At 64.0% G+C, this 54,924-nt stretch carries 62 protein-coding genes (1 of these 62 running past the window's edge); 29 read left to right on the top strand and 33 right to left on the bottom strand.

Going from position 1 to position 54,924, the window contains the following annotated elements; all coding sequences use genetic code 11:
- The first annotated feature begins 43 nt into the window (after positions 1–43).
- Positions 44–448: a hypothetical protein gene (locus tag BKY27_RS01055; protein ID WP_071672562.1), complete on the top strand. Its 405-nt coding sequence runs from the start codon at positions 44–46 to the stop codon at positions 446–448.
- Between the two features lie 207 nt (positions 449–655).
- On the opposite strand, the gene BKY27_RS01060 is transcribed toward BKY27_RS01055, so the two are convergent.
- Positions 656–1,546, bottom strand: a complete 891-nt coding sequence (locus BKY27_RS01060; RefSeq protein ID WP_071672563.1) for a LysR family transcriptional regulator — start codon at positions 1,544–1,546, stop codon at positions 656–658.
- A 115-nt stretch (positions 1,547–1,661) separates the two neighbouring features.
- On the opposite strand from BKY27_RS01060, the gene BKY27_RS01065 reads away from it, so the two are divergent.
- The 3 genes from BKY27_RS01065 (at position 1,662) to BKY27_RS01075 (ending at position 6,059) form a co-directional block, all read left to right on the top strand.
- The gene (locus tag BKY27_RS01065) at positions 1,662–3,212 is read left to right on the top strand and encodes a proton-conducting transporter transmembrane domain-containing protein (RefSeq protein WP_071672564.1); all 1,551 of its coding nucleotides are present in this window, start codon (positions 1,662–1,664) and stop codon (positions 3,210–3,212) included.
- Between the two features lie 13 nt (positions 3,213–3,225).
- A complete protein-coding gene (locus tag BKY27_RS01070) occupies positions 3,226–5,634 on the top strand; it encodes a YbcC family protein (protein ID WP_071672565.1) in 2,409 nt (802 codons plus the stop codon).
- Positions 5,635–5,816: 182 nt separating this feature from the next.
- Entirely contained in the window at positions 5,817–6,059 is a 243-nt protein-coding gene (locus tag BKY27_RS01075; protein WP_071672566.1) for a CDGSH iron-sulfur domain-containing protein, read from the top strand.
- A 64-nt stretch (positions 6,060–6,123) separates the two neighbouring features.
- On the opposite strand, the gene BKY27_RS01080 is transcribed toward BKY27_RS01075, so the two are convergent.
- The 3 genes from BKY27_RS01080 to BKY27_RS01090 are packed head-to-tail and all read right to left on the bottom strand — an operon-like array spanning position 6,124 to position 7,073.
- On the bottom strand, positions 6,124–6,471 hold the full coding sequence (locus BKY27_RS01080; RefSeq protein WP_071672567.1) for a YigZ family protein: 348 nt from the start codon (positions 6,469–6,471) through the stop codon (positions 6,124–6,126).
- Between the two features lie 46 nt (positions 6,472–6,517).
- A complete protein-coding gene (locus tag BKY27_RS01085; protein ID WP_071672568.1) occupies positions 6,518–6,790 on the bottom strand; it encodes a DUF6455 family protein in 273 nt (90 codons plus the stop codon).
- Positions 6,791–6,818: 28 nt separating this feature from the next.
- Positions 6,819–7,073, bottom strand: coding sequence for a DUF6455 family protein (locus tag BKY27_RS01090; RefSeq protein ID WP_071672661.1), 255 nt, complete (start codon positions 7,071–7,073; stop codon positions 6,819–6,821).
- Between the two features lie 161 nt (positions 7,074–7,234).
- On the opposite strand from BKY27_RS01090, the gene BKY27_RS01095 reads away from it, so the two are divergent.
- A complete protein-coding gene (locus tag BKY27_RS01095) occupies positions 7,235–7,477 on the top strand; it encodes a hypothetical protein (RefSeq protein ID WP_071672569.1) in 243 nt (80 codons plus the stop codon).
- Between the two features lie 56 nt (positions 7,478–7,533).
- Here the strand turns inward: BKY27_RS01095 and BKY27_RS01100 are convergent, their stop codons facing one another.
- Positions 7,534–7,881, bottom strand: coding sequence for a TraR/DksA family transcriptional regulator (locus BKY27_RS01100; RefSeq protein ID WP_071672570.1), 348 nt, complete (start codon positions 7,879–7,881; stop codon positions 7,534–7,536).
- Positions 7,882–7,959: 78 nt separating this feature from the next.
- Positions 7,960–8,229 (bottom strand): DUF167 domain-containing protein, encoded by a 270-nt coding sequence (locus BKY27_RS01105; RefSeq protein ID WP_071672571.1) that lies wholly within the window; start codon positions 8,227–8,229, stop codon positions 7,960–7,962.
- A 98-nt stretch (positions 8,230–8,327) separates the two neighbouring features.
- Here BKY27_RS01105 and BKY27_RS01110 point away from each other — a divergent pair, with 98 nt between their 5' ends.
- The 3 genes from BKY27_RS01110 (at position 8,328) to BKY27_RS01120 (ending at position 10,925) form a co-directional block, all read left to right on the top strand.
- On the top strand, positions 8,328–9,428 hold the full coding sequence (locus tag BKY27_RS01110) for a class II histone deacetylase (protein ID WP_071672572.1): 1,101 nt from the start codon (positions 8,328–8,330) through the stop codon (positions 9,426–9,428).
- Positions 9,429–9,594: 166 nt separating this feature from the next.
- Entirely contained in the window at positions 9,595–10,299 is a 705-nt protein-coding gene (locus BKY27_RS01115) for a CoA transferase subunit A (RefSeq protein ID WP_071672573.1), read from the top strand.
- Complete coding sequence (locus BKY27_RS01120) at positions 10,299–10,925, top strand: 3-oxoacid CoA-transferase subunit B (RefSeq protein WP_071672574.1); 627 nt, start codon at positions 10,299–10,301, stop codon at positions 10,923–10,925. The genes BKY27_RS01115 and BKY27_RS01120 overlap by 1 nt, the downstream gene beginning before the upstream one ends.
- A gap of 48 nt (positions 10,926–10,973) precedes the next feature.
- Here BKY27_RS01120 and BKY27_RS01125 read toward each other — a convergent pair whose 3' ends face one another.
- Both BKY27_RS01125 and BKY27_RS01130 read right to left on the bottom strand, forming a co-directional pair.
- Positions 10,974–11,561, bottom strand: coding sequence for a lysozyme inhibitor LprI family protein (locus tag BKY27_RS01125; RefSeq protein ID WP_071672575.1), 588 nt, complete (start codon positions 11,559–11,561; stop codon positions 10,974–10,976).
- A 67-nt stretch (positions 11,562–11,628) separates the two neighbouring features.
- Positions 11,629–12,462 carry a lytic transglycosylase domain-containing protein gene (locus tag BKY27_RS01130; RefSeq protein WP_071672576.1) on the bottom strand — a complete coding sequence of 278 codons (834 nt, stop codon included), beginning with the start codon at positions 12,460–12,462 and terminating at the stop codon, positions 11,629–11,631.
- 323 nt (positions 12,463–12,785) lie between these two features.
- On the opposite strand from BKY27_RS01130, the gene BKY27_RS01135 reads away from it, so the two are divergent.
- The 15 genes from BKY27_RS01135 (at position 12,786) to BKY27_RS01205 (ending at position 25,930) form a co-directional block, all read left to right on the top strand.
- The gene (locus tag BKY27_RS01135; protein WP_071672577.1) at positions 12,786–12,959 is read left to right on the top strand and encodes a pilus assembly protein; all 174 of its coding nucleotides are present in this window, start codon (positions 12,786–12,788) and stop codon (positions 12,957–12,959) included.
- 225 nt (positions 12,960–13,184) lie between these two features.
- Positions 13,185–13,370 (top strand): pilus assembly protein, encoded by a 186-nt coding sequence (locus tag BKY27_RS01140; protein ID WP_071672578.1) that lies wholly within the window; start codon positions 13,185–13,187, stop codon positions 13,368–13,370.
- 221 nt (positions 13,371–13,591) lie between these two features.
- Positions 13,592–13,789: a hypothetical protein gene (locus tag BKY27_RS01145; RefSeq protein ID WP_071672579.1), complete on the top strand. Its 198-nt coding sequence runs from the start codon at positions 13,592–13,594 to the stop codon at positions 13,787–13,789.
- A gap of 205 nt (positions 13,790–13,994) precedes the next feature.
- Positions 13,995–14,228, top strand: coding sequence for a pilus assembly protein (locus tag BKY27_RS01150; RefSeq protein WP_146636137.1), 234 nt, complete (start codon positions 13,995–13,997; stop codon positions 14,226–14,228).
- A 175-nt stretch (positions 14,229–14,403) separates the two neighbouring features.
- On the top strand, positions 14,404–15,225 hold the full coding sequence (cpaB, locus tag BKY27_RS01155; protein ID WP_071672662.1) for a Flp pilus assembly protein CpaB: 822 nt from the start codon (positions 14,404–14,406) through the stop codon (positions 15,223–15,225).
- Between the two features lie 205 nt (positions 15,226–15,430).
- Positions 15,431–16,846, top strand: coding sequence for a type II and III secretion system protein family protein (locus BKY27_RS01160; protein WP_071672581.1), 1,416 nt, complete (start codon positions 15,431–15,433; stop codon positions 16,844–16,846).
- Between the two features lie 4 nt (positions 16,847–16,850).
- Positions 16,851–17,468, top strand: a complete 618-nt coding sequence (locus BKY27_RS01165; protein WP_071672582.1) for an OmpA family protein — start codon at positions 16,851–16,853, stop codon at positions 17,466–17,468.
- A 211-nt stretch (positions 17,469–17,679) separates the two neighbouring features.
- Positions 17,680–19,017: an AAA family ATPase gene (locus BKY27_RS01170; protein WP_071672583.1), complete on the top strand. Its 1,338-nt coding sequence runs from the start codon at positions 17,680–17,682 to the stop codon at positions 19,015–19,017.
- A 9-nt stretch (positions 19,018–19,026) separates the two neighbouring features.
- Positions 19,027–20,493: a CpaF family protein gene (locus BKY27_RS01175; RefSeq protein WP_071672584.1), complete on the top strand. Its 1,467-nt coding sequence runs from the start codon at positions 19,027–19,029 to the stop codon at positions 20,491–20,493.
- A gap of 5 nt (positions 20,494–20,498) precedes the next feature.
- Entirely contained in the window at positions 20,499–21,467 is a 969-nt protein-coding gene (locus BKY27_RS01180) for a type II secretion system F family protein (RefSeq protein WP_071672585.1), read from the top strand.
- A gap of 10 nt (positions 21,468–21,477) precedes the next feature.
- Complete coding sequence (locus BKY27_RS01185) at positions 21,478–22,452, top strand: type II secretion system F family protein (RefSeq protein ID WP_071672586.1); 975 nt, start codon at positions 21,478–21,480, stop codon at positions 22,450–22,452.
- A gap of 5 nt (positions 22,453–22,457) precedes the next feature.
- Entirely contained in the window at positions 22,458–23,030 is a 573-nt protein-coding gene (locus tag BKY27_RS01190; protein ID WP_071672587.1) for a tetratricopeptide repeat protein, read from the top strand.
- Positions 23,031–23,062: 32 nt separating this feature from the next.
- Positions 23,063–23,914: a tetratricopeptide repeat protein gene (locus BKY27_RS01195; RefSeq protein ID WP_071672588.1), complete on the top strand. Its 852-nt coding sequence runs from the start codon at positions 23,063–23,065 to the stop codon at positions 23,912–23,914.
- Positions 23,915–23,919: 5 nt separating this feature from the next.
- Positions 23,920–24,441 carry a prepilin peptidase gene (locus BKY27_RS01200; RefSeq protein WP_071672589.1) on the top strand — a complete coding sequence of 174 codons (522 nt, stop codon included), beginning with the start codon at positions 23,920–23,922 and terminating at the stop codon, positions 24,439–24,441.
- A gap of 172 nt (positions 24,442–24,613) precedes the next feature.
- Positions 24,614–25,930, top strand: a complete 1,317-nt coding sequence (locus tag BKY27_RS01205; RefSeq protein WP_071672590.1) for a P-loop NTPase family protein — start codon at positions 24,614–24,616, stop codon at positions 25,928–25,930.
- 185 nt (positions 25,931–26,115) lie between these two features.
- Here BKY27_RS01205 and BKY27_RS01210 read toward each other — a convergent pair whose 3' ends face one another.
- Entirely contained in the window at positions 26,116–27,639 is a 1,524-nt protein-coding gene (locus tag BKY27_RS01210; RefSeq protein WP_071672591.1) for an MDR family MFS transporter, read from the bottom strand.
- A 151-nt stretch (positions 27,640–27,790) separates the two neighbouring features.
- On the opposite strand from BKY27_RS01210, the gene BKY27_RS01215 reads away from it, so the two are divergent.
- The 4 genes from BKY27_RS01215 to BKY27_RS01230 all read left to right on the top strand — a co-directional run bounded on the left by BKY27_RS01215 (position 27,791) and on the right by BKY27_RS01230 (position 32,168).
- Complete coding sequence (locus tag BKY27_RS01215; RefSeq protein ID WP_071672592.1) at positions 27,791–28,399, top strand: MarR family winged helix-turn-helix transcriptional regulator; 609 nt, start codon at positions 27,791–27,793, stop codon at positions 28,397–28,399.
- A gap of 132 nt (positions 28,400–28,531) precedes the next feature.
- A complete protein-coding gene (locus tag BKY27_RS01220; protein WP_071672593.1) occupies positions 28,532–30,940 on the top strand; it encodes a ligase-associated DNA damage response DEXH box helicase in 2,409 nt (802 codons plus the stop codon).
- Positions 30,941–31,026: 86 nt separating this feature from the next.
- Positions 31,027–31,689 (top strand): ligase-associated DNA damage response endonuclease PdeM, encoded by a 663-nt coding sequence (gene pdeM / locus BKY27_RS01225; RefSeq protein WP_071672594.1) that lies wholly within the window; start codon positions 31,027–31,029, stop codon positions 31,687–31,689.
- Between the two features lie 71 nt (positions 31,690–31,760).
- Positions 31,761–32,168, top strand: coding sequence for a PaaI family thioesterase (locus BKY27_RS01230; protein WP_071672595.1), 408 nt, complete (start codon positions 31,761–31,763; stop codon positions 32,166–32,168).
- Positions 32,169–32,311: 143 nt separating this feature from the next.
- Here the strand turns inward: BKY27_RS01230 and folD are convergent, their stop codons facing one another.
- The 4 genes from folD to BKY27_RS01250 form a co-directional block, all read right to left on the bottom strand.
- Positions 32,312–33,211, bottom strand: coding sequence for a bifunctional methylenetetrahydrofolate dehydrogenase/methenyltetrahydrofolate cyclohydrolase FolD (gene folD, locus BKY27_RS01235; RefSeq protein ID WP_071672596.1), 900 nt, complete (start codon positions 33,209–33,211; stop codon positions 32,312–32,314).
- Between the two features lie 19 nt (positions 33,212–33,230).
- Positions 33,231–34,124, bottom strand: a complete 894-nt coding sequence (locus BKY27_RS01240) for a bifunctional 5,10-methylenetetrahydrofolate dehydrogenase/5,10-methenyltetrahydrofolate cyclohydrolase (RefSeq protein WP_071672597.1) — start codon at positions 34,122–34,124, stop codon at positions 33,231–33,233.
- Positions 34,125–34,204: 80 nt separating this feature from the next.
- Positions 34,205–35,881: a formate--tetrahydrofolate ligase gene (locus tag BKY27_RS01245; protein WP_071672598.1), complete on the bottom strand. Its 1,677-nt coding sequence runs from the start codon at positions 35,879–35,881 to the stop codon at positions 34,205–34,207.
- A 315-nt stretch (positions 35,882–36,196) separates the two neighbouring features.
- On the bottom strand, positions 36,197–36,796 hold the full coding sequence (locus BKY27_RS01250) for an MOSC domain-containing protein (protein WP_071672599.1): 600 nt from the start codon (positions 36,794–36,796) through the stop codon (positions 36,197–36,199).
- Positions 36,797–36,932: 136 nt separating this feature from the next.
- Between BKY27_RS01250 and BKY27_RS01255 the strand changes: the two genes are divergently transcribed.
- Complete coding sequence (locus BKY27_RS01255; protein WP_071672600.1) at positions 36,933–37,223, top strand: sll1863 family stress response protein; 291 nt, start codon at positions 36,933–36,935, stop codon at positions 37,221–37,223.
- A gap of 60 nt (positions 37,224–37,283) precedes the next feature.
- Here BKY27_RS01255 and ftsH read toward each other — a convergent pair whose 3' ends face one another.
- The 15 genes from ftsH to ruvC form a co-directional block, all read right to left on the bottom strand.
- Entirely contained in the window at positions 37,284–39,203 is a 1,920-nt protein-coding gene (ftsH, locus tag BKY27_RS01260; protein ID WP_071672601.1) for an ATP-dependent zinc metalloprotease FtsH, read from the bottom strand.
- Between the two features lie 79 nt (positions 39,204–39,282).
- Positions 39,283–40,527: a tRNA lysidine(34) synthetase TilS gene (tilS, locus tag BKY27_RS01265; protein ID WP_084667799.1), complete on the bottom strand. Its 1,245-nt coding sequence runs from the start codon at positions 40,525–40,527 to the stop codon at positions 39,283–39,285.
- Positions 40,524–41,339, bottom strand: a complete 816-nt coding sequence (ybgF, locus tag BKY27_RS01270) for a tol-pal system protein YbgF (RefSeq protein ID WP_233491750.1) — start codon at positions 41,337–41,339, stop codon at positions 40,524–40,526. Before ybgF ends, tilS begins: the two co-directional genes overlap by 4 nt.
- 16 nt (positions 41,340–41,355) lie before the next feature.
- Positions 41,356–41,862, bottom strand: a complete 507-nt coding sequence (gene pal, locus BKY27_RS01275) for a peptidoglycan-associated lipoprotein Pal (RefSeq protein WP_071672603.1) — start codon at positions 41,860–41,862, stop codon at positions 41,356–41,358.
- 86 nt (positions 41,863–41,948) lie between these two features.
- The gene (tolB, locus tag BKY27_RS01280; protein ID WP_071672604.1) at positions 41,949–43,286 is read right to left on the bottom strand and encodes a Tol-Pal system beta propeller repeat protein TolB; all 1,338 of its coding nucleotides are present in this window, start codon (positions 43,284–43,286) and stop codon (positions 41,949–41,951) included.
- Positions 43,283–44,419 (bottom strand): hypothetical protein, encoded by a 1,137-nt coding sequence (locus BKY27_RS01285; RefSeq protein WP_071672605.1) that lies wholly within the window; start codon positions 44,417–44,419, stop codon positions 43,283–43,285. The genes tolB and BKY27_RS01285 overlap by 4 nt, the downstream gene beginning before the upstream one ends.
- A 6-nt stretch (positions 44,420–44,425) precedes the next feature.
- On the bottom strand, positions 44,426–44,905 hold the full coding sequence (locus tag BKY27_RS01290; protein ID WP_071672606.1) for an ExbD/TolR family protein: 480 nt from the start codon (positions 44,903–44,905) through the stop codon (positions 44,426–44,428).
- Positions 44,906–44,908: 3 nt separating this feature from the next.
- Positions 44,909–45,601 carry a protein TolQ gene (gene tolQ / locus BKY27_RS01295; protein ID WP_071672607.1) on the bottom strand — a complete coding sequence of 231 codons (693 nt, stop codon included), beginning with the start codon at positions 45,599–45,601 and terminating at the stop codon, positions 44,909–44,911.
- A 123-nt stretch (positions 45,602–45,724) separates the two neighbouring features.
- Positions 45,725–46,126 carry a tol-pal system-associated acyl-CoA thioesterase gene (gene ybgC, locus BKY27_RS01300; protein WP_071672608.1) on the bottom strand — a complete coding sequence of 134 codons (402 nt, stop codon included), beginning with the start codon at positions 46,124–46,126 and terminating at the stop codon, positions 45,725–45,727.
- A complete protein-coding gene (locus BKY27_RS01305) occupies positions 46,123–46,527 on the bottom strand; it encodes a hypothetical protein (RefSeq protein WP_071672609.1) in 405 nt (134 codons plus the stop codon). Before BKY27_RS01305 ends, ybgC begins: the two co-directional genes overlap by 4 nt.
- Entirely contained in the window at positions 46,524–47,159 is a 636-nt protein-coding gene (locus tag BKY27_RS01310; RefSeq protein ID WP_071672610.1) for a hypothetical protein, read from the bottom strand. Before BKY27_RS01310 ends, BKY27_RS01305 begins: the two co-directional genes overlap by 4 nt.
- A gap of 13 nt (positions 47,160–47,172) precedes the next feature.
- Positions 47,173–48,018, bottom strand: coding sequence for a hypothetical protein (locus tag BKY27_RS01315; protein WP_071672611.1), 846 nt, complete (start codon positions 48,016–48,018; stop codon positions 47,173–47,175).
- Between the two features lie 125 nt (positions 48,019–48,143).
- Complete coding sequence (ruvB, locus tag BKY27_RS01320) at positions 48,144–49,172, bottom strand: Holliday junction branch migration DNA helicase RuvB (protein ID WP_071672612.1); 1,029 nt, start codon at positions 49,170–49,172, stop codon at positions 48,144–48,146.
- Between the two features lies 1 nt (position 49,173).
- Positions 49,174–49,851, bottom strand: coding sequence for a Holliday junction branch migration protein RuvA (gene ruvA / locus BKY27_RS01325; protein WP_071672613.1), 678 nt, complete (start codon positions 49,849–49,851; stop codon positions 49,174–49,176).
- Positions 49,848–50,351 (bottom strand): crossover junction endodeoxyribonuclease RuvC, encoded by a 504-nt coding sequence (gene ruvC / locus BKY27_RS01330; RefSeq protein WP_071672664.1) that lies wholly within the window; start codon positions 50,349–50,351, stop codon positions 49,848–49,850. The genes ruvA and ruvC overlap by 4 nt, the downstream gene beginning before the upstream one ends.
- A gap of 340 nt (positions 50,352–50,691) precedes the next feature.
- Between ruvC and BKY27_RS01335 the strand changes: the two genes are divergently transcribed.
- Entirely contained in the window at positions 50,692–50,892 is a 201-nt protein-coding gene (locus tag BKY27_RS01335) for a DUF1127 domain-containing protein (protein ID WP_071672614.1), read from the top strand.
- A gap of 76 nt (positions 50,893–50,968) precedes the next feature.
- Here BKY27_RS01335 and BKY27_RS01340 read toward each other — a convergent pair whose 3' ends face one another.
- The 5 genes from BKY27_RS01340 to BKY27_RS01360 all read right to left on the bottom strand — a co-directional run.
- On the bottom strand, positions 50,969–51,325 hold the full coding sequence (locus BKY27_RS01340; protein ID WP_084667801.1) for a hypothetical protein: 357 nt from the start codon (positions 51,323–51,325) through the stop codon (positions 50,969–50,971).
- A gap of 71 nt (positions 51,326–51,396) precedes the next feature.
- The gene (locus tag BKY27_RS01345) at positions 51,397–52,263 is read right to left on the bottom strand and encodes a 50S ribosomal protein L11 methyltransferase (RefSeq protein ID WP_071672615.1); all 867 of its coding nucleotides are present in this window, start codon (positions 52,261–52,263) and stop codon (positions 51,397–51,399) included.
- A 150-nt stretch (positions 52,264–52,413) separates the two neighbouring features.
- Positions 52,414–53,940: a tripartite tricarboxylate transporter permease gene (locus BKY27_RS01350; RefSeq protein ID WP_071672616.1), complete on the bottom strand. Its 1,527-nt coding sequence runs from the start codon at positions 53,938–53,940 to the stop codon at positions 52,414–52,416.
- 3 nt (positions 53,941–53,943) lie between these two features.
- On the bottom strand, positions 53,944–54,432 hold the full coding sequence (locus BKY27_RS01355; RefSeq protein WP_071672617.1) for a tripartite tricarboxylate transporter TctB family protein: 489 nt from the start codon (positions 54,430–54,432) through the stop codon (positions 53,944–53,946).
- Between the two features lie 148 nt (positions 54,433–54,580).
- On the bottom strand, positions 54,581–54,924 hold the end of the coding sequence (locus tag BKY27_RS01360) for a tripartite tricarboxylate transporter substrate binding protein (protein ID WP_071672618.1). 652 nt of this gene lie beyond the right edge of the window; 344 of the gene's 996 nt are visible here — the last part of the coding sequence; its start codon lies beyond the right edge, outside the window; it ends in the stop codon at positions 54,581–54,583.

Here is a 54,924-nt window from a genome sequence, read left to right on the forward strand (position 1 = left end):
TCGATGAGTCTTTGGACCAGCGAAATAAATCAAGGATACAGTGATGAAAGCCTATTTTGCCGCACTCTGCTTGGCGGTCATGCCGACAATTGCCCTTGCCGACGAGGTCTGGAATTCCAGTCTTGGTCAGATCACCTATCTTACTGACGTCGGCTCGACCGCGGTCTTCTCGGTGGGTGTTGACTTTCAAATCTACATTGATGGGCTCGGCGGGCAGTATAGTCAGAATTCCGGGACATACAGCGGGTATTGGATTGACAGTACCAACGGCGGCGCCGGCGATTGCCCCCAGACCGTCACCGCTCCAGACGGTTGGTCATCCCGCAACTGGGGCAATGTGCAGTTGACGTTTGACCCCGACGGATTCCATCGCAGCTACACGATGCTTTTGAACTATTGCCGCGAAACCACATGGACCAGCCAGACATACGCTCAACCGCGCTACTGATGCTCGGCGGCTATCGCACCAAGTCCGTTACATCAAGGGAAGCGGCCTGAAGCCTTGGCAATGTCCGGCTGGCCCGTCCCTGTAGGGTATCCGTCTTGATCGAGGCGTATTTGGCGTCCATTCGCGGTTTTGTACCCAGTGGCTCCGAAAAGTTATGTAATCAGCAGGTTCGGGGTTCGAGTCCTCGCGGGATCGCCACTTCTTCCGTTACAGCAACGACGGCGACCCGGTGCTTCGGTCCAGAAGATCCTGAACCAACGGGTTCGGGAAGCGGCGGCGGTGCGTGACGGCGTAAAAGGTTTCCTTGATCCTCGGATGCTCCTTGGCTTCCTTGAGCCGCCCCGACATCAGCTCGTCCTTCACGACGATGGGCGCCACAAGGGCCAAACCGATATCTTCCCGCGCCAGCAGGCGCATCATCGCCATGTCATCGACCTCGGCCGCGATTTGGGGGCTTACGGACAGGCGGCTGGCCATGGCGTCGAAGGCGGTGCGCAGGCTGTTGTCCGTCGTGGGCAGGATAAACGCCTGTTCGCGCAAAAGCGCGCGGATCGGGCGGTCGGGGTCCAACCGTTCCGGGGTGCCGACGATGCTGACCTCCTGCTCGCCGATCTGGTGCGTTTCATAGGGGGTCAGGCTGTCGTCGGGCGGTGTCCGGTTCATCAGCACCAGATCAAGATTGAGCGTGGCCAAGCCTTCCAGCAATTCGGCGGCACTGCCCGACCGCAGGATCACCTCGACATCCGTGCGCGCAAGGATCGGTCTCAGAAACCCGATCTGGAAGTTGCGTGACAGGGTTGCCAACGCCCCCACGCGCAGGGCTTTGCGGCTTTGCACCGTGCCGGTGAGCGTCGCGACCAGTTCCTGCCCGGTCGAAAAGATCGCATCCGCATGGTCCAGCGCGATGCGCCCCGCCTCGGTCAGGTGGAGCTGCCGCCCGCGCCGTTCAAACAGCCGATGCCCCAGACGCTCTTCCAATTGCTTGATCTGAACCGACAGGGCCGATTGCGACAGGTTCAGCCGTTGCGCCGTGCGCGTCAGGTTTCCGTCATGCGCGACGGCCCAGAAATAGCGAAGGTGATGATAGTTCAGCGGCATGACGTTCTAATAAATCGAACCAAAACTTAAAAACAATGAATTTTTTTGCTGCCTGCTTCTGCCTTACAGCGGGACCGCGACGGTCTTCAGTCCCGAAAACCACAGGAACCCGATCATGGCCTATCTACACCTTCCGTTTCTCATCCCGCTTTTGCTGCTGCTTGCGGCACTTTTTGCCGTCCGACGGCCGGGCAAGCGCCCCGGCATCGTGCCGGGACTGGCCGAGGCAGCGGCGTTTGGCGGCCTGTTGGCGGCCGTCGCCGCAACGCTGCTGCTGACCGTCAAAGGCCCCGGAACATCCGGCATGGTCGGGCTGATCGGCATTGGCCTGTCGGTGCGGCTCGACGCGGTCAGTGCGGTGATGATGGTGCTGGTCAGCTTCATCGGCTGGGTCGTGCTGCGCTATTCCAGGACCTACATGGACGGAGAGGCCCGGCAAGGCGCCTTCACCGGCTGGATGTGCGCAACGCTGGCTGCGGTCCTGCTGCTGGTGATGTCGGGCAACCTCGTCCAGCTCTTCGTGGCCTGGACGATCACCAGCCTGTCCCTAAACCGGCTGCTGCTGTTCTATCCCGAACGAGCCACGGCGCAACGCGCGGCCCGCAAGAAGGCGCTTGTCGCGCGGTTGAGTGAAGTCAGCCTCGCGGGCGCGGTCATCCTGCTGGCGGCGGAAACCGGCACGACCGACATCCAGACCATCCTGTCCACGGCAGGCCCCGGCTGGATGACGATGCTCGCGGCGCTGCTACTGGGGGCGGCGGCCTTGATGGCCTCGGCGCAGTTCCCGGTCCATGGCTGGCTGACCGAGGTGATGGAGGCCCCGACGCCGGTCTCTGCGCTGCTCCATGCCGGGGTCATCAATGCGGGCGGGTTTCTCTTGATCCGGTTCGCGGACGTGATGCTGCTGGCGCAGGGGGTGATGGCGTTTCTGGTCATGCTCGGCGGGTTCACCGCGCTGTTCGGGGGCTTGGTGATGCTGACCCAGCCCGCGGTCAAGACCTCGCTGGCGTGGTCGACCATCGCGCAAATGGCCTTCATGATCATGCAATGCGGTCTGGCGCTGTTCCCACTGGCCTTGCTGCATATCGTGGCCCATTCCCTGTACAAGGCGCATGCCTTCCTCAGTTCGGGCGAGGCCGTGCGCAATGTCGCCGCGATCCGCCGCCCCGGCCCGATCGCGGTGCCAAGCGCGCGCAACGTCCTGCAATCCTTCACCATCGCCATCCTGATCTATGGTCTCGTCGGCGCTGTGCTGGGGTTCGAGGACAAATCGGTGCAGGCCATCGCCCTGGGTGTGATCCTGATCTTCGGCGTCGCCTACCTGCTGGCGCAGGGCTTTGCCGACGCGGCACCGCGAATGCTGACGCAGCGCACCGTCATTTACGCCCTGCTGGCGTCGGTCAGCTATTTCGCCCTGCAACTCACGGCACAGGCCCTGACCGCCGGCAGCCTGCCCCCAACCCCAGGTCCGGGGCCGCTGGAATGGGCGCTCATCCTTCTGGCGCTTGCCAGCTTCGGCCTTGTCGCGGTTGCGCAGGCGACATTCCCCTTGTGGGCCACGCACCCGGCTTCGGCGGGTCTGCGGGTTCATCTCACCAACGGCCTCTATGCAAATGCCCTCTTCGACAAGCTGCTTGACGGCTGGTCCCAGCGGTCTGACGCCTGAAAGGAACGCCCCCATGTATGCCAAGCTCGAAACCTCCACCGCCGCCCTGCTCGACCTTGTGGCCGAGGCGAATGCAGCCGCCAAGGCGATCCCGCCGCTGTTCCCGCTATCCGCCAATGTCGCGGTGAACCCCTTTTTGGGCCAGACCGGAGAGCCCTTGCCCATCACATCGGCGCGCCTGGCGCGCGTCGGCGGCGTCCGGATCACCCTCTCGCGGGCGCATTGGGCCGCGAAGCTGGCCGCAGGCGACGTCATCGAGACCGACCTGCGCCAGGCCCTGTCGGCCATCGCGGACCCTTCCCACAACCTGGGCCTTGCGGACATCACTGCGGCATTGGACAAGGATGCGCCCGCCCCCAAGGCCCTGCCCACCGTGGCAGACCTGGCGGCCGAGGTCTCCGGCATCGACTGGCCGGGCCTGATCGAAGACCGCATCGGGGTTTGGGCCGCTGGCCATTTCGACGAGGGTCAGGCCCTCTGGCAGCAGGCCAGAACCGGCGGCGCGTTTTCCGCATGGCGGGATTTCGCATCGCGCGACCTGACGCCCCAGATCATGGGCCTGACGAATTTCTGCACCTTCGTCGCCGAAACCGACCGGTCGCACTGGCGGGCCATGGGCCGCGCAACCGCCCGGCTCGGCCTGACCACCGGAACAGAAACGACCGTGTTCCACCGCTGGCTGATGACGCTTGGCGGATGGGCCCAATACGCGCGGCACCTCCTTTGGCAAGCGGAACTGGACGGCACACAGGACAACACCGTGACCGAGCTTCTGGCAATCCGCATGGTGTTCGAAGAGGCGCTCTTCGACCTGTACGAAGACCAGATCGCTGCGCGTTGGACGGGGGTTGTCGCAGCCCACCAGACCCCGGTCACCGCGTCGCGGGACGATGTCATCGACGCGGTCCTGCAAATCGCGGCGGAACATGCCGAACAGCGCAAGCTTGCCGACAAACTGCCCTCTGCCCCGCCGCCCAAGACCGGGGAACGCCCCCATGTGCAGGCGGCATTCTGTATCGACGTGCGCTCCGAGGTGTTCCGTCGGGCGCTGGAGGCACAGGACAGCAAGATCGAGACCATCGGCTTCGCCGGGTTCTTCGGGTTGGCCAGTGCGCACAAGCCCGCCGGCTCGGATGTGGCCGATCTGCGCGGCCCGGTTCTGTTGCGCCCCGGCGTGACATCGCAGGCAGCCGAACCGCAAAAGGCCGATCTCAATCGCCGCTACACCGCGCGGGCCAAGCGGGCCTGGGGCCGGTTCAAATTGGCCGCCGTCTCCTCTTTCGCCTTCGTCGAGGCGATGGGGCCGGTCTATGCCGGGAAGCTGCTGCGGGATGCCTTCGGCCTTGGCACACGGCCCAAGACGGACCCGGCCCCGGTGCTGGACCCGGCAATCCCGTTGGAAACGCGTATCGGCATGGCCCGGTCGGTGCTGACGGCCATGTCCTTGACCGACAATTTCGCCCCGATCGTGCTGCTGGCCGGTCACGGTGCCGAGGTTGTCAACAATCCGCATGAAAGCGCCTTGCACTGTGGCGCCTGCGGCGGTCACGCGGGCGACGTCAACGCACGGCTTCTGGCCGGTCTGTTGAATGACCCTGACCTGCGGCGCGGGCTGCGGGACCACGGGATCGAGATCCCATCCGACACCGTTTTTCTGCCCGCCATGCACTACACCACCACGGATCGTGTCACGCTTTACGACCAGGACCTGCCGGGCGACCAGCCGGTGCCCGGCCTCGCGCACCTGAAAGACTGGCTGACAGCAGCCGGGGGCCTTGCCCGTGCCGAGCGGGCCGCACGTCTGCCACGCGCAGCCAGGGCGCGGACGATCCCGCAGCGGGCAAGGAACTGGGCCGAGACACGCCCCGAATGGGGGCTGGCCGGATGCCGGGCCTTCGTCGCCGCGCCCCGGCACCGGACCGATGGCACCGACCTCGCCGGGCAGGCTTTCCTGCACAACTACGACTGGCGCCGCGATGACGGGTTCGGCGTGCTGGAACTGATCCTGACCGCCCCGGTGGTGGTCGCCAGCTGGATCAGCCTGCAATATTACGGCTCGACCGTCGCGCCGACCCTGTTCGGGGGCGGCAACAAGCTGTTGCACAACGTGGTCGGCGGCATCGGCGTTCTGGAGGGCAACAACGGTGCCCCGTGTCCGGGCCTGCCATGGCAGTCGGTTCACGATGGCAACCAGTTCCAGCACGATCCCCTGCGCCTGTCGGTGATTGTCGAAGCCCCGCGTGACGCCCTGTCGGGTATCCTCGACCGCCACCCGGCGGTGCGGGCCTTGTTCGACAATGGCTGGCTGCACCTGATCGCCATGTCCGATGACGGCACACTGGCATGGCGCTATCGCGGAAACCTGACATGGGCCCCGTTCGGGGATGCCCCCGATGTTCCGCGGGCCATGGCGGCGGAATAGATCATCAGTCGTCGGCAATCACCGCAAGGGGCGGCGTCCGCCTCTTGTTCAACACCGGATAGCGATCCTGCCCCTTGCGCCGGGTGGCGATCCTGCCCGCCACCGTCTGCTCTGCCACCCTTGTGGCCCGCGCCCGGCGTGCTAGGTCTGATCCAAAGCCAAATCACCACAGGAGAGCCACCATGTCCGACGCCCCCGTCATCGCCCAGAAATCCCCCTTCCCGGTCGAGGTCGAGGAGGGCCGAAACTACTTCTGGTGCGCCTGTGGTCAAAGCAAGCGGCAACCATTCTGCGATGGCTCGCACAAGGACACCGCGTTCAGCCCGGTGAAATACACCGCCGAAAAAACCGGCAAGGTCTTTTTCTGCGGCTGCAAGAATACCGCCAAATCGCCGCTCTGCGACGGAACGCATTCCAAGCTCTGATCGCCGTTTTGTCTGTATGGGGGGTGTACAGGGGGTGTACGGGGGGTGCACGCCCGGCGCCCCCCTATTTTTCACCCAGATAGACGCGGCAGGCCTCGGCCACGTGGCGAAAGCGGTCGCCCCCCAGATGCTTGCCGCCATACCACCGTGTAACCACAATCAGATGCGATTGCAGGTCCGCGCCCTCCAACATCTTGAGGATGATATTGCCCGCACCGCTTTCTCCGTCGTCGGATTTGAGCGGCCCGTCAGGCAACAGAACGGCCCAACTGTTATGCGTGGCCTTCGCGTATTTTTTCTTCTTTTTCAGTGATTTGAGGAACTCGTCCACATCTTCCCGGCGACCGACAGGCCCACCCGAAACGGCATATTTCGACCCCCGGTCGCTGATCACGTTCTCAATCTGGCGCATTCCTCATGGCTGCCACGCCACGCCAACAAGGTCCAGCCGGGAAATATCAGCCCCGGAGGCGGTCAAACACACCAGCATTGACGCAATCCGCAGGCGCGGCCTCGGCCCCCGACAGATCATGCCCTTGCAACCAGCGTTCACACTCTTCCACCCAGGAACAGCCCCGGCATCGTGTCACGGTCCCGGCCCATTCCTGTTGCGATATCAGACCTTTATGCGCGGCATCGGCCAAGTCGACCCCCGCCGTTTTGGCCATGGATTGCGCCAGCCAGAAGTGGCGCACGGGGTCGCCCAAGGGGCGCAGGCAGCGGTTCGGCATGGTCTCGGGCCTCGTTCCGCAGGGGCGTTCACCCCTTGCGCAGTTCCTTGAGTTTCTCGGCATTCCGGCAATAGGCGGGCGCGTCTTCGGCGCTTGCGTGGCTGCCCAGCCATTTCGCGCAATCCTCTGGCGAGGTGCAGTTAGAGCAGCTCAGCACCATGTCGTCGCGTTCCGACGGCGTCAACTCTCCACGCAACTCGGCTTCGTCCAGATCGGCCCCAAGCCGATCCGCCATCTGCCCCATGAGCTTTGCGTGATGATCGAGAACTTTCTGTCCGGGCATCCGCACCTCCATCGCTGGCGACCATTCCGGGCGGAACAGCCTTGCCCCGTTACCCAAACGGAAACGGCCCGGCAGGGCCTTGACTCAGATCAAGCAGGCTTGCGGCAAATCGGATCAGGCAGGGGCTAGGCATTCCCGCGCGACAGGCTTACCCTGCTTCCATGTTTACGATCGAGCACGAATTCGACGCGACCGTGGTCACGCTGGTCGACGAGGGCGACGCCCCCTTGCAAGAGGATGTGGTGATCTCGGCCTTCGAGGAATGCGTGACGCTGGAGCAGTTCGATGCGCGCGGAAACTCGGTGCAGAAAATCACCCTGTCAGAGGCGCAATTGTTGGATCTGGCCGCGGCGCTGGACCTGCCGGAAGGCGTCTACCGGCTGCATCGCCCGGATCAGGAGTAGAGCGTATCGCAAGTCAGAGGACCGAAAGACCGGTTCCCGCTTTTGCGCGACAGGCCCTAAGACGCGCAGGCCACGCAACGCATGGCGCAGGGGTCAACATCCAACCGCTTGCTGCCGATGAAGTCACCGCAATCCTCGCACCAGCCGAACGCGCCCTCGTCGATCCGCGCCAAGGCCGCCGCGATTGCCGTAAGCCGCCCGTTCCGCCGGGTTTCCATCGCCGCCGCCATCGCCTGCCCCTGCAACGCATCCTGACGCGACAGACGGCCGACCGAGGTCTGGTCCAGCGTCACCGGCTTTCGCGCCTCGGCGGTATCGTCAGAGGCGGCAAGCAGGTCGGTCCGCTCCTGTTCCAGCAGCGGCCGATAGCGCGCGGCAAGCTCGGCATCGGTCGGATCTGTCATATCTCGGGCCTCCTTGTTGGCTTCTGCCCGTTCCACAACACCGAAAGATCGCTGGTCGGCGGGTGATGCGGCCCCAACCTATCGGACCTCGACAACCTTGTCGCGGCCCGTTGCGCCCTGCACGATTTCCAGCCGGGATTTCGGCACGCCAAGCGCCTTGGACAAGAGCTTCAGCACCGCTGCATTCGCCTTGCCGCCCTCAGGTACCGTGGTGACATAGACCCGCAGCGGGTCGCCGTCTGCCTCGGGCGGCGTCACTGCATTGCGCGAGGCCTTGGGCGTCACGCGCAGCGCCAGCCGCGCGCCGGGCACGGCCAGATGGCACAGGTCTGGGCTGGTCTTGGCCATGGCGGCACGCTCCTTCCCCCCCAGTCCTAACGCCTTCGTGCCCTTGCGCAAGCGTCGCGCCATTGCCACTCTGCCCGGACAAGACGGGAGGCGCAAACATGGCCACGGGATTTTTCTGGGACGAACGCTGTTTCTGGCATTCAGGCGGCAACTACGCACAGATGTTGCATGTCGGCGGGCTGGTTCAGCCCACGGCCAGCGCGACCTTGCCGGAAAACCCCGAAACCAAGCGGCGGCTCAAGAACCTGATGGATGTGACCGGGCTGCTGGCCGCACTGGACGTGCGGTCGGCCCCGATGGTCACGGATGAAGACATGCTGCGCGTCCACCCGGAAAGCTACCTGACCCGGTTTCGGGACATGGCGGCAGCGGGCGGCGGAGAGCTGGGGTTGCGCACGCCGTTCGGCCCCGACGGCTACGACATCGCGCGGGTCTCGGCGGGGTTGGCCAAGGCGGCGCTCTTCGCTGTTCTTGAGGGTGAGATGGACAATGCCTACGCCCTGTCGCGCCCGCCGGGGCATCACTGTCTGCCGGACATGCCCAACGGCTTCTGCCTGCTGGCCAACATCCCCATCGCCATCGAGGCTGCGTTCGAATCCGGTCTGGCCGACCGGGTCGCGGTGCTGGATTGGGACGTGCATCACGGCAACGGGACAGAGGCGATCTACTACGACCGTCAGGACGTGTTGACGATTTCCGTGCACCAAGAGCGGAACTATCCGCTCGACACCGGCGATTTCGCAGATCGCGGCTCTGGCCGGGGCAGTGGCTACAACCTCAATATCCCGCTGCCGCCCGGTGCCGGACACAAAACGTATATAGAGACCGTCGAGCGGCTGGTGATCCCGGCGCTGGCCGATTACGGGCCAGACGTGATCATCGTGGCGTCAGGCTATGACGCGGCGGCGATGGACCCTTTGGGTCGGATGCTGGCCTCGGTCGAGACGTTCCGGGTGATGACCACCATGATCAAGGAGGCCGCAACGCAGCTGTGCGACGGCAAACTGGTGATGGTGCATGAGGGCGGCTATTCCGAGGCCTATGTGCCGTTCTGCGGCCATGCCGTGATCGCGGAACTGGCGGGCAGCCGCATCAGCGCCCCCGATCCGCTGGCCGAGATCCTGGCACAGCGCCAGCCCTCGGAACGGTTCGACCACTATTGTTCGGTCCTGATCGCCGAGATGGAAGCAGCGCTCTGATCCGGTCGGGCGGGGTCCGTAGTAATACCTACCTGGGTGGAAACCGGTTGCTCCAAGGGGGCAGATGCGTATTGCAAAGGGCCATCGCTGCTGCGCGGCGGGGGCGCGTTGACTCCCCCCATGACGCGCGGCACGGTGCGGCAGGGAATTTTATGGGAGTACCTCCATGAAGAAAGTATATGGCTCAGCCGACGAGGCGCTCGATGGGCTGCTCTTCGACGGCATGCTCATTGCGGCGGGGGGCTTTGGCCTCTGCGGCATTCCAGAGCTGCTGATCGACGCGCTCGTGAAAGCGGGCGTCAAGGATCTGACGGTGGCCTCCAATAACGCAGGCGTTGACGGGTTCGGTCTTGGCAAGCTTCTGGATACGCGCCAGATCAAGAAGATGATGTCGTCTTACGTGGGCGAAAACGCCGAGTTCATGCGGCAATACCTGTCGGGCGAGCTTGAGCTGGAATTCAACCCGCAAGGCACGCTGGCCGAACGGATGCGCGCCGGTGGCGCTGGCATCCCCGGCTTCTACACCAAAACCGGTGTGGGCACCGTCATTGCCGAGGGCAAGGAAGTGAAAGAGTTCGACGGCGAGGACTACATCCTTGAACGCGGCATCTTCGCGGACATTTCCATCGTGAAAGCGTGGAAGGCCGACGACACCGGCAACCTCGTGTTCCGCAAGACCGCCCGCAACTTCAACCCGCCCGCGGCCATGTGCGGCAAGGTCTGCATCGCCGAGGTCGAAGAAATCGTCCCGCGCGGCAGCCTCGATCCCGATGGGATTCACCTGCCCGGCATCTATGTGCACCGCCTGATTCAAGGCGAGCATGAGAAACGCATCGAACAGCGCACCGTGCGCAAGCGGGAGGAAGCATAATGCCCTGGGACCGCAACCAGATGGCCGCCCGCGCGGCGGAAGAACTTGAAGACGGCATGTATGTGAACCTCGGCATCGGCATCCCGACGCTGGTGGCCAACTACGTGGGCGACAAGGACATTACCCTGCAATCGGAAAACGGTATGCTCGGCATGGGCCCCTTCCCCTATGAGGGCGAAGAAGACCCGGACCTGATCAACGCGGGCAAGCAGACCATCACCGAATTGCCGCGCACGTCCTTCTTCGACAGCGCCACCAGTTTTGCCATGATCCGGGGCGGCAAGATCGCCGCTGCGATCCTTGGCGCGATGGAGGTGGCCGAGAACGGCGACCTCGCCAACTGGATGATCCCCGGCAAGCTGGTCAAGGGCATGGGCGGCGCGATGGACCTTGTGGCTGGCGTTGGCCGCGTGGTGGTCGTGATGGACCACACCAACAAGCATGGCGATTCCAAGGTGCTCAAGGCCTGCACCCTGCCGCTAACCGGCAAGGGCGTGGTCAACCGCATCATCACCAATCTCGGTGTGCTCGACGTGGTCGAGGGCGGTCTTAGAATCGTGGAATGCGCCGAGGGCGTGACCGAAGATGAATTGCGCGCCGCGACCGAGGCGACAATCGTCGACTGACGGCCCGGATCTATGGACAAGACAGCGCCGCCCTTCGGGGCGGCGTTTTCAGTTGATCCCGTAGCGCGACTGCAAACCCGAGATGCGGCTTTCATAAGCGGCACGAATACAGGTGTGATCCGCGCGGCAGGCGTTGCGCGCGGCCAGCCAGTTGCGCTGATCCGTCGCCACGCCTGGATAGGACCGCACCTGATTGTAGAGATCGCCCATGTAACGATCCATCTGCCCAAGCTCTGGAGAGGCGCAAATCGTCTGCTCGGTGGGATTGAGCGCACCGTCGGCACACCATGCCGGCCCCGTCGGGTGCAACGGGCCCATGGGCGCGTGCGGCTTGCCGCCCCCGGTTACAAGGCCCTGCAAGGCGGCAATGCGACGGTCATAGGCCGCGCCAATGCAGCCCGCATTCCATCCACAGGCATTGCGCTGCGCCAACCAGCCCTGTTGTTGCGCAGGCAATCCGGGCAGGTGGCGAACCGCGTCATAGGCCTGCACCATCTGCGCATCACGCCACCCAAGGTCGGGCGTGGCGCAGATCGTTTGCTCGGTCGGGTTGAGTGGCGCATTCGTGCACCACGATTGGCCCCAGACCGGTGACACGACACACAGGAAGAGAACGACAAGGATAGACCTGACCATCTGGGCGGCTCCTTACAGCAGGCTGTTGTCGGCACTATACCGCAAAAACGCGCGGCGCAGCAGGGGTCTAGCCGCTGGTGGCAACCATCGTGCGGAAAACGCACCCGTCCGACACCAGTTCCGGCGGGGTCAGGCACAGCAACCGCGCCGCGCGCCAAGTGGCCAGCACCTGGGGGATATAGTCGCGCGTCTCGGGGAAGTCCGGCACGCCGCCCGCCGCCCGCACGGCCCCTTCCCCGGCATTGTAGCCCGCCAACACGAGAATCGGGTCACGGTCGAATTCCGCCATAAGCCAATCGAGGTAGGCCACCCCGCCCGCGATGTTCTGGCTGGCGTCAAGGCTGTTGGCGACACCAAACCGTTCGGCCGTTGCGGGGATCAACTGCATCAGACCTTGGGCCCCGGCCCGGCTGTGCGCCGCCGGGTCGCCGCGCGATTCGACCGCCATCACGGCAAGGGCCAGCGCGGGCGAGATCCGCGTGCCCACGGTCGCTTGCATCAACTGCGCCCCATGTTCCTCGGCCAATGCCAGCAGACCATCGGCGCGCATCACCGGCAGGTCCGCCGCCTCTGGCGCGGTCGCCAGCAGGTCGAGCGCGGTCGAGAATCGGCCCGCCCCCGCCTCGCGCCCGGCGGGAATCGCGGCCCAGAACCAATCCGAAGCCGTGGGAATCGGGTCGGGCGGGGTTTGCCGCACAGTGGGCATCGGCGCCTCTGGCTGGGTGTCGCCGATCTGGACATTGATCCGCGGGCCACTCTGATCCGAGGTCCGGGCTGGCACCATGCGAAAGGTGAAATCGGGAAAGGGCGGGGGCGCACCGGCAGTGGTTTGCCCCAAGGAGGGGGCCGCCAACGCCAACACGGCGCAAAAGCTCAGGAACGTGGTTTTCACAAGGCCCATCGGCTGCCCGCTGCTCGCTGTTTTCCACAGCCTGCCAGACCTGCATGCGTTAATAAATATCCCATTCTTGTGTCCACCTGGGTGCCAGACCGGGCCGGAAAATTTCAACTTACTGTTTTTGCTAATATTTCTCGGAATCTGATTTGACCGGGATGAATAAAATTTTACTGCAAAAGACCGAAAACACGCCCCAAAGCCGCCCGAATTGACCGGCTATCTATGGCTGTCCCCGAAGCGGACAGGATCGCATCGTAAAACAAGATCCTGCGAAACGTGAGGCGGACGCAGACAAGCAACACAACTCCTATCGAGGGACAAATACCATGATCAAGACCTTCCTGAATTCCGAATCCGGCGCCGTCACTGTTGACTGGGTCGTTCTGACCGCCGCAATCGTTGGCCTGATGGCCGTCGTGTCCTCGGGCGTCGAGAACCTCTCGGGCGACATCCAGACCCAACTGGAAACCAACCACATCACCACCACGTTCGGCGACTGATCGTCCAACACCCCATCGAAGAGGGCCGCGCCATCGGGCAGCGGCCCTTTTTCTTTGCGCGGGATTCGCAGGCCGCCGCGCACCAGCCGGTCAGGAAAAAATCACTAAAATTCCAGACAATTCCTCTGCAATGCCCAATTCCCGCCCGGATTCGAGGCGACATTCACCTCATCCCAAGGGGGCAGACACCCATAGGGCAAAGCAGACCAAACCTGGAGCAAGACAATGATCAAGACCTTCCTGAATTCCGAATCCGGCGCCGTCACTGTTGACTGGGTCGTTCTGACCGCCGCAATCGTTGGCCTCGGCCTGGCCGTGATGGCCGTCGTGTCGGCTGGCGTCGAGAACCTCTCGGGCGACATCCAGACCCAACTGGAAACCAACCATATCACCACCACGTTCGGCGACTGATCGCCAACCACTGGTTTTCCCAAGGAAAGGGCCGCGCCTTCGGGCAGCGGCCCTTTTTCTTGTTTCCTTTCCCTCTACGATCCCCATTCGCTGTTTCCCGATTTCCGCCACATTCTGTCCATAATTGCGCATTTCTGCCGCACTTTTGCCCCAATTCGCCGCGATCTTGCCATGGTCTGCCCGGGATGCTGCCACATCCCTAAATACCTGGAGGATCTGCAATGCGTGCCTTGGCCCGTTTCAAAAGCTTTGCCCTGTCCGATTCCGGTGCTGTTACCGTCGACTGGGTTGTCCTGACCGCCGCGCTTGTCGGTCTTGGTCTTGCCGTCACCAATACCGTGTCCTCGGGGCTGGAAAGCCTGTCGAGCGAAATCAAAGCTCAGCTGGAAACCGACATGATCTCGGACGGTTTCAACTGATCGAAACCGATCCCGGCGGCGGGGGCCGTCAGGATTGGAGGAAAATTTTTGGGAATTGGCGTTCCCACGACCTGCCTTTGCCTTGTTTCTGCCCTGTGCGTACGGTCCCTTGGGGGCATATCCCCCCGAGGACCGGCGACAGAATGCGCTGCTGCTCTGCATCTACCGCAGAGCCATCCAATCACAGCAGTTGCAGGAGCATACCATGCCAATGAAATCCCTGACCGCCTTCGCCTTTGATGAATCCGGCGCCGTGACCGTCGACTGGGTCGTTCTGACCGCCGCATTGGTGGGCCTGGGCCTCGCCGTGATGTCGGTCGTGTCCGGAGGGCTTGAAAACCTGTCCGGCGACATCAAGGACCAGCTCGAGGTCGACCATGTGAACGCCGGCTTTGCCTCCACGTCCACTTCGACCAGCACGACCACCACCACGGACTGAATCGCCCCCCGTCGCATGGCACTGGTGCATGGCATTGGTGCCAAGGTCGGGCGCGCCGAAGGAAGGTCGCGCCCGCACCATTCTTTCGCCCGATTTCACTGGCATTGTCACCGAGATGAACCAGCGGCCGCATCTTGCGACCGCGTCCCGAAGCAAATCAAAAAAGGGCAGTGACATGCGAATTATCTTCGGACTTGTCCTTATCATAGGGGTCGGCCTCGCAGGCTTTGCCGTGTACGTGGCCAAAGACCGCTTTACCCAATACCAGGCGGCGATCGCCTCGCAGCAGGATGCCATTGTGCCGACGACCACGGTCTACGTGGTCAATCGCCAGATGCGCTACGGCGAGCAGATTCGCCCGCAAGATGTCAGCGCCATCCGCTGGCCCGAGGGCAACGTGCCCTTCGGCGCCTTCACCAGTGAAGAAGATCTCTTCCCGCCGGATACCGACGGTCTGCGCACCGTCCTGCGTGTGATGGAACGCAATGAACCGGTGCTGGTCGCCAAGGTCACCGGACCGGGCGAAGACGCTGGCGTCGCCTCTCGTCTTGCCGATGGCATGCGGGCCCTCGCGCTGCGGGTCGACGTGGCCAGTGGCGTGTCAGGCTTTCTGCGCCCGGGCGACAGGGTCGATGTCTACTGGACGGGCAACGCCCGTGGCCAGAATGTCACCCGCCTGATCCAGGCCTCGGTGCAGATCATCGCCATCGACCAGATCGCTGACGAAGACCGCAACAACCCGACCATCGCCCGCACCATCACGGTCGAGGCTCCGCCAGACCAGGTCGCGGCCTTGGCCCAGGCCCAGGCCACCGGCAACCTGACCCTCGCGCTTGTCGGCGTGCGCGATCAGACCCTCTCGGCCAACGTCGAAGTCGATCAGGACAGCCTGCTTGGCGTCGTCGCCGAAGCCGCCCCGCAAGGCCCCCGCATCTGCACCGTGCGCAACCGGCGCGGCGCCGAAGTGGTGGTTACACAGGTGCCATGCACCAACTGATCGGGATTTTCCCTGCGATTGGCCCCCTTCATCTAGGGGGCCTTTCGTCGTTTGACCCCACCCCTGCCCCACCGTGCCCTGTTCACCACATGAACACAGGCCCCCAAGCGCCTGATTCTTGCGCCAGAAACCAATTTGGGGCATTGTGCAGGCAAAAGAGCCGCAAGAGCTCCCCAAAAATCGTGATCAGAGAGGCAGGATCACAATGAGCATTTGGCGTCACCTAGGCGTAGCCCTGTTGGGCATAACGCTGGCTTTCGTGGCCGCTCCGACCGCGCGGGCGCAATCCCTTCGTGTGCTGGAGGGCAATACCTCGGCGACCCTCAGGGTGCCGATGAACCGGGCCGTCGTGGTGGAAAGCGAGGCACTCTTTGCCGAACTCTCCGTCGCCAACCCGCAGATCGCAGATATCGCGACCCTCTCGGAAAATACCATCTACGTTCTGGGCCGGGCGCCGGGGCGCACCACGATGACGCTGCTCAGCGCCGAGGGCACGCTGATCGCCAATGTCGAGGTGCAGGTTGTTCCTGACCTCGCCGAGTTCCGCGAGCGGTTGCAGGAAATCCTGCCCAACGAACCGGTCGAGGTGCGCAGCGCCAATGACGGGATCGTTCTGTCGGGCACCGTATCTTCTGGGCAGGTGGTGGATCGGGCGTTGGAACTGGCCGCGCGCTACGCCCCCGGACGGGTTTCCAACATGATGATGGTCGGCGGATCGCAGCAGGTGATGCTGCGTGTCCGCTTTGCCGAGATGTCGCGCAGCGTGCGCCGGGAGCTGGGTGCCTCGCTCGGTCTCACCGGCACGGCCTTTGGTGGCGATGGCGGTGCCTTCCTCGGCACCGGTGCGTCGAACGCGTCGGGGCCTGCGACCTTCGGACTCGGCTCGACCGCCGCGACCAACATGACCGGCCGCGAAGGCGCCCTTGGCATCAGCTTCGGCAACAATAGCCTGCAACTCTCGGTTCTGCTGGAGGCGCTGGAAAGCAACGGTGTCGTCCGCACCTTGGCCGAGCCGAACCTCAGCGCCCTGTCGGGCCAGACCGCGACATTCAACGCTGGCGGAGAATTTGCCGTTCCCGTTCAAACGGATACCGGCGTGTCGGTCGAATTTCGGCCCTATGGCGTAAACCTTTCTTTTACTCCGACTGTTGTCGATGACGAAGTGATCAACCTCAACCTTTCCGCCGAGGTTTCGGCCATCGACGCGGATCTGATCAATACACAAACCGGCGTGCCGGGCCTGCGCACCCGCACCGCCTCGACAACCGTTGAAATGCGGGACGGTGAAAGCTTTGCCATCGCAGGGCTGCTTCAGGACGATTTCCGCGATGCCATCGGCCAAGTACCGTGGCTTGGCGACATTCCCGTTCTCGGGGCGCTGTTCCGGTCCGCAAATTACCAGCGGGAGCAATCGGAACTGGTGATCATCGTCAGCGCGCATCTGGTGTCGCCCACACGGGGTGAAGCACTGGCCCTGCCGACGGACAGGATTCGCATCCCCTCCGAATCGCAGTTGTTCCTCTATGGCCAGACCGCCGGTCGGGCCCCCGCCGATGGCACCCCCGCCGGGGATGTCGCGCAGCAAGATTTCAGTGGCTCCTACGGCTACGTGATGGAGTAAGGACATGGGTTTTCGGCTGACTGCACTTCTCTTGGCAAGCGTCGCGGCCCTGTCGCTGACGGGCTGTGACCGCATCCGCAATGTCGGCGAGGCAGGCCGCTTCCTCGACGAGGGCGGTTTTGGCGACCCGACGATGAACAACGTTCTGGTGATGACCGGCCAGCGGTCCTACGTCGAAGAGCTGTCGACGCGGTTCGCACAAGAGGTGCCCACCACCATCAATTTCGCCTTCGACTCGGCCACTCTGACGCAAGACGCGCGCGCCGTTCTGCGCCAGCAGGCCCGCTGGATCCTGCAATTCCCCGAGGTGCGGTTCAGCGTCTATGGCCACACCGACCTGGTTGGCAGCGATGCCTACAACTATAATCTTGGCCTGCGCCGCGCCCGCACGGCGGTGAATTACCTTGTCAGTCAAGGGATCGAGCGCAGCCGACTTGAGGCGCTTGTCAGCCTTGGCGAGACGCAACCGCTTGTCGCCACCCAAGACCGCGAACAGCGCAACCGCCGCACCGTAACCGAGGTCAGCGGCTTCGTTCAGAATCATCCGACCGTCCTTGACGGGCGCTATGCCGATATCGTCTATCGGGCCTATGGCGGGCCGCGCTCTTCGACCAATGGCTGACCGCAGGTCGCCCCAACTTCCCACGAATACCCAATAGTTTCGGCTTTTTGGTCGTATTGTCGCCTAACTTGGCGACCAAAAACGATACTGGAGACAGAGACCCGAGGCCCAGTTCGAGCGGGCGGGTGCGCTGTCTTCCGGTAGCCGCATCCTGTTGGTGCCGATCTGACAACCGACCCGGGAACAATCCGGGCGATCCGGGGTAATGACGATGAGTGGAGGCCTTGCGCTGAAATCGAATCCTGCACCGATCGTGGCGTGCACCATCGCCCGCGATGTGCAGACGTTCGACCTGCTGATCGATGACATCGAGGCGGAACTGGGCGAAGCCTGGGGCGATCTGAACTTTCTCGAAGCTCAGGCCTTTCTTGCACAGCCCGAAGCGGATGACCTCGAATTCGTGGCGGTCGCGGTCGACGACGCCGACGAACCCGATGTCGAAATGATCTGCCGAGTGATTGCCCAAGCCAAGGAAGCCGGGGTCAAGGTGATCCTTGTCGCCGAAGATGTCAGCCCGCCTATCCTGCATCGCCTGTTGACGGCCGGGGCCGACGATTTCGTGCCCTACCCCCTGCCCGACCGCGCCTTTCACAATTCGCTGGAACGTGTGCGCGGCGGCCAGACCATCGCCACACCGGAGCAAGCCGAAGCCCCCGCCGCCGCGCCACAGGCCGAAACGCCCCCCGCGCCGGAAGCGGCGGCCCCCGACGCCCCCGCCACGCCACAGGCGCCACCGCCAGAGGTCCAGTTGCAGCCCACGACAACCACGATGGGCGACCGGGTGATCTTTGCGGTGCAAAGCATGGCCGGCGGCAGCGGCGCCACGACCTTTGCCGTCAACCTGGCCTGGGAATTGGCCAATATAGACAAGAAGGCCCCGCCATCGGTCTGCCTGATCGACCTCGGGCTGCAATTCGGATCGGCCGCGACCTATCTGGACCTGCCGCGCCGCGAGGTGGTGTTCGAAATCCTGACCGAGGCGACCACAATGGACCTGCCCGCCTTCAAGCAGGCGGTTCAGCGCTATGGGGACAAGATGGGGGTCTTCACCGCCCCCGCCGATATCCTGCCGCTCGACATCGTGGGCCCCGACGAGATTGCCGCGCTGATCGCGCTGGCTCAGGAATGCGCCGATATCGTCGTGATCGACATGCCGTCTACCATCGTTCAATGGACCGAAACGGTGCTGAACGCGGCCGATGTCTATTTCGCGACCCTGGATCTGGACATGCGATCGGCCCAGAACACGATGCGCTTCATCAAGGCGTTGCAAGCCGAAGACCTGCCGCTCGACAAGGTGCACTACGTTCTCAACCGTGCCCCGCGCGGGCTGGATATCGGCGGCAAGGCCCGCATCAAGCGGCTTGCCGAAAGCCTTGGCATCACGATCAGCACCCACCTGCCGGACGGGGCCAAACAGGTCACGCAAGCCTGCGATCACGGCGAACCGCTGTCGGATTTCGCCCCGAAAAACCCGTTGCGCAAAGAAATCGCCAAGCAGGCCAAGGCCCTTTACGACGCCATGAAAGCCGAAGCCTCGGCAACCTGAGGAACCGCAATGTTTTCGCGCTACAAGAAACCGTCTTCCGCTCGCCCCGTGCATCCGGCCCTGACAACGGCGCCGGATCACAAGGCGCCTGCGCCCGAAGGGCCCGAGGTCCAACCCTCTGGCACTCAGACCAAGGTCGCGCGCCGTCCGAAAAAGCCCGCCCCCGTGGCAGCCGAGCCCGTGGCCGTGGACAAGGAAACCAAGCGTCGGGCGCGTCTGGACGAAATCAAGACCGAGATGCATTCGCGGCTTCTGGACAACCTCAACCTGTCGGCGCTGGAAACCGCCAAGGAAAGCGAACTGCGCAGCGAGATCAACTCGATCGTCACCGACGAGCTGACCGAAATGGGCGTGGTCCTGAACCGCGAAGACCGCTCGACCCTGCAAACCGAACTGTTCGACGAGGTCACCGGCCTTGGCCCGCTAGAGCCGCTGCTGAAGGACGACACCGTCAACGACATCCTGATCAATGGGCCGTTCAACGTCTTTATCGAACGGAACGGCAAGCTGGAAAAATCCGACTGCCGTTTCAAGGACGAACGCCACTTGCTGCGGATCATCGACAAGATCGTGTCGGCCGTGGGCCGCCGCGTCGATGAATCCAACCCGTACGTTGACGCCCGTCTGAAAGACGGCTCGCGGTTCAACGCGATGGTGCCGCCCGTGGGGGTCGATGGCTCCTTGGTCTCGATTCGTAAGTTCAAGAAGGACAAGCTGGGTATCGACGATCTGGTCAAGTTCGGCGCCTTCACCGAAGAAATGGCCGCCTACCTTCAGGCCGCCGTAGCCTGCCGCCTGAACGTGGTCGTCTCGGGCGGGACGGGTTCGGGCAAGACCACCACGCTTAACGCGCTCAGCTCTTTCATCGACAATTCCGAACGCATCCTGACCATCGAGGATACGGCGGAACTGCAATTGCAGCAGGAACATGTGGGCCGGATGGAAAGCCGTCCGCCCAACGTCGAGGGCAAAGGCGCGGTGACGCAACGCGACTGTCTGCGCAACGCCCTGCGGATGCGGCCCGACCGGATCATCGTCGGCGAAACGCGCGGCGAGGAAGTGATCGACATGTTGCAGGCCATGAACACCGGCCACGACGGGTCGATGACCACGATCCACGCCAACAGCGCGCGCGACGGTGTCAGCCGCCTGGAAAACATGATTGCCATGGCGGGCATCGAAATGCCGTTGAAGGCCGTGCGCAGCCAGATTGCGTCGGCCGTGAACCTGATCGTGCAGGCCAGCCGCTTGCAGGACGGCTCTCGCCGCATGGTCTCCATCACTGAAGTGACCGGGATGGAAGGCGATGTGATCTCGATGCAAGAGATTTTCCGCTACGAGCGCCTCGGCCTGCAACCCGATGGCAAGATCATTGGCCGCTTCACCGCCTGCGGTGTCCGCTCGTACTATTCCGAGCGGTTCCGCCAGTGGGGCTATGATCTGCCAGCCTCGATTTATGAACCCGTGGGGGATTGACTGCCATGCAACTGGGAACCGAACCGCTTATTTACATTGGCATCTTCGTCGGCGTCTTGATGCTGGTCGAGGGCGTCTATCTTGTGGCCTTCGGCAAGTCGATCAGCCTCAACAGCCGGGTCAACCGGCGGCTGGAACTGCTCAATACCGGCCTGAACCGCGAAGACGTCCTGGCCAAGCTGCGCAAGGAACTGGATCAGCACAAGGGTTCTCGCTCGATCCCGCTTTACGCGCTGATCGCCGACAAGGCGCAAAAGGCCAACATCGCCTTTTCGCCGCAACAATTGATGCTGGTCATGCTGGGTCTGGGAATCGCGGCCTTTGTCGGCCTGTCCATCGCAACCACCGCCGCCCTGCCGATCCGCATTCTGGTATCGGTTGTGATGGGCGTGGGCGCCGTGATCTTCTGGGTGAATTCCAAGGCCAAGAAGCGCATCGCGATGATCGAGGAACAATTGCCCGACGCGGTGGAACTGATGGTTCGCAGTCTGCGCGTTGGCCACCCGTTCGTGTCCGCGATCAACACCGTGGCCAAGGAAGTGGCCGACCCGCTCGGCTCGGAACTGGGCATCATCGCCGACGAGGCCGCCTATGGGCGCGACGTGTCCGAGGCGCTGCGTGCCATGGCAGAACGTCTGGACAATCAGGATTTGCGCTTCCTCGCCGTGGCCGTGGGCATCCAGCAGAAATCGGGCGGCAACCTGGCCGAAATCCTCGCTGGCCTGGCCAAGGTGATCCGCGCCCGGTTCAAACTGTTCCGCCGTGTCAAGGCGATCACCGCCGAGGCCAAATGGTCGGGAATGTTCCTGTCCTTCTTCCCGCTTCTGGCCCTGATCGCCATCAACGTGATGCAGCCCGATTACTACGACGATGTCATGCAATCGGCTGCCTTCATCCCGGCCTGTGCCGTGGTGGCCGTGATGCTGGCAGCGAACTTCTTTTTCATGCGCATGATGGTCAACATCAAGGTTTAGGGGCAAGCGAATGCTGCAACAGTTCAACGACCTCATCGTTTACTATCTGGGTCCGTTCGGGCCCTACCTCTTCGCGGGCGCACTCGGGATCATCTCGGTGCTGCTGGCGCTGCCGACGATCCTGTTTCGCAAGGCTGACCCGCTGACCAGGCTCAAGGATCAGACCCGTCGCCAGGACGGTGACAGCGATCTGCCGACGGCCCTGCGCGTCGGTGGCAAGAACGAAAAGCTCGACAAGTTCGCTCAATTCCTCGAACCGCAGGATCAGGAAGAGTTTTCCCAGATCCAGTTGACCCTGCTGCGCGCAGGGTATCGGTCGAAAGGCGCGGTTCAGACCTACCACTTCGCGCAATTCGCGCTTGGGCTGGGGCTGTTGATCCTTGGGGTGATCTACACGATCATCGCGAATGAACCGAGCACCCAGAAAAGCATTCTGACCGTCCTGATCCCCGGCGGCCTTGGATATTACCTTCCGCGATACTGGGTTAACAAGCGCGTGCAGAAACGCGAAGAGGCGATCGTTCAGGGCTTTCCGGATTCGCTCGACCTGATGCTGGTCTGCGTCGAGGCCGGTCAATCACTGGATCAGGCGATCATCCGCGTCGCCAAGGAAATCCGTGCCTCGTTCGAGGATCTGGCCGATGAATTCGAGATTGTCGCCTACGAGATGAAGGCCGGCAAGGACAAGGTCCGCGTGCTCAAGGATTTCGGCGAACGCTGCGGCGTGCAGGATGTGAACAGCTTCGTGACCGTGCTGATCCAGTCGGCCACCTTCGGCACCTCGATCGCCGAGGCGCTGCGGGTCTATGCCGAAGAGATGCGCGATAAACGCGTGATGCGGGCCGAGGAAAAGGCCAACAAACTGCCCACCAAGCTGACTTTGGCAACAATGATGTTTTGTGTGCCCCCATTGTTGATTATCCTGATCGGACCATCGGTCTACGGCATCTCGCAGACCCTCAGCAGCACGTCGGGAGGATTCTGACCGGAATGAAGTGGGGCAACCTTGGTCTGACGATCCTGATGCTTGGCAGTCTGGCCGCGTGTGGCACCCCCGCGCGGCTTGATCCGTTGAACGAGGGCGTCGCCCCACCCGAAGACATCACCGTCCTGCGTGACGGCGTCGATCCGATGATCGTCGGCCACCGGTTGATGGAATCCGGCGAATACGAACTGGCCCTGCGCGCCTATCTTCGCGCGGCGGGCGAACAGGGCATGAACGCCGAAACCCTGTCGTCCCTCGGATCGGTCAACCTGCGGCTCGGGCGGCTGGGTCAGGCCGAAGACCTTCTGCGGCAAGCGACCGACGCCGACCCGGAATTCGTGCCAGCGTGGAACAACCTCGGCGTCGTGCTGATGGAGCAGGGCCAATACGGTGAAGCACGGCAGGTTTTCCGGCAGGCCTATGCGCTCGATAGTGGCGAAAGCGACTCGATCCGGGAAAACCTGCGCTTGGCTATCGCGCGAATGGAAAATCCCGGCTATAGTTCCCCTAATACAAACGAAAGTTTCGACTTGGAACGTTTGGGAGGGGGCAGATACCTCCTGCTGTATGCGCCATGATCGAAAATAAATTGAGCAGTAAGAGGCCGCGCATGCGACCAGTAACCCGGATCACGGCAGTTCTGACTGTCGGGCTTGCCCTTGCAGGCTGCGACCAGTCGGGGTCTGCCGAAGTTGACCGCACCTTGGATAGCGTCAACGTCATCGACGAAACCAACCTCAACGACATCATGTTGACCGCCGCCGACCCGCAAGAGGCCGTGGCCTATTTCCGGCGCGCCACGCAGGAAGAGCCCGACCGCATCGACTTGCGCCGGGGGCTGGCCAGCAGCCTGATCCGCGCCGGGCTTTACACCGAAGGGGCCGCGACTTGGCGCCGGGTGGTCGAAAGCGACGAGGTCACCGATCAGGACCGCGTCGATTACGCGGGCGCATTGATCCGCAACAACGACTGGGACGGGGCAGAAGCACAGCTTAACCAGGTGCCGCCGACCTTCGAAACCTACGAACGCTATCGTCTGGAAGCGATGGTGGCCGATTCCAACCAGGAATGGGAGCGTGCCGACAGTTTCTACGAAACCGCCGTGGGCCTGACCATGCGCCCGGCGGGAGTGCTGAACAACTGGGGCTTTTCCAAGCTGACCCGTGGCGACTACGAAGATGCCGAACGCCTGTTCACCGAATCGGTCCGCTACGATCCCAGCCTGTTCACCGCAAAGAACAACCTCGTTCTGGCCCGCGCCGCACGCGGGCAATACACGCTGCCACTGGTCGAAATGACCCAGATCGAACGCGCGCAATTGCTGCACACCATGGCGCTGGCCGCGATCCGGCAGGGCGACGTGGATATCGGGCGGGGCCTGCTGGAAGACGCCATCGACACCCACCCGCAACATTTCGAGGCTGCCGTGCGGGCACTGCGGTCGCTCGAAGCGCAAGGATAGTCCGCATGTCACTTGCCTTGACCTATACCGAAGCGCTCTGGTTCCTGCCCTTCGTCCTGCCGATCTGCATCTGGGTCGCGTGGTCGGACCTGCGCGACATGCGCATTCCCAATATCAGCGTTCTGGCCCTGACCGGCGTCTTCGTGGCGATCGGGCTGGCGCAGGTCGCCACCGAAACGATGGCCTTCAGCGCGTGGTACATGCGGCTGTTGCAACTGGTGGTCGTGCTGCTGGCGGGCTTCATCATCACCTCGCTCGGCCTTGTCGGCGCGGGTGACGCGAAATTCGCCGCCGCCATGGCACCGTTCGTCGCGCCGGGCGACTACCTGATGTTCCTCATCCTCTTCGCCGCCGTCCTGATCGGATCGTGGATCACGCACCGGGGCGCGCGCGCCGTGCCCGCCGTGCGCCGCGCGACCCCGGATTGGGCCAGTTGGGACCGGGGCAAACTGTTTCCGATGGGCGTCGCGCTGGCGGGGGCCCTGGTCGTCTATCTGGCCCTCGGCCTGACGGGCGGATCGGCTTGACTGACTCATGCCGCGCAAAAGGGCTGGCAGTCTTGCGCCCTGACACGCGGTATCAAAAGGACAAGAAGGTTTCGTGTTCCCCCGCATGAACGCGACACGCTCTTACCGGATCGCCAGTGATCCTTGAAACAAAACTGACCGGGGGCGGTTAAAGGCAAGAGGGTTTCACCCGATGAACGTGCAAACTGCCGAACCCAACTCTTTCGCGCCGCCGATGCTGCGCCGGTTGGAAGATACCGGCCTGCCCATGGTCATGATGCGGGATATCCTGCTCAAGACCACCTTCCGCAAGAATGTCGAACGGGTCAGTGAAATCGCCGCCGCGATCTGCTTGCCGATGCCCCTGACGCAAGCCTTGATCGACACGCTGCGCGAGATGGGGCTGATGCAAGCCATGGGCACGATGCACGCCACCTCGTCCTCCGAAATGGGCTATCAATTGACCGACGCGGGCAAGGCGCGCGCGCTGGATGCGCTGTCGCAGTCGGAATACTACGGCGCGATGCCGGTGCCACTGGAGGCCTACAAGGACCAGACCAAGCGCCAATCGGTCAAGAACGTCCGCATCACGCGCGAAGCGCTGAATGCCAGCATGGGCCACCTGATCCTGCCCCCTGACCTGATCAACCAGCTTGGCCCGGCGGTCAGTTCCGGCCGCTCGGTCCTGATGTATGGTCCGCCGGGCAACGGCAAATCCTCGATTGCAGAAGGCATCCGCGCCGCGCTTGGCGACACGATCTATGTGCCCCACGCGATCAGCTATGCCGGGCAGGTGATCACCCTTTTCGACCCGATCGTGCACACCCCCGTCGCACAGCCACAGGCCGAAACCAACAGCCTGCGCCGCCAATCCGCCCGCTTCGACACGCGCTACATTCTGTGCAAGCGACCGACGGTGATGACGGGGGGCGAGCTGACGCTCTCGATGCTCGACCTCAACTACAACAAGACCTCGCGCACCTATCAGGCGTCGCTCCAGCTCAAATCCACCGGCGGCGTCTTCATCGTCGATGACCTTGGCCGTCAGGAAGAGGCACCGCAGGCGCTGATCAACCGCTGGATCGTTCCGATGGAGGCGCAATACGACATCCTGGCCCTGCAATCGGGCGAGAAATTCGAAGTGCCCTTCGACACGCTGGTGGTATTCTCGACCAACTTCCACCCCAACGACCTGTTCGACGGCGCCGCGCTGCGCCGGATCTTCTTCAAGGTCAAGATCGACGGCCCGACGCAGGCCGAGTTCCTCAAGATCTTTGCCATGGTCGCCAAGAAGAAGAACGTGCCGCTGGACGAACCCTCGCTGCTGCACCTGCTGAAGAAGAAATACCCCACGGTGGACAATCTCTACGCAAATTACCACGCGCCGTTCCTGCTCGACCAGATCATCGCGATCTGCGAATTCGAGGGGATCCCGCCCCAGATGCGCCCTGACCTGCTGGACCGGGCATGGGAAAACCTGTTCGTGAAACAGGAAATGATCGCGCATTGACGCGGGCCAGTCAGACCGCGCGGGCGACGACGCGCGCGGCGGGCTGACACCAACCAGAGCATGTCGCGCGAGATGGGGACCCGGTCTTGCGTTCCTCGGACATACGACATCAACAGGTTGGCGCGGGGGGCGTGTTTGCGAAAGACCGCAACACGCTCTCGTCCGCGCAAGGCTGACCACCGCCCTCACCGCCCGGGCAGCACCGAGGATAGCGGCAGTTCCTCCAACCGGGTCGACAGGACGCAGGCAATCACCGCCACCACCGCCCCGATCATGAAGACCGGATGCAAGGCTTGGCTGATCCCCTCGATCACCTCGGCGCGCGCCGCGGCGGGCAGCGTGTCCAGCATCTCGGCACTCATCGACCGCAAACCGCCCTGTCCCGCGGCCTCGGGGAATCTCCCCTCCAACGCCCCCGCCAGACCCGACGCGAACAACGCCCCGAACAGCGCCGTGCCAAGCGAACCGCCGATCAGCCGGAACATGTTGGCGCTGGCCGTGCCCACGCCCATCATCTGCTGCGGCACCGCGTTCTGGATCGCTGCCACGCCAACGGCAAAGACAGGGCCAAGGCCGATCCCGACCCCCAGCATGGCGATGGCGATGGCCCAAAGCGGGCTGGTCCCCGACAGCGTCGTCATGAACAGCATGGCGCAGGCCAGCACCGCCGTAGACAGGGTCGGCAACAGCTTGTAACGCCCGGTGCGCGACATGATCTGCCCCGACAGGGTCGACCCGCCGATCAGCCCGCCCATCATCGGCAGCAGGAACAGCCCCGAGGCCGTGGGCGACACGCCCTTGGCGATCTGCAAATAAAGCGGCAGGAAGGTGATAGTGCCAAACATGGCGACCCCCACCATGAAGCCGACGCCGTTCACCACCAGAAACGTGTTGATCGTGAACAAGCGCAGCGGCAAGATCGGCTCTTCCGCCCGCGCCTCGGCCCAGACAAAGCTGCCGACCGCCAGAACGAACAGCCCCACCAGCGACAGGAACCCGGCACTGCCCCACGGCAGAACCGACCCGCCCAGATTGGCGATCAGCACAGCAGTAGACAGCAACACCGCCAGTGACAGCGCGCCGACATAGTCGATCCGGTAGGATTTGCCGCTCACCCGTCCCGGTAGCGCCACCGCCAGAATCGCCAGTGCCGCGACGCCCACGGGCAGGTTGACGAAAAAGATCCAGTGCCAGCCGAGGGTCTGCACGATAAAGCCCCCCGCCAGTGGCCCGATGATGGTCGACAGGCCAAAGGCCGCGCCCAGCATCCCTTGCGCCTTGCCCCGCTCGCGCGCGGGCAGCACGTCGCCCACCACGGCCATGGACAGCACGATCAGGCTGCCGCCCCCCAGCCCCTGCACCGCGCGCCCCGCGATCAACTGGCCCATGCTGCCCGCCGTGCCACACAGCACGGCCCCGATGACGAACACGCCGATGGCCGCCTGCATGACAATCTTGCGCCCGTAAAGGTCACCCAGTTTGCCCGAAATCGGCGCCCCCACGGTCGAGGCCAGCAGATAGGCGGTGATCGCCCATGTGATGTGATCGACCCCGCCCAGATCCGCCACGATCAGCGGCAAGGCGGTCGAGACGATGGTCTGACCAAGAGACGCGAAAAACAGCGTCATCGCCACGGCCGTCAGCACAAGGCGGATCGGAACCGGCTCGGCGGTGGTCACGTCGGGGTTGGGATCGGAAGCAGAGCTCATAAGGGACTGGCCTTCATAGATACATCGCGCCGCAGGGAGACGGCGCGATGTACAGGAGAGAAAACGGCATTCAATGTCGCACTCCATTAAATGCCAATTGCAATTGCATGTCAACCACATGTAATTTGCCTCAACTGCGAAGGACAGACCCATGGCCGAAAGAGATGAAAACCTGATCAAAAACCTGACCGGGGCCGGGATCGCGCAACCGGTCATCGCCGCCGCGCTGGACATCGACGGCGTGCTGCAACGCTGGCGCCGACGGGTGGTGAAACGAGAGCTGGGGCAACGCGCACTGGCCGATCTGGGGCTGGAGCTGGACCTTGCGCAGCTTGACGCACTGATGGCCGTGCGTGCGCCCCGCAACGAGTTTGACGATACCCCCTGCGGCGAAACCATGGTTTCGACCGTGGCAGACCGGCTTGGCATCGACCCCTCGCGCGCCAGCCGCCTGACGGGCGAGCTGATCCGGCTGGGGCTGGTGCGCCGCGCTGTCAGCCAGCGCGACGGGCGGCGCAGCGTGTTGAAAACAACAGACGCCGGCGAACAGGTGGTGCAGGCGGTGCGGCTCTACAAGTTCATGGCGCTCGGCGATTTCCTGTCGGAATGGACGCCGCAGGAAATTCAGCAGTTTCTGCCTTTGTTCGAGCGGTTCAGCGCGTGGTCGGACCGCACCGAACACCTGCCCGACCACCTGAAAGACCGTGTGTCGGACCTCGCGGCCAGCCTGCCCACGATCCCGGTCGAGCGCGACGACTGACGCCGGGTCGGCGGATCGAGGCACGCCTTGACCGCGGTTTCGATGATGCGATCCTGCCCGCTGCCAACGGGGCACGCGCCCCCCACGCCAAACGCCTTTCCCAAGCCGGGGTTCTGCCCTATCTCTGGCATCATGACCGCCCTGCCCCCGATCATCGAAGACTGGTTTTCCCGGCAGGGCTGGGACATCCACCCCCACCAACGCGACATGTTCGACCGTGCCACCGAGCCTGCGCTCATGCTTATCGCGCCGACTGGCGGCGGCAAGACCATGGCGGGTTTCCTGCCGACGCTGGCAGAGCTTGCCGAAGGGGACCACGAGGGCCTGCACACGCTCTACATCTCGCCGCTCAAGGCGCTCGCCGCAGACATCAAGCGCAACCTGCGCCGCCCGGTCGAGGACATGGGCCTGCCCATCCGGATCGAGGACCGCACCGGCGACACACCGCAAAGCCGCCGCAAACGCCAACGCGCCGACCCGCCGCATATCCTGCTGACGACGCCCGAAAGCCTCGCGTTGCTGACGTCCTACGAGGACGCCGCGCGCACCTTTCGCGGGCTCAAGCGGGTCATTGTCGATGAAATCCACGCATTGGCCGAAAGCAAACGCGGCGACCAGTTGTTCCTCGCCCTCTCGCGGCTGGAAACCCTCGCCCCCGGCCTGCGCCGTGTGGGGTTGTCGGCCACGGTGGAAGACCCGCCCGCGCTGGCCAGCCTCTTGGCCCGCCACCCCGACCCCTGCGCGATCTTGCAAGCCGATCCCGGCCCCGACCCAGATATCTCTATGCTGCGGATCGACACGCCCCCGCCATGGGCAGGCGGCGGCGGGGCCTACGCCATCCCGGCGGTGCTGGAACAGATCAAGCGCCACAAGACGACGCTGATCTTTCACAACACGCGCGCGCAGGCCGAAATCTTCTTTCACAACCTTTGGCTCGCCAACGAAGACGCCCTGCCCATCGGCATCCACCACGGCGCATTGGCCCGCGAACAGCGCGAAAGGGTCGAAGCCGCGATGGTCGCAGGCCAATTGCGCGCCATCGTCTGCACCGGCAGTCTCGATCTGGGCATCGACTGGGGCGACGTGGATCTGGTGATCCAGGTGGGCGCGCCAAAGAACGTCAAGCGGCTGGTCCAGCGCATCGGCCGCGCCAACCACCGCTACAACGCCCCGTCCAAGGCCCTGCTGGTGCCCGCCAACCGCTTCGAAGTGGTGGAATGCGTGGCAGCCCTTGAAGCCGCCCGCGCCCACGCCCTCGACGGCGACCCGCGCGACCCCGGCCCCCTCGACGTGCTCTGCCAGCACATCCTGATCCGCGCGGCCGCTGGTCCCTTCGATGCGGACGACCTCTTTAAAGAGGTCCGCACCACCGGCGCCTACGCTGCCCTGCCCCGCGCCACCTTTGATGCCTGCCTCGACTTCATCGCCACCGGCGGCTATGCCCTGCGCGCCTATGACCAGTGGCAACGTCTGGCGCAACGCCCCGACGGCCAATGGCAGCTTCGCGACCCGCGCGGTGCGTCGCGTATCCGCATGAATATCGGCACCATTCAGGACAGCGACCGCCTCAAGGTCCGTCTGCGCCATTCCCGCGGTGGCGCGCCCCTGGGCGAGGTCGAAGAAGCTTTCGCCGCCACCCTCATCCAAGGCGACACCTTCCTGATCGGCGGCCAGATCGTCCGCTACGAGGGGCTGCGGGAAATGGTTGTCGAGGTCAGCCGCGACAAGGGCCGCAAACCCCGCGTGGCCACCTACATGGGCACAAAATTCGCCACCTCCACCCAGCTTTCCGACCGCATCCTCGCCATGTTCGGTGCCCGCGACTGGCCGGCCCTGCCCGCCCATACCGCCGACTGGCTGGCGCTTCAGGCACAGGTCTCGAAGCTGCCCGAACGCGACCGCCTGCTGGTAGAAACCTTCCCCCATGACGGGCTGCACCATCTCTGCGCCTACGGCTTTGCGGGCCGCAACGCGCAACAGACCCTCGGTCTGCTCCTGACCCAACGGATGGAGACGCAGGGCCTTAACCCCCTGGGCTTCGTCGCCACCGATTACGCCACGCTGATCTGGGGGCTCGACCCGGTCCGCGACCCCGCGCCACTTCTGACCCGCGATGGCCTGCACACAGCGTTGGAAGGCTGGCTTGCCGAAAACGCGGTGATGAAACGCACCTTCAAATCCGCCGCGATCATCGCCGGGCTGATCGACCGCAACGCGCCCGGCGGCAAGCGCAAATCCGGGCGGCAGGCGACCTTTTCCACCGACATCCTTTATGACACGCTGCGCAAATACGACCCCGACCACCTGCTTCTGCGGATCACGCGGGTCGAGGCGATGCGCGGACTCGTCGATTTCGGGCGGATCGAAGAGATGCTCGGTCGGATCGGCGGCCGCATCGACCATGTCGCCCTGCCCCGTGTCACGCCGCTTGCCGCGCCGCTGTTCCTCGAAATGGGCAAGGTGCCGGTCAAGGGCAGTGCCGAGGCCGCGATGATCGAACGCGAACGGCAGGATCTGATGCAGGCAGCGGGACTGGAGTAGAGGGGCGCAAGGCTGCCAGCCCACGGTCAGGCAATCCCCCGGCATCCCCCTTGATCCGCCCCCCGCCCCATGGCAAGGAACGAAGCATGAACGGCCTGCCCTTCCCATTCGCTGGCGAAACCCTTGCCGCCCTGCCGTCCGGCGCGCTGCACTGGCCCGCGCGCCGACTGCTCTGCGTGTCCGACCTGCACTTGGGCAAATCCGAACGCATGGCCCGGCGCGGCGGCCCCATGCTGCCCCCTTACGAAGCGCGCGAAACGCTGGCGCGGCTCGACGCCGATATCCGCGCGACCGCCCCCGATACGGTGATCTGCCTCGGCGACAGCTTCGACGACCTCGCCGCCATGCGCGCATTGGAAGACGCGGCGCGCGAAATGCTGACCACTCTGATGGCGGGCCGCCGCTGGATCTGGATCGAGGGCAATCACGATGCTGGTCCGGTCGATCTGGGCGGCACGCATCTTGAGGCCCTCACCGACGGCCCCCTCACCTTCTGCCATATCGCCACGGACACGGCACAAGGCGAGGTTTCGGGCCATTACCACCCCAAGGCGCGGCTGCCGCTCAGGGGCCGCACCCTGACCCGCCCCTGTTTCCTCGTCGATGCCGCGCGCCTGATCCTGCCCGCCTATGGCACCTATACCGGCGGGCTCTACAGCCATGCCGAGCCGCTTGCGTCCCTGATGGCCCCCGAGGCCAAGGCACTCCTGCTGGCCGCGCCGCCGTTGGCTGTGCCGATGCCGCGCTGACAGACGCTGCGTTCCCACTTGCCCCCGAACCGTCGCCCCCGGCACACTCCCTCCAACAAGGAGGACGCCACATGGACCAACGCATTCGGCAAAGCTTCGGCAAACAAGGCATGATGCAGACCCTTGGCGCAAAGGTGACCAGCATTCGCGAGGGGCAGGTCATCATCACCGCGCCGATCCAACCCCTGGCCAGCCAGCAGCACGGCTTTGCTCATGCCGGGATGGTCTTTGCCCTTGGCGACAGCGCGGCGGGCTATTCGGCCCTGACGGTGATGCCCGAAGACGCCGAGGTGCTGACCGCCGAGATGAAGATCAACCTCGTCGCGCCCTCGAACGGCCAGCGCCTTGTCGCCACCGGCGAGGTCGTGAAACCCGGCCGCCGCCTTGTTGTGACGCGGGCCACGGTGGAAACGGAATACGCCGATGGCACCCGCAAGGTCGTCGCCATCCTGCAAGGCACGATGGTGCCGGTCACCTAGCATTGTTCCTGGCCCAAGGCATGGTTTTGGCACATCGGCGGGCCGCGTCGAAACCGGCCATTTGTCTGTACGGGGGGTGTACAGGGGGTGTACGCCCGGTGCACGGGCGGCGACACCCCCGTTTTGGCCTGGACCGGCCCGCCTCAGGCGGTCAGGCCCTCAGGTTCCGCAAGCCCGTTGGCACGGCAGCAGGCGGTCAGAGTGTTGGCCAGAAGGCAAGCGATGGTCATCGGCCCGACGCCCCCCGGAACCGGCGTGATCGCGCCCGCAACCTCGGCACATCCGGCGAAATCAACATCGCCGACGAGCTTCGTTTTTTCAGGGTTTTCAGGGTGTTGAATGCGGTTGATACCGACGTCGATGACAGTCGCACCGGGTTTGACCCAATCGCCGGGGATCATCTGCGGCCGCCCCACGGCAGCCACCAGAATATCGGCCTCCCGGCACACCGCGCCCAGATCCTTGGTGCGGCTATGGGCAATGGTCACGGTGCAGCTATCGCGCAGCAAAAGCTGCGCCATCGGCTTGCCCACCAAATTCGACCGCCCAACAACAACGGCCGATTTTCCCGACAAAGACCCAAGCTGATCCCGCAACAACATCAGGCACCCGAGCGGCGTGCAGGGCGCCATCGCGTCCTGACCGCTGGCAAGGCGTCCGATGTTGAGAATATGCAGCCCGTCGACGTCCTTTGCCGGGTCGATCCGCGCAACGATATCGGATTCCGACAGGTGATCGGGCACCGGGAACTGGCACAGGATGCCGTGCACCGCCGGGTCGTTGTTCAACTGGTCGATCAGCGCGTAGAGATCCTCGGCAGAGGTATCGGCGGGCAGCTTGTGCTCGAAGCTGTTCATGCCCACTTCCACGGTCTGCTTGCCCTTCGAGCGGACATAGACCTGGCTGGCGGGATCTTCACCCACCAGCACCACGGCCAGACCGGGCGTGATGCCATTTTCTTGTTTCAAACGCCCAACATGGGTTGCAACCTGGGCACGGACATCGGCCGCGAAGGCCTTGCCGTCGATGATAGTGGCGGTCATGGCCCCTCTCCCTTTTCTCTCAGACTTCAGTTTCGGCGTAGCTGGCGCGGTAATGCTCCATCTGCATCCGCGTTGCCAGAACGGCGTTTTTCATCAGCGTGGCTACGGTGACAGGACCAACGCCCCCCGGCACCGGGGTGATCCAGCCCGCCACCTCGGCGCAACTGTCGAAATCGGCGTCGCCTACGGTTTTCGGGCCGTCCGGCGTCTCGATCCGGTTGATGCCGATGTCGATCAGGGCCGCGCCGGGTTTCAGCATGTCGCCAGTGACCAGACCCGGTTTACCGACCGCAACGAAGACCGCGTCGGCGGCCCGGCTGTGCATGGCGACCGAGCGGGTCATGTGGTGGCAAACGGTGACGGTCGCGCCAAGGCCCATCAACAGGAAGGCGATGGGTTTGCCCACGATTTCGGAATGGCCGATCACGGTGACGTTCAGGCCCTGCATCGGCAAGGGCAGCGTCTTGAGAATTTCCACCGCAGCAACGGCGGTGCAGGGACCAAGCGCGAGGTCGTTGTAGACGATATTGCCGATCGAGGCTGGGTGCATCCCCTCCACGTCTTTCAGCGGGTGCACGGCCTTTTGCAATACCTTCACCGGGATGTGGTCGGGCAGCGGGCGCTGGATGATGATGCCGTTGACGCGCGGGTCCGCGTTCAGGCCTTGCAAGATGCCAGTCAGCTGTTCCAGCGAGGTTTCGGACGGATAGCTGCGCGCCTCGAACTGGACCCCGGCGCTTTGCGCACTTTTCTGCTGGTTGCGCACGTAAAGCTCTGCCGCAGCGGTGTCGCCCACGGAGACCGATACGAGCTTGGGTTTCCACCCCGCGGCAGCCAGTTCTTCGGCCTCTTGCAGGACCCGTGCCCGCATATCCGCAGCGATGGCCTTTCCGTCGATCAGGGCTGCACGCATGTGCGAGACTTCCTCATGTGGGATCGTGAAAAGCGCAAGGCAAAGGGGCGGCCCGAAAACCGCCCCCTTGTCTCATGGATTTAGAACAGGCCTTCGACCAGGCCCTCTTCGTTGATGCGGATGTTTTCCGCAGCCGGGGTGCGGGGCAGACCGGGCATGGTCATGATCTCACCGCAGATCACCACGACGAAGCCAGCACCGGCCGACAGGCGCACTTCGCGCACTGGAACCGAGTGGCCCGTGGGGGCGCCACGGCGGTTCGGGTCGGTGGTAAAGGAGTATTGGGTTTTCGCCATGCAGACCGGCAGGTTGCCGTATCCTGCGTCTTCCCATTCCTTCAACTGGTTGCGGATCTTCGCATCGGCCAGAACCTCGTCAGCGCGGTAGATGCGCTTGGCGACGGTTTCGATCTTCTCGAAAAGGCTCATGTCGTCCGAGTAGAGGGGCGCGAAGTTGGCCATGTCGGCATCGGCGATTTCCGCCACGCGGGTCGCCAGTTCCTTGGTGCCGTCCGAACCCTTGGCCCAGTGCTGGCACAGGATCGCCTCTGACCCCATCGAGGCGACGTAGTCCTTGACCGCCTGCACTTCTGCGTCGGTGTCGGTAACGAAGTGGTTGATCGCCACAACAACCGGCACGCCGAAAGATTTGACGTTTTCGATGTGACGGCCGAGGTTCGGGCAGCCCTTTTGCACGGCATCCACGTTTTCCGCGCCGAGGTCGGCCTTGGCAACGCCGCCGTTCATCTTCATGGCGCGCACGGTGGCCACGACGACCACCGCCGACGGGGCCAGACCCGCCTTGCGGCACTTGATGTTCATGAACTTCTCGGCACCGAGGTCGGCGCCGAAACCCGCTTCGGTCACGACGTAGTCGGCCAGTTTCAGGGCCGTCTTGGTGGCGATAACCGAGTTACAGCCATGCGCGATGTTGGCAAAGGGGCCACCATGCACGAAGGCGGGGTTGTTTTCCAGCGTCTGCACCAGGTTCGGCTGCATCGCGTCGCGCAGCAGCACGGTCATGGCACCATCGGCCTTGATGTCGCGGGCATAGATGGCAGACCGGTCGCGGCGGTAGGCCACGATCATGTCGCCAAGGCGGCGTTGCAGGTCTTCCAGATCGTTGGACAGGCACAGAATTGCCATGACTTCCGAGGCCACGGTAATGTCGAAGCCCGTCTGACGCGGGAAGCCGTTGGATACGCCACCAAGCGAGGTCACGGTGTCGCGCAGCGCGCGGTCGTTCATGTCGAGCACACGGCGCCAGGACACGCGACGCTCGTCGATCTCCAGCTCGTTGCCCCAGTAGATGTGGTTGTCGATCATCGCCGACAGCAGGTTGTGGGCACTGGTGATGGCGTGGAAATCGCCAGTGAAGTGGAGGTTCATTTCCTCCATCGGAACCACCTGCGCATAGCCACCGCCAGCGGCCCCGCCCTTCATGCCGAAGTTCGGCCCGAGCGACGCTTCGCGGATGCAGATCGCGGCGTTCTTGCCGATCGCGTTCAGACCATCGCCCAGACCGACGGTGGTGGTGGTCTTTCCCTCGCCCGCGGGGGTCGGGTTGATCGCGGTCACGAGGATCAGCTTGCCGTCGGGGCGATCCTGCACCGAGTTGATGAAGTCCTGGCTGACCTTGGCCTTGTCATGGCCATAGGGCAGCAGATGCTCGGACGCGATGCCCAGTTTGGCACCGATCTCCTGGATCGGGCGTTTGGACGCTTCGCGGGCGATTTGGATGTCGGTCTTGAAAGCCATGGTGGTCAGTCCTGTTGGCGAGGGCGGTTGTGCTGGCGACAGGCATAACGAAGAAGACGACCGCTAACAGGAGCGTTTCCGACCAGATTCTGTCCTCATCCGCCAATTCCCGTTTCCGATACGCGGCGGCAGAAAATTTTGTGAACCATTTGGAAAGGTGTTTCGACCTATACCCGAATGCCACGCACTGCCGGGAGAAACAAAATGTCTGCACCCATCCTTTTGATCCACGCCGGTTTTGGCATCGGCCTTGGCCTCGGGATTGCACTGGTCGCCCTGATGCTATGACCCGTGGGGCCTTGGCCGGGTCCGCGCTCAGGTGCCGCGCGTCGCTGCCAGATGCGCCCAGACCGGTTGATCCGGGATGTGCAGCCGCAAGGTTTCGCCCACCCGCAGCACGCCTTCCCGTTCCACCCACGCCGTCACGCCCCGACGGCCCCGGGCCGCTGTCTTGAAGCTCTTTCCCTGCCCCGGCCCCTCGGCGTCGATTGGCTTGGCCGGCAGATGACAAGGGCGATTTTCCATATCCACCACAACAGTGACCCCATCCGCGCCTTGCAGCCGCGATGATGGCGGCAAGCGGGAAAAATCCGGGATTCCCTCGATCACCATACTGGCCCCCACAAGCGCGGGGTCGAGCCGCTCTACTCCCATGGTCTGCGCAATCGCGGCGAGATCCTCGGCGCTCAGGATCGTCATTTGCCGGACATTGCGAATCTCGGTGCCACGCGGATGCTGCGCCACTACCCGGCTGCAAGATGGCCGGGTCAGCCCGGCATGGGTCTCCTCGGCATAGCCCGCGAAACCCAGTGGCATTTCTTGCAACGGGTGCGAGGGCAGCCCCGCGTCGCGGTCGGGATTCGCCCCCAGCCACAGGATACGGGCGGTGAGGTCGGTCGGCATGAGGGCGGGCATGGGGCGTCTCCGGTACAGTTTCCGGGCACTTAACCCCGGCAGTCTTCCGCTCGCAACCCGGATGCAACCTACGTCACGTGCACTACGCGCTGTTCATGTTAGAGTCGGGCTGTTTTGTAGACTGGAGGATGATTGAATGAACCAAGACGAATTCGTTGCGAAAGCGAAGGAACAGCTCGACGTCTGGAACGCCGAGGTGAAAAAAATGCAGGCCGAGGCCGAGAAAATGCAGGCGCAGGGTCAAGCGAAGTTGAAGGAACAACTCGCGCAGGTCGAGGAACAGCGCAAGCAAGTGCAATCCCAACTGGAAAAGGCCAGCGAGGCCAATGTGCAAGCCTGGAGCGACCTGCAATCCGGCGCCAAGGATGCGTGGAGCGCAATGGAAAAGAGCATGACCGAAGCGCGCAAGCGCTACTCTGGCGACTGACCTCTTTTCAGCGTCCCGAGAAAGAAAACCCCCGGCACCTGGCCGGGGGTTTTTGTTGGATCAGGCCGAGGGTTCCGGCTCCATCCCGCCATCCGAAGGCTTGGCCTTGGGTTTGGTCTTGGGAATGGACGTGACCGAGGCGGTGCCCCCGGTGTCGGCGCCGGTGTCATCGTCGTCCTCTCCACGGTTCAGCGGCTCGCCCGCGATTACCTTGGTGATCTCGTTCCCGGTCAGGGTTTCGTATTCCAGCAGGCCCTGTGCCAGCCGCTCCAGATCCTCGCTTTTTTCGGTGAGGATGCGTTTGGCGGTCTGATAGCCGGTGTCCACCAGTTCCTTGATCTTCTCGTCGATCAGCTTTTGGGTGGCTGCCGAATGACTGGCCCCGCCGCCATAGGCGCCCAGATAGGACTGCTGCTCGTTGGCGTAATCGACAAAGCCCAGTTCTTCGGCAAAGCCGAACTGGGTCACCATCGCGCGGGCGATCTTGGTCACTTGCTGGATGTCCGACGCGGCGCCCGAGGTCACGTTCTCTTCACCGAAGATCAACTCTTCCGCGACACGCCCACCCATGGCCATTGCGATTTTCGAGGTGTATTTGGTGTAGCTTACCGACAGCTGGTCGCGTTCGGGCAAGGACAGCACCAGACCAAGCGCCCGGCCACGCGGAATGATCGTCGCCTTGTGGATCGGATCATGCTGCGGGACGTTGAGGCCGACAATCGCATGGCCTGCCTCGTGATAGGCTGTCAGCTTCTTTTCGTCCTCGGTCATGACCATCGACCGTCGCTCGGCCCCCATCATCACCTTGTCCTTGGCGTTCTCGAAGTCTTCCATCGTCACGAACCGTCGGCCCACACGCGCGGCCATCAGCGCCGATTCGTTCACGAGGTTGGCCAGATCGGCCCCCGAAAATCCGGGTGTGCCGCGGGCGATGATACGCAGATCCACGTTCGGGCCAAGCGGCACCTTGCGGGCATGCACACCGAGGATTTTCTCGCGGCCCTTGATGTCGGGGTTGGGCACTTGCACCTGACGGTCGAACCGGCCCGGACGCATCAGCGCAGGGTCCAGAACGTCGGGGCGGTTGGTGGCTGCCACGATAATGATGCCCTCGTTGGCTTCAAAACCGTCCATCTCGACCAGCAGCTGGTTCAGCGTCTGCTCACGCTCGTCATTGCCGCCGCCATAGCCCACGCCACGCGACCGGCCCACGGCGTCGATCTCGTCAATGAACACGATACACGGGGCGTTCTTCTTGGCCTGCTCGAACATGTCGCGGACACGGCTGGCACCGACACCCACGAACATTTCCACGAAGTCAGAGCCGGAAATGGTGAAAAAGGGCACGCCCGCCTCACCCGCAATCGCGCGGGCCAGCAGCGTCTTACCGGTGCCCGGAGGGCCCACCAGCAACGCGCCTTTCGGGATTTTGCCGCCAAGACGGCTGAATTTCTGCGGGTTTCGCAGGAATTCAACGATCTCTTCCAGCTCCTCCTTGGCTTCGTCAATGCCGGCCACGTCATCGAACGTCACGCGGCCGTGCTTCTCGGTCAGCAATTTGGCCTTGGACTTGCCAAATCCCATCGCGCCGCCACGTCCGCCGCCCTGCATCCGGTTCATGAAGAAGATCCAGACACCGATCAGCACCAGCACCGGCAGCCACATCATCAGGCCGGACACGAAGCCCGATTGTTCCTGCGGCCGCGCCTGAATGCGCACACCGTTCTCCAGGAGCACCGGGGTGACATCAACCTCGGCGGGTTTCACGGTTTCGAACGTGCCCGTTCCGGTCGTGAACTGCACCGACTCACCATCCAGAACGACCGAAGTCACCTCGCCGCTTTCCACCTGACTGATGAAATCGGAATACGCGACAGAGCGCGCGTTCATGGTGGTCTGGTTGCCACTGAACAGGTTGAAGAGCGCGAGGATCAACAGAAACAGGATGACCCAGAAAGCGATATTTCTCGCATTGCCCAAGAGAATTCTCCTTAACATCTGCGCCCGGGGAATGTCCGCGCCGGGCACTTGGCCTAAAATAGGGATGCGGGGCGCGACTTCAACGTGAATTTACAGACGCGTGGAAGACCGCCGATGCGGCATATTCGCAAACCAGTAGCTCCGCATTCCAAAGATCGGGCGCGGCGATCAGGGTCGGGCCGAGCCAGACACCGGGAAAAGACAGCAACGCCGCATGCGGAAGGCTTCCTGACCGGTCTATCATTGCCACCCCTTCCTCGCCAAGCACGCGAATGGTCGCCCCCGGCACATCGGGCAGGGAAATGCGCCACCGCCCGTCCCAGAAGGCCGTGCCATCGGCAGGGATTTCCTGTCTTTCCACGGCCTTGGCCTCTCGGGCCATGACCAGCCGGTCACGCCACGGGATCAGGCGACAGCCCTGCAAGGTGCCGCCCCGCCCCTGCAAGGCCCGGTCGAGCGTGGCTGTCAAGGTGGCAAGGCGGGGTTTGTAGGGCGCGCCCGACAGGCACGCCAGACCATGGGCCACCAGCCGCAGCCGCGTCTCTTCCTCGACCGCGGCCAGTCGATCCCGATCGAACAACACGATGCCGCGCCGGTCGGTCACGATCGCGTCAGCCAGTTCGGCGGCACGCGCGCCCAGGGCCACTCGCGCGCGGGCCATGGCGGCGGCGGTCTCGGCCAGTCGAGACGCATCAAGTCCGAAGGGGGCCAGTTGGGTCAGCAGCCGCCGCGCCCGCACCCGGTCATAGCGGGGGTCGTCGTTTGTCGGATCTTCGACCCACCGCATCCCTTGCCGGGTCAGCCAGATGCGCAGATCGGATCGGGGTTCCGCCAGCAGCGGGCGCAGGATGTCGTCCGTGCCATACCGCCCCTCGGGCATTGCGGCCAGACCATCGACACCCGATCCGCGCGCCAGCCGCATCAGCACGGTTTCGGCCTGATCGTCCTGCGTATGGCCAAGCAGGATCGCCTTGATCCCGTGATCGGTGCAATACCCCCGCATCAACCGGTAACGCGCCTCGCGGGCGGCGGCTTGCAGGTTGCCCTTGCCGTCCCATTGCCGCCATTTCAACGTCCTGTGCTGCGCGCCCATGCGCACCGCTTCGCGCGCGACGATCAGGGCCTCGTCGGCGGCCTCGGGTCGCAGGCCGTGATCCACGGTCAGGGCATGGATGTCGCAGCCACGCCCCTCGGCCCAGTCACAGGCCAGCCCCAACAACGCAAGGGAATCGCCGCCACCGGACACGGCCACGGCCAGCCGGTCGGGGATTTGCCCCGCCAGCATCCGCTCCAGCGCGGTGGCAAAGCGGGCCTCCAGGCTCAATTGCAGCCGATGCGGGCCATCGCCGACCGCGCGTCGAGCACGACCTGCGACGACGGATAGCGCAATTCCACCTCGCCCAAGGTCAGGCAGGCTTCGTCACGCTGCCCCAGTTCATTCAGGCTGGAGCCAAGGCGGAACAGGCTTTCGGGCGCGCGTGGCGCGTCGGGCGCACCGCTGAAACTGGCAAGATAGGCGCGCGCGGCGCGGTTCCATGCGCCCTGTTCCGCTTCGGCGCGACCACGCCAATAGTGCGCCTCGGAACTCAGAGCGCCCCCCGGATAGGTCTCGGTATAGGCTTGGAACCCCTGCGCGGCAGCGGCGAAGTTACCGTTGTCAAAGGCGGTCATGGCAGCGTCGAAATCGCTCTGCTCGGCCGCGGCCATACGCGGGCTGTTGTTGTCGGCGGCAGGCGCGATGGCGGTCGCGGCCGCTTGCGGCAAGTCACCGCCGCCAAGGGTCGGGGTTTCCCCCAGATCGCCGATATCGCAGTCAGGCTCCAACTCGCACAGGCGAAATTCCAGATCGCCGATCCGGTTGGTGCCATCGGACACGATCCGGTCAACGCGCAACTGCAACTCTTCCGTCGAACTGGTCAGGCGCCGCAATTCCCGCTCGATGGCATCGACCCGTTCCAGCGTGCTGCCCCCCCCGGCCACACCTTGCGGCGAGCCGGTGGTCGACAATTCCGTCCGAAGCCGCTGGATATCGACCCAGAGCACCGACAGTTCCTGCCGGATATCGGCAAGGGTTTCCTGTTGGCTCTGCGCCATGGCGCCGCCCGACGGCAGCGCCAGTACAAGGGCGAGAATCATCGCACGCCGCATCGGCTCAGGCCCCCGCGCCGCCAGCTTGCAGCACCGTCACCGCGCGGCGGTTCTGGCGATAGCAGCTCTCTTCGGAACAGATCGCCAGCGGGCGTTCCTTGCCGTAGCTGATCGTGCTCAGGCGGGCATCGGTGATGCCGCGGCTCATCAGGTAGGCCTCGACCGCCGCCGCCCGGCGGGCGCCAAGGGCAAGGTTGTAGTCGCGCGTGCCCTGTTCATCGGCATGGCCTTCAATCAGAACATTGTATTCCATGTTGCGCAGCAGCCAGTCGGCCTGATCATCCAGCGTCGCGCGGGCCTGGTCGGTCAGGGTGGACTGGTCCACCTCGAACAGAACCCGGTCGCCGACCGTTTCGTTGAAATAGGCCACCGAGTTCGGGTCGCCCGCTGCCCCCGCTCCGGCCCCGCCGGCCCCGGCCCCCATGCCGCCGCCGCCAAGGAAATTGTTGCCACCGCAGGCCGACAGCCCAAGCACGGCCACCAAAAGGGTCAGTTTCGCCAGATGTTTCATACTGCTGTCATCCTCGTTTCGCACCGGTTCGGCGTCAGGGTATCATTCGGCGGGGCGGCTGAACATGGTCAAGCCGCCCGGCCCTGTCATTGCAACAACGGCGACCACGCCGGGTCAGCCGCCATGCCCGGGGTCGAGACCCGTTGCAGGTTCCGCCCCGAGATATCGACCGAGTAGATCGCGGGCGCGCCATTTGCCCCCGCCGTTTCGCGGGTGAACATGATCACGCGCCCATTGGGGGCCCATGTCGGACCTTCGTCAAGAAACGAGGACGTGAGCAGACGCTCTTCCGACCCATCGGTGCGCATCACGCCGATATGGAACCGCCCGTCCTGCTGATTGGTAAAGGCGATGAGGTCGCCGCGCGGCGACCAGACCGGCGTGCCATAGCGGCCATCGTTGCGGCTGATCCGGCGGCCTTCGCCGCCGCTGACGGGCATGATGTAGAGTTGCTGCGACCCGGAGCGGTCGCTTTCGAAAACGATCTGCGTGCCGTCGGGCGAAAAGCTCGGGCCGGTCTCGATCGAGGGGGCGTCAGTCAGGCGGCGACGGTCCCCGGTGGCGAGGTTCAGCAGGAAGATATCGGTATTGCCGCCACGCTCGGCGGAATAGACCACGCTCTGCCCATCGGGGGAAAACCGGGGGCTGAACGTCATGGTCAGCGTGTCATCTTCCAACGGGCGGCGGTTCACGGTGTCCAGATCCATCAGGTAGACGCGGGGAATGCCGCTTTCGTAGCTGGTATAAAGGATGCGGTCGCCGTCGGGCGAAAAGCGCGGGGCCAGCACCAGCGACCGGCTATCGGTCAGGAACTGCACGTTCGCCCCATCGTAGTCCATGATCGCCAGTCGGTGCAGACGGGCATTCTTGGGGCCATCCTGCGCGACGAAGGTCACGCGGCTGTCGAAATAGCCGGTTTCGCCGGTGATCCGCTGATAGACGTTGTCGGCCACCGTGTGCGCCATGCGCCGCCAACTATCGGGGCTGCCCACGAATTGCAGACCCGATCCGAGCGGCTGCTGAGCGAAGACATCAAACAGACGGAACCGCACCACAAGCTGCCCCCCCTCCATCGTCACCGACCCGGTGATCAGCGCCTGCACATTGATCGCCTGCCAATCGTTCCATTGCACCGGGCTGTCAAAACTGGTCACGGTCGAGATATGCGCGCTGCGCGGAACCTCGCGGAACAGGCCGGTGCCCGACAGGTCGGCCGCGATCACCCGGGTAATATCGCCGGCCGCATCTTCGGCCCCGCTGTTCGTGGCAATGAATTGCGGCAGGGCAAAGGGCAAGGGTTCGATCACGCCTTCGGTGATCTCGATCCGCAGGGGGCCGGGGCTGTCCTGTGCGACCACACTTTGCGGGCCAAGCGAGGCGATGGCCAGCAATACGGCCAGAAGGGTCGTGTAAAATCGGGTCATCTGAGCCTCATCTCCTCGGGATTGAAGGTCATTTCGATAATGCGCCAGTGATCATAGCTTTCAACCGGCAGATTGAAACCGGACGCCCCACAGCGGATCACCGCACGCCGGGCGGCCTCAAAGGCCTGCCGGGCCGCGTCGGACGAGCCCCCTTCGGAATCGATCATCCGGATCGACCCTGATTGCGGCGTGCCATCGCGCTCCATGGTCACCTCGACAGTGACCGTCGTTCGCAGCGCCTCGGACGACAGCGACCCGACATTCCAGCATTGCTGAACAGCGATCCGCAGCCCATCCCGCTGGCCAGCGGTCAGTGGCGGACCAGAGGGCGCGGCGGGCGGCGCAGGTTCGGTCGCGGCCTCTGCCACGGCGGCGGCAATGGCATCGGCCATCGGGTCGCGTTCCTCGACCTGTGGGGCCGGGTCCGGCGTCGGCGTCTCGGCCACAGTCTGGATCGGGCGCGGCGTTTGTTCCTGGCGGCGCTCGGGCCGCGCGGCGGGTCGGGTCGAGGAGACGGGCGCAAGGCTCGCCGCCGGGGTCTCTGCCTCGGTGACGATCTCGGTCGAGGCCTCTTCCGGTGCGGTGGCGGGCGTATCGGGAACCGGGGCGGGGCTATCAGACGGGTCGGGGCGCGTGACCACTTCCGGCGCTATTTCGACATCGGGCGGCGGGGCTGGTGCAGGCATTGGTGCCACACGCGGCGCAGCGTTCGGTGCGGGCGTGTCAGAGGGCGCGGCGGTCGGGTCTTGCGCGGGCGGGCTTGGCAGCGCCGCCAGTTCATCCTGCACCACGGTTTCGGGCGGCGGCATCAAGGCACTCACATCCGGCGCGCTCTCGGCGGGTGGTTGCGGCGCAGGGTCCGGTTGGGTGACATCAGGCGCGGCGGCCTCGGCCGCCGGGCGGTCCGGCTCGGTGGTGTCGGGCGTGGGCTGTGGCGGCGCGGGCTGCTCGACCACTGGCGGGGTTTGCATCGACTGCGCCGTCATCTGGTCAAACGCCTGCGATGTGACCAGCGTGACCCCCGTCACTTCAAAGGTCTGATCTTCGCGAGACGAGAAGAACGGGTTGCCGATCAAGGCCCACAGCAGCAGGGCCGCATGAACCCCGCCCGAAGCATAGAGCGCGCGCCGCATCGGCCCTCACTCCCCGGTCGGGGCGTCAAGACGCGGCCCGCCCGCATCGGTGACCAGACCGATCTGTCTGAAGCCGCCCGCATTGAGCGCACCCATGACGCGCATCACGTCCTGATAGGGAATTGCCCCGTCAGCCCGCAGGAATATCTGTGTGCTGTCGCGTTCGGCGGCGATGGCCTGCAAGCGCGTGACCAGTTCCGCTTCCGGCACCACCGTGGACTGAATCATCATCTGGCCATCGACGGTCAGGGTCACCGCGAGCGGTTCTTCCTGTTCCCCCGGAAGCGCCTCGGCCGCGGTTTCCGGCAATTCGATGGGCACGCCCACCGTCATCAGCGGGGCGGAAACCATGAATACGATGAGAAGCACCAAAATCACGTCCACGAAGGGCGTGACATTGATTTCCGACATCGCCGCATGGCGCGAATGGCGGGGGGCCCGCCTGTGCCTGCTGGTGCGACGCTGCTGTTGGATACCCGCCGCCATGGCTCAATCCAACTGCCGCGACAGCAAGGTCGAGAACTCGTCGGCGAAGCCTTCGTAGCCTGCCACCAGCCGGTCGGCATCGGCTGACAGCTTGTTATAGAGAACAACCGCAGGAATGGCCGCCAGCAGGCCAAGCCCGGTGGCCGCCAACGCCTCGGCAATGCCCGGGGCCACGATGGCGAGCGAGGTGTTACCGCTGGTGGCAATTTCCTGAAACGACCGCATGATGCCCCAGACCGTGCCGAAAAGACCCACGAAAGGAGCCGTCGCGCCGGTGGTCGCAAGGAAATTCAGCCCGTGTGTCAGCCGCTCGGCCTCGCGGCCGATGGCGACATCCATCGACCTGTCGACCCGCTGCTGCACCCCCGGTATCAACGCCCCGTCATCGCGCAGGCTGCGCTGCCACTCGGTCATCCCCGCCACGAACACACGCTCTGACGCCGAGCGTGGCCGGTCCGCGACCTTTTCATACAGCTCGTCCAGCGGTTCCCCCGACCAGAAGGCCGCGTCGAACTGCGCGGCACGGCGGCGCGACAGGCGGTAGGTCGAGAATTTCGAGAAAGCGACCGCCCAGACCCAGATGGATGCCGCAAAAAGCAGGATCATCACCAGCTTCACGGTCACTGTGGCGCGAAGGAAGAGGGCGAGGAGCGAAAAATCAATCTCCTGCGCCATGCTCAGCGTTTCTGTATTCATACCAAATGCGTCCTGTCTGCCCGGCCTCTAGGCGGATGCCTGTTATCGGTTACGGCATCTCATTTGGGTTTAAGTGTAGCAAAGGGAAAGGGTAAACGCCATTGGCAAGCGATTGCGGCGGACCTAGTGCCCCGTGCCCGACAGCTTTTGGCGAATATCCGCCGGAATCCGCACCGCGCGTCCGGTTTCCGTCATGGAAACAACCTGCACGCCGGCCCGAAAGAGCTTGTCTTCGCCCCGCCAGACCACCTGTTCGAGGTCGAAACTGGCGCCTTTCAGGGCGGTGATCTCGGTCGTTACGGTCAACAGGTCTTCGAATCTGGCAGGCAGGAAGAAATCCATTTCCATCCGCCTCACGGCAAAGACCATCCCCTGCCCCGCCTTCAACGCGGCCTGCGACACGCCCGCTTCTCGCACCATCTCGGACCGCGCTCGTTCGATGAATTTGAGGTAATTGGCGTGATAGACGATGCCCGCCATATCGGTGTCTTCGTAATAGACGCGGCAAGTAAAGCTGTGGGTCACGCGGGCCTCCGTTGCAGCAGCAGGGCAACCGGCAGCAGGGCGAAGACCATCTGCCCGCCAAGTCCGACCCATTTCAGCGGATCGGCATAGGCCAAGACGACGTCTGCCAACGGTCGTCCGAAGCCGAAAACGGACAAGGCGATTTCGGCACAGATCAGCAGGACAAAGGCCACGCCCCCCATCACCAGACGCTCGGCAACGCGGGCGGGCACCTCATGCCGCGCGATCCGCCACCGGGCGATGAAATAGGCCAGGGTCAACATGAACGGCACCTCGATCACCTCGGCCCAGAAGGCACCCGTCCGGGGCAGCAACACGAGAACCCGCACTGTGCCAAGACAGAAGCCTGCCGCAAAGACCCATCCGGCGTAGGTCGCGGCGGCGGCGGTCACCTGTCTCATGTCAGTTGCGATGTCCGCAGCCGCGCCGCCAGTCGCAACGCATGGCTTTCATCCGTGGCGTATGCGGGCATCACCGGATCATAGCCCGCACGGATGATCTCGGCGACCTCGGGCTTGAGCAGGGCCGTGCCGTTCGGGGCGGAGGCCAGCGGCGAGCTGTCGGTAAAGGCCATGTCGGACCACAGCAGGATCACCTGCACGACTTGGGACAAAGCAACGGTTTCCGCCGGCAGGCTGGCCATGTCGCCATCCATCCGCACGAACACGAACGCCGCTTGAATCGCCCCGCTATCGTCGAAGCGAAAGCTGCGATACTGGTTCGCCTCCGCCGCCTTCAAGCGCCGGACTGTTGTCGTCAGGTCGGGGATCAGCCGGTCGAGATTGGGCGTCTCGGTCAACTCGTCCCAGTCCCGCAGGAAAAATACCATCAGGTTCGCGCCCAGTTCCGGGTCGGTCTCGGCCATCTTGTGGCCAGCCAGCGCCACCACCGCCTCGATCGCGCCCTTGAGGATCGAGACGGTTTCATCCTCGACCCCGAACACCACGGGAACGATCGGGCGGCCCCACCGGGCAAACAGGTAGCTTCCGTCGGAACGGGTGAACAGGCGGGCGACGGCGGCGTGGTCCATCATGGGCAGGCGATCCTCAGAGGCTGTTTTCGGCAATCCACCCGGCGAATACCGGCTCACTGGCCGCAGCGCCATAGGTCACGGGGGCCGCTCCACTGTCGAAGATGGCCGCCGCTACCGCTCCGTCGGAAATGCGAATGCCCCACGCCCCAGCCGCCGCGTTGCAGGCGTGCGCCTGACACCCGGCCCCAAGAACCCAGTCGCCGCGCTGCACCACATTGTTGGCCGGGCCGATGCGCGAAGCCAGATCGCGAATCTGTTCTTCCGTCATGATCGTCAGGAAACGGGCGCGCTCGGTCGGGTCTTCGAAGATGCGGTAGGGATGCTGACCGATCCACCGGGTGGCATCCGCCCCGCTGCCCGCCGGATCATCCGCGCTGAACGGGGCCGCTGCGGGGGTGACGGTCATCCCCTCGGTCGTGAAGCGATACGTATTGAAACGCTGTTGCAGACCGTCCTCGAAGATGTCGAGTTCCAGCGCATCTTGCGTCACGCGCAGGTCGCTCACTTGGCCCTCGCACCCTTCGGTGACGCCCACCACCTGCACGCGCCCCTCCGAGACGTGGATCACCGTAATCCCCGGACCGCACATGTTGCCACCATGATGCGATTGCGCCAGCACCCAATCATGGTCCGAGCCTTCAAGCGCCCACGCCCCGAGTATGGTATAGGAATAGTTGTCTTCGACTGGCAGGGCAGTGCCCTCAAAGGCGAGGCCCTGATTGCCCTGCCCGCGTTCGCCCGTCACCTGAAGGGCACCGTATCGGGTCTGGAACCGGGCGTAGTCACCAAGCTGAACCTGCGCCTGCGCGGCGAGGGCCGTGGCGAGACCAAAAATCAATGCGAGTAGAAAACGGGTCATCTGGATCACCCCCCTGAAGAACTGTGCTCGGGGCCTGTCCGGCCGGACCGGCCCATGTGTCGCCATCCTCCTGCGGGGGCGGCGCACGATCAACCCCCATCGGCAGGTCTTTGCGTAACGCCCGTTTACAGAAGGCTTCCCTGATCCGGCGCTTTCGGGGCGGCAAGACCAAGATGCGACCAGCCTTTCGCGGCCAACATCCGGCCCCGTGGCGTGCGGGCGACAAGGCCCTGTTGCAGCAGGAACGGCTCAATCACCTCTTCGATCGCGTCGCGGCTTTCCGAAAGCGCCGCCGCCATGGTTTCCACCCCCACCGGTCCACCGCCGTAGTTTTCAGCCATTTGCAGCATGTAGCGCCGGTCCGCCCCATCAAGCCCGAGGTGATCAACCCCAAGCCGGGTCAGCGCGCTGTCGGCAATCGCCTGAGTCAGCCGCCCGTCCCCTTCGACAAGCGCGAAATCCACCACCCGGCGCAGCAGCCGCCCGGCGATCCGGGGCGTACCCCGCGCACGCCGCGCGATTTCCAGCGCGCCTTCGGGATCGGACGGGATACCAAGCATCCGCGCCCCCCGAGTCACGATCTCGTGCAATTCCGGCACAGTGTAAAACTGCAATCGCGTGGGAATGCCGAACCGGTCCCGCAAGGGCGTCGTCAACAGCCCCAGCCGCGTGGTCGCGCCGACCAGCGTGAAGGGCTGCAACTCGATCCGAACGGTACGCGCCGCCGGTCCCTCGCCGATCACGAGGTCCAGTTCGAAATCCTCCATCGCGGGGTAGAGCACTTCCTCCACCGCCGGGTTCAGCCGGTGAATCTCGTCGATAAACAGAACATCCCGCGCCTCCAGATTGGTCAGGATCGCCGCCAGATCGCCTGCCTTGGCCAGCACCGGGCCACTGGTCATCCGGAAATTCACGCCCAATTCGCGCGCCATGATCTGCGCCAGCGTGGTCTTGCCAAGACCGGGGGGGCCATGGAACAGCACATGGTCCATCGCCTCTTCGCGCCGCCGGGCGCTTTCGATGAAGACGCGCAGGTTCGCGCGCGCCTCCTCTTGCCCGATGAACTCGGTCAGGTCTTGCGGACGCAAGGCGCGATCGGGGCTTTGGTCTTCCGGCAACGGCGTGGCGCGCAGGGTGGGGTCTGGGTCGGTCATTTCAATCCTTCGGCGCCAAAAGCCTCAGGGCCGCACGGATCAGGGCCGGGGTTTCGGCAGACGGGTCATCGCCCGCCGCCTGCGCCACCGCCATCGCAGCCTCGGCCGGAGCATAGCCGAGGTTCCTGAGCGCCGACAGGGCCTCGGCCTGCGTGGACGAGGACGAGGACGGGCGCGGCGCAGGCCCGCCAGCGGCGATGTCGACCGCGGGGGATGGAGCGGCCGACCCCGGAGTATCGCCCATGGCGTCCAGAACCTCACCGCCCATGGCCATCACACCGGGCGCCTTGTCCTTCAATTCGTTGACCACCCGCTGCGCCAGTTTCGGTCCGAGCCCCGGCGCGGCCTTGACCGCCGCCGCATCGCCAAGCGAGATCGCGCGGGCAACGCCCTCGGCCCCGAGGGTGCCAAGGATCGCCATCGACGCCTTGGCACCTACCCCTTGGACAGAGGTCAGCAACCGGTGCCATTCGCGGTCATAGAGCGAAGGAAAGCCGAACAGTTGCAGCAGGTCTTCACGCACCAAAAGCTCGGTAAAGAGGGCCGCCACCTCGCCCCGCCCCGGCAATGCGGCCAAGGTCCGGTCCGAGCAGTAGACAACATAGCCGACGCCATTCACATCCAGCAGCAGATGGTCGCTGCCCTTGTAGTCGACCCGTCCCGTGAGTTTCCCGATCATCGTCCGGCCTCCACCGCGGCGGCCAGACGGCCCGCCGTTTGCGCGTGAAACGCGTGACAGATCGCAATCGCCAACGCATCGGCCGCGTCGGCATTGGCCGGGTTCGCACCGGGCAGTTGCATCCGCACCATATGCTCGACCTGCTGCTTTTCCGCATGGCCCACGCCAACCACGGTCTTCTTCACGGCATTGGGCGCATATTCCGCCACCGGCAGGCCAGCCTGCGCCGGGACCAGCAGGGCAATCCCCCGCGCCTGCCCCAGTTTCAACGTCGCCACCGCATCGCGGTTGACGAAGGTCTGTTCCACGGCGGCCTGCACCGGTTGAAAGCGGGCGATCACCTCGGACAATTGCTGGTGCAGGGATAGCAGACGCGCCGCCAGATCGCGGCCCTCGCTGTGGCACACGCCGTTTCCGATATGGCTGAGCCGCGAGCCGTGCGATTCGATCACGCCCCACCCCATGTTCCTCAGACCGGGGTCGATCCCGATTATCCGCATGATTTGCCCGATCCCGTCCAAGTTCTTGTGACTTTTTTGCATGACTAGCACGAAAGGGGAACATTGACCAGTCATTGTCGCTTTTCGGCGCGGATTGTCCTGATTGCGACACGCAGCGGATTTCCTGTCGATTTCGGACAATGCGATGGTTCGATCCCGACAGATTTCAGGCCAGATTTTCGTCGTTTTTTCATAAGCTTACGTCGAAACAAACCCATGCACGAATTGCATGTGACCTATGCAGAAAATGCCTATTGCTTGCGTGATCCGCCCCCCCCTAAGTGCGGCTTCAGAAGACAATGACAGCACGCCACCCGCTCTCCAGGAAAGGACAAGACAGATGGCCATTATTACCAACCGCACCGTCGGCGCAGGTTTCAGCGCCACTAAGGTTCTCTCCACCCTCGTCGGGTTCGTCGCCGCATGGAACGACGCTCGCGTGACCCGCCGCGCTCTGGAGGGTCTGTCGGATCGCGAACTCGACGATCTGGGCCTGAACCGTGGCGACATCGAGTCGATCGCATCCGGTTCCTACCGCTAAGATCCCGCTCTTTTCTCTCTCCCTGTCAGAGGCCGTCCCGATCGGGGCGGCTTCTTTCATTTCGGGATATGGGGGATCAATGCGGCGCCGGGCCGATCCAATAGGTCGCCTGCCGTGCCAGGGCAACCGAGACGGGATCGGTTGCCAGCAACCACGCCGCCACCCGATGACCTTGGCTCTGGTCCTGCAATGCCGCCAGCCGAACGGCATAGGCGGCCTCGCCCTGATGCCAGATCAGCCCGGCCTTGAGCAGGAAACAACAGGTCAGGGCCAGCATCAGGCTGCGCCAAGGAACCCGCAGGCGACCGCGCCGCCGCCGCACTGTCACGATCAGCCCATCGGGCCGAACGCGCTGTTCGCGCGACGTTTGCGGGGTCGAGGCCCCCTCGATCCGTTGCAGTCTTTCGTGAAACCGGCGGGTATTCGCATCCATGCGGGCACCTGTTCGATAGCCCCACCCAGTGCCCGCATAGTATAGCGGCGATTATGGCAAAACTGTGCCGCTCACTTGCACAGGGTCAACGTGCTCCACTCGCCGATCTCTGCGTGATGTTCCAACGACAGGCCCTCGGCCTCGTAGGCGGCGATCACATCCTTGGCCTGCGCGTTCAGCAGCCCCGACAGGATGACGTGCCCGCCCTCGGCACAATGGGCCGCAACATCGGGCGCCAGGTCCACAAGGGGCCCTTTCAGGATGTTGGCGAAGATCAGGTCAAAGGGTGCGGCGGCGTGCAGTTCCGGGTGATCGAACCCCGCCGCCTCAAGGCAGCGCACGCGCCCCGCCTCGCCATTGGCGGCAACATTGGCCTCGGCCACCTCAACCGCCACCTCGTCGATATCCGACGCCATCACCGGTTCGGGCCAGGTCTTGGCCGCCGCCAACGCCAGCACCGCGGTGCCACAGCCGATATCGACCACGTTCTTCTTGACCGCGCCAGCCCCGATCAGCCGCTCCAACGCCTCCAGACAGCCTTGCGTCGTGCCGTGATGCCCGGTGCCAAAGGCCATTGCCGCCTCGATCAACAGCGCCACCTTGTCGCCCGGAACCTTGTCGGCGTCGTGGCTGCCGTAAACGAAAAAGCGCCCGGCCTCGACCGGGTGCAATTCGCGCCGCACATGGGCGACCCAATCGGTCTCGGGCAGTTCCGACACGGCAAAGGGCTTGGCCCCGTAGGCTGCCGCCAGCAGATCGAGCGCAACCTCGTCAGGGGCCTCGACGAAATAGGCCCCGACCTCCCACAGGCCCGAGCCATCCTCCATCTCGAACACACCGACCCCGGTGGGCTCGGGCTCCAGATCCTCCAACGCAACGCCTAGCGCCTCGGCGGGGTCTTTCTCGGACAGGGTGGTAAGGGCGGTGAATGTGGGCATGGTCATCTCCGGAAAATCGCCCCCGGCTTAGGCGCAGATCCCGCGAAAGGCAACAATCCTTCTTGGGTGTCGCCGCCCCCCCGGTGGGATCGAATGCGGGGCAATATCCCCCGCGACGGGCGCCGCACAGCCGCGCGGCGCCCCCGGTCGTCAGTCGTCCGCGACGCCCTCGGCCCTCAGACGCGCACGACGCGAACGGTAGCTTGGCACGATCACCAAAAGCCCCGCCAGCACCAGCAGGCCAAGCGTCATGGGCCGTTCAAGGATGAAGCCAAGCCCGTCATACAGTTGCATGGCCCGGCTGAAATTGTCTTCCAGCATCGAGCCGAGGATGAACCCGATCAACAGCGGCGCCAGCGGATAGTCGGCAAAGCGCAGGATCGTCGCCGCGAAACCGAAGCCCACCAGAATGAGCAGTTCGGTCGCGTTGTTCTGCCCGATATAGGCCCCCATCAGCGTGAAGAAGAGGATGAAGGGGATCAGGAAGCTGCGCGGCACCGCCAGCACCTTGGCGATATAGGGGATCAGCGGCAGGTTCAGGATCAACAGCACAAGGTTGCCCAGATACATCGAGATGATGACCGACCAGAAGATCTGCGGATCGTCGATCATCAGGCGCGGCCCCGGTGTCACGTTCAGCGCAATAAGCGCGCCAAGCAGGATCGCCGTGGTGCCCGACCCCGGAATACCGAGCGTCAGCAGCGGCACGAAAGACCCTGTGCAGGCGGCGTTATTGGCCGTCTCGGGGGCGGCAAGCCCCTTGATCGAGCCTTTGCCGAACTCGTCCTGTTCTTCCTTGGTGGCGATATTACGCTCGACCGCGTAGCCAAGGAACGAGGCGATGGTCGCCCCCGCGCCCGGCAGAACACCGATGAAAAAACCCTGCACGGATTGCCGCCCGATCACCGGCGCGATCTTGCGGGCCTCTTCACGGGTGATGCGCAGATCCTTGATCTCGCTGCTATCGCCACCGCTGCCGTCTTCGGCCTTGGACCGGCCGGGGTTAAGCACCAGGTACATCGCCTCGGGCAATGCAAACATCGCCATGGCCAGCGTGATGAAGCCAAAGCCCGATTGCAGGTCCATCAGGCCCATGGTGAAGCGTGGCAGATTGTAGAGCGCGCCCTCGCCCACCGTGGCCATGATCAGGCCAAGCAGGGTCATCAGCAGCGCCTTGGCCACGTTGCCGGTGCCAGCAAAGGCCGCGATGGCTGACAGGCCCACCACCATCAGCGCGAAATACTCGGCCGAGTGGAACAGCAGGGCGACCGACGACAGGGCCGGTGCGAAGATCATCAGCAGGATCGCCCCGATCGTGCCGCCAGCAAAGGACGAAATCGCGGCGATGGTCAGGGCCTTGCCCGCCTTGCCGGCCCGCGCCATTGGGTAGCCGTCGAAACTGGTGGCCACGGTCCCGGCCACGCCGGGCGCGTTGATCAGGATCGACGAGGTCGAACCGCCAAAGATGGCACCATAGTAGACGCCCGCCAGCAGGATCAGCGCCGCCGAAGGATCGCCAAGCGTGATCGCCACCGGGATCATGATCGCAATGATGGACATCGGACCAAGGCCGGGCAGCATCCCGATAAAGGTGCCGATCAGGCAGCCGCCGATGACCATCAGGATATTGGTGACGGAAAAGGCCGTTGTCAGGCCGATCATCAAACCTTCAAGCATCTGTCAAACCCCCAGGAAGAACGGCCACGGACGCAGGTAGATGCCAAGCACCCCCTGCACCAGGTACCAGATGATCCCGGCAGCCAGCAGCGCGACGGGGATCAGGATGTGGAATTTGCGCTCGCCCAGAATGGTCGAGCCGAGGATCAGGAACCCCACTGTTGCAATCAGGAACCCGGCAGGCCGCAACAGCAGCGCATAAGCCACCATCAGCACCAGCAGCATCAGGGCCTGTCCGACCTTGTAGTCCCCGAGGCGGCGATAGTTGATGTCGAGCGGCTTGGGGTCGGCGGGCGGCTTTTCCAGCCCCAGCAGGATCACCAGCGACGTGACAATCGCCATGACGGCCAATGCCTTGGGAAAGGTCGAGGGCCAGACAGGGTTGCGCTGCATGAAGGGGGGCAGGCTCGCGTCCATCGTGAAAAAGGCCGTGTAGCCGTAAGCCAGACATATGATCAGGATTACAAAAGCAATCCATCGGTCGAGCGCCATCGCTCTTCTCCTCCGCTCAGGGTTTCGTGACGTGGTCGCCGTCGCACCGCGCCATTGGGGCGGTCTGCCACGGGATCAGGGGTGGCGCGGCATGGCGCCAAAAAGGGGCCGCGCCCCCGGCTCGGGCCGGGAGCGCGGGACAAGGCAATCAGAGGAAGCCGAGGGTCCGCATCAGGTCGCCGATCTGCTGTTCCTGTGCTTCCAGGAAGGTGCGGAAATCGTCACCCGAGTTGTGGATGTTGACCCAGCCGTTCCGTGCCCGGACCTCTTCCCATGCGTCGGTGTCGTACATGGCCGAGATCACGTCCTGGTAGGCCTGCACCTCTTCATCCGACAGGCCCGGTGCACCGAAGAAGCCGCGCCAGTTGATGAACTCCATGTCGATGCCCTGTTCCTGCATGGTCGGGGCATCGGAATAGGCGGGCACACGGTCGGACGCGGTTACGCCAAGGATGCGCACTTCGCCGGCATTGGCCAGGTCGATGGCTTCCG

Source organism: Nioella nitratireducens (genome assembly GCF_001879715.1).
In the GTDB taxonomy this organism is placed as follows: domain Bacteria; phylum Pseudomonadota; class Alphaproteobacteria; order Rhodobacterales; family Rhodobacteraceae; genus Nioella; species Nioella nitratireducens.

Coding starts and splice junctions, on each gene's coding strand:
- BKY27_RS01250 (WP_071672599.1), bottom strand. CDS start 36,796: ATGCCCGCCCTCATGCCGACCGACCTCACCGCCCGTATCCTGTGGCTG.
- BKY27_RS01285 (WP_071672605.1), bottom strand. CDS start 44,419: ATGCGGCGCGCGCTCTATGCTTCGGGCGGGGTTCATGCGGCCCTGCTG.
- ybgF (WP_233491750.1), bottom strand. CDS start 41,339: ATGATTCTCGCCCTTGTACTGGCGCTGCCGTCGGGCGGCGCCATGGCG.
- cpaB (WP_071672662.1), top strand. CDS start 14,404: ATGCGAATTATCTTCGGACTTGTCCTTATCATAGGGGTCGGCCTCGCA.
- ruvA (WP_071672613.1), bottom strand. CDS start 49,851: ATGATCGGGAAACTCACGGGACGGGTCGACTACAAGGGCAGCGACCAT.
- BKY27_RS01145 (WP_071672579.1), top strand. CDS start 13,592: ATGCGTGCCTTGGCCCGTTTCAAAAGCTTTGCCCTGTCCGATTCCGGT.
- BKY27_RS01355 (WP_071672617.1), bottom strand. CDS start 54,432: ATGGCGCTCGACCGATGGATTGCTTTTGTAATCCTGATCATATGTCTG.
- BKY27_RS01105 (WP_071672571.1), bottom strand. CDS start 8,229: ATGGCCAAGACCAGCCCAGACCTGTGCCATCTGGCCGTGCCCGGCGCG.
- BKY27_RS01090 (WP_071672661.1), bottom strand. CDS start 7,073: ATGCCCGGACAGAAAGTTCTCGATCATCACGCAAAGCTCATGGGGCAG.
- BKY27_RS01085 (WP_071672568.1), bottom strand. CDS start 6,790: ATGCCGAACCGCTGCCTGCGCCCCTTGGGCGACCCCGTGCGCCACTTC.
- BKY27_RS01205 (WP_071672590.1), top strand. CDS start 24,614: ATGAACGTGCAAACTGCCGAACCCAACTCTTTCGCGCCGCCGATGCTG.
- BKY27_RS01130 (WP_071672576.1), bottom strand. CDS start 12,462: ATGGGCCTTGTGAAAACCACGTTCCTGAGCTTTTGCGCCGTGTTGGCG.
- tolQ (WP_071672607.1), bottom strand. CDS start 45,601: ATGAATACAGAAACGCTGAGCATGGCGCAGGAGATTGATTTTTCGCTC.
- BKY27_RS01055 (WP_071672562.1), top strand. CDS start 44: ATGAAAGCCTATTTTGCCGCACTCTGCTTGGCGGTCATGCCGACAATT.
- BKY27_RS01305 (WP_071672609.1), bottom strand. CDS start 46,527: ATGAGACAGGTGACCGCCGCCGCCGCGACCTACGCCGGATGGGTCTTT.
- BKY27_RS01070 (WP_071672565.1), top strand. CDS start 3,226: ATGTATGCCAAGCTCGAAACCTCCACCGCCGCCCTGCTCGACCTTGTG.
- BKY27_RS01150 (WP_146636137.1), top strand. CDS start 13,995: ATGCCAATGAAATCCCTGACCGCCTTCGCCTTTGATGAATCCGGCGCC.
- BKY27_RS01100 (WP_071672570.1), bottom strand. CDS start 7,881: ATGACAGATCCGACCGATGCCGAGCTTGCCGCGCGCTATCGGCCGCTG.
- BKY27_RS01160 (WP_071672581.1), top strand. CDS start 15,431: ATGAGCATTTGGCGTCACCTAGGCGTAGCCCTGTTGGGCATAACGCTG.
- BKY27_RS01290 (WP_071672606.1), bottom strand. CDS start 44,905: ATGGCGGCGGGTATCCAACAGCAGCGTCGCACCAGCAGGCACAGGCGG.
- BKY27_RS01230 (WP_071672595.1), top strand. CDS start 31,761: ATGGACCAACGCATTCGGCAAAGCTTCGGCAAACAAGGCATGATGCAG.
- BKY27_RS01310 (WP_071672610.1), bottom strand. CDS start 47,159: ATGATGGACCACGCCGCCGTCGCCCGCCTGTTCACCCGTTCCGACGGA.
- BKY27_RS01120 (WP_071672574.1), top strand. CDS start 10,299: ATGCCCTGGGACCGCAACCAGATGGCCGCCCGCGCGGCGGAAGAACTT.
- BKY27_RS01180 (WP_071672585.1), top strand. CDS start 20,499: ATGCAACTGGGAACCGAACCGCTTATTTACATTGGCATCTTCGTCGGC.
- BKY27_RS01190 (WP_071672587.1), top strand. CDS start 22,458: ATGAAGTGGGGCAACCTTGGTCTGACGATCCTGATGCTTGGCAGTCTG.
- ruvC (WP_071672664.1), bottom strand. CDS start 50,351: ATGCGGATAATCGGGATCGACCCCGGTCTGAGGAACATGGGGTGGGGC.
- pdeM (WP_071672594.1), top strand. CDS start 31,027: ATGAACGGCCTGCCCTTCCCATTCGCTGGCGAAACCCTTGCCGCCCTG.
- BKY27_RS01245 (WP_071672598.1), bottom strand. CDS start 35,881: ATGGCTTTCAAGACCGACATCCAAATCGCCCGCGAAGCGTCCAAACGC.
- BKY27_RS01125 (WP_071672575.1), bottom strand. CDS start 11,561: ATGGTCAGGTCTATCCTTGTCGTTCTCTTCCTGTGTGTCGTGTCACCG.
- BKY27_RS01185 (WP_071672586.1), top strand. CDS start 21,478: ATGCTGCAACAGTTCAACGACCTCATCGTTTACTATCTGGGTCCGTTC.
- BKY27_RS01340 (WP_084667801.1), bottom strand. CDS start 51,325: ATGGATGCGAATACCCGCCGGTTTCACGAAAGACTGCAACGGATCGAG.
- pal (WP_071672603.1), bottom strand. CDS start 41,862: ATGAAACATCTGGCGAAACTGACCCTTTTGGTGGCCGTGCTTGGGCTG.
- BKY27_RS01060 (WP_071672563.1), bottom strand. CDS start 1,546: ATGCCGCTGAACTATCATCACCTTCGCTATTTCTGGGCCGTCGCGCAT.
- BKY27_RS01115 (WP_071672573.1), top strand. CDS start 9,595: ATGAAGAAAGTATATGGCTCAGCCGACGAGGCGCTCGATGGGCTGCTC.
- BKY27_RS01335 (WP_071672614.1), top strand. CDS start 50,692: ATGGCCATTATTACCAACCGCACCGTCGGCGCAGGTTTCAGCGCCACT.
- BKY27_RS01165 (WP_071672582.1), top strand. CDS start 16,851: ATGGGTTTTCGGCTGACTGCACTTCTCTTGGCAAGCGTCGCGGCCCTG.
- BKY27_RS01200 (WP_071672589.1), top strand. CDS start 23,920: ATGTCACTTGCCTTGACCTATACCGAAGCGCTCTGGTTCCTGCCCTTC.
- BKY27_RS01065 (WP_071672564.1), top strand. CDS start 1,662: ATGGCCTATCTACACCTTCCGTTTCTCATCCCGCTTTTGCTGCTGCTT.
- BKY27_RS01215 (WP_071672592.1), top strand. CDS start 27,791: ATGGCCGAAAGAGATGAAAACCTGATCAAAAACCTGACCGGGGCCGGG.
- BKY27_RS01220 (WP_071672593.1), top strand. CDS start 28,532: ATGACCGCCCTGCCCCCGATCATCGAAGACTGGTTTTCCCGGCAGGGC.
- BKY27_RS01210 (WP_071672591.1), bottom strand. CDS start 27,639: ATGAGCTCTGCTTCCGATCCCAACCCCGACGTGACCACCGCCGAGCCG.
- BKY27_RS01315 (WP_071672611.1), bottom strand. CDS start 48,018: ATGACCCGTTTTCTACTCGCATTGATTTTTGGTCTCGCCACGGCCCTC.
- ruvB (WP_071672612.1), bottom strand. CDS start 49,172: ATGACCGACCCAGACCCCACCCTGCGCGCCACGCCGTTGCCGGAAGAC.
- BKY27_RS01140 (WP_071672578.1), top strand. CDS start 13,185: ATGATCAAGACCTTCCTGAATTCCGAATCCGGCGCCGTCACTGTTGAC.
- BKY27_RS01345 (WP_071672615.1), bottom strand. CDS start 52,263: ATGCCCACATTCACCGCCCTTACCACCCTGTCCGAGAAAGACCCCGCC.
- BKY27_RS01135 (WP_071672577.1), top strand. CDS start 12,786: ATGATCAAGACCTTCCTGAATTCCGAATCCGGCGCCGTCACTGTTGAC.
- BKY27_RS01170 (WP_071672583.1), top strand. CDS start 17,680: ATGAGTGGAGGCCTTGCGCTGAAATCGAATCCTGCACCGATCGTGGCG.
- BKY27_RS01080 (WP_071672567.1), bottom strand. CDS start 6,471: ATGCGCCAGATTGAGAACGTGATCAGCGACCGGGGGTCGAAATATGCC.
- BKY27_RS01110 (WP_071672572.1), top strand. CDS start 8,328: ATGGCCACGGGATTTTTCTGGGACGAACGCTGTTTCTGGCATTCAGGC.
- BKY27_RS01195 (WP_071672588.1), top strand. CDS start 23,063: ATGCGACCAGTAACCCGGATCACGGCAGTTCTGACTGTCGGGCTTGCC.
- BKY27_RS01175 (WP_071672584.1), top strand. CDS start 19,027: ATGTTTTCGCGCTACAAGAAACCGTCTTCCGCTCGCCCCGTGCATCCG.
- BKY27_RS01095 (WP_071672569.1), top strand. CDS start 7,235: ATGTTTACGATCGAGCACGAATTCGACGCGACCGTGGTCACGCTGGTC.
- BKY27_RS01240 (WP_071672597.1), bottom strand. CDS start 34,124: ATGCGTGCAGCCCTGATCGACGGAAAGGCCATCGCTGCGGATATGCGG.
- folD (WP_071672596.1), bottom strand. CDS start 33,211: ATGACCGCCACTATCATCGACGGCAAGGCCTTCGCGGCCGATGTCCGT.
- tolB (WP_071672604.1), bottom strand. CDS start 43,286: ATGACCCGATTTTACACGACCCTTCTGGCCGTATTGCTGGCCATCGCC.
- BKY27_RS01255 (WP_071672600.1), top strand. CDS start 36,933: ATGAACCAAGACGAATTCGTTGCGAAAGCGAAGGAACAGCTCGACGTC.
- BKY27_RS01075 (WP_071672566.1), top strand. CDS start 5,817: ATGTCCGACGCCCCCGTCATCGCCCAGAAATCCCCCTTCCCGGTCGAG.
- BKY27_RS01350 (WP_071672616.1), bottom strand. CDS start 53,940: ATGCTTGAAGGTTTGATGATCGGCCTGACAACGGCCTTTTCCGTCACC.